This is a genomic window from Trichocoleus sp. FACHB-90 (assembly GCF_014695505.1).
In the GTDB taxonomy this organism is placed as follows: domain Bacteria; phylum Cyanobacteriota; class Cyanobacteriia; order Cyanobacteriales; family FACHB-T130; genus Funiculus; species Funiculus sociatus.
Genome location: NZ_JACJOK010000056.1, coordinates 57,672 through 99,817, shown reverse-complemented (window position 1 = coordinate 99,817; position 42,146 = coordinate 57,672). Strand labels below are relative to the sequence as shown.

Here is a 42,146-nt window from a genome sequence, read left to right as displayed (position 1 = left end):
TGCCGTTTTTGACGACGTGAGTTGACTGACAAACGGGGCAAGTTGGTTGGGAATCAGACATAGAGCTTCTGATGGAACTGTATTTCTCCTATCCTTACATCTTTAGGACTACCGATAATTGAAATACTTTTGCTGTCAATGCGCCTCGTGCTTCGGAAATAACCTGTTCAATATCAGCACCAGATACAACAGTCACCGCAACTGCGATCGCTTCCTCTACCAGAGGTGCTTCTCACAGTCTCACCTTATCCGGCTGTTATTGTGAGATAAATTCTAACGCCATTCCTGCACTCAGTACATCGCTACCTAAATCCATCAGCTTTACTAGCACTTGCACTCCAAGAGCCAGCTTTTGACTGTCAGATACGATGACAATTCCAACCATTATTTAAGTATTATCACTTATCTGTTGTCAGGTATTTTCCACTGACTATGAAGCGAGTATGAAGCTAGTGTTTATTTTATATAAAATTTTTATTCTTTTATAAGCAAAATTTTTCATCCCTCTTAAGATTGACATATTTATAAATATGTCACGGATGCAGAAAATCCAAGATATGCGATCGCGCTTTTGAGCCATCTTTGCTACAACCGCCAAAAACTTATCTTCCATCAGGGTTGGAGATTGACGAAAAAACCTAAAAGCTTGTCTAAGTAAGCTTTATTAGAAAAAAGTCAATTATAAACCTAAAAATGGTGATTTATAGAAATTTTTGGGAATTATGGAACTGAAACTGCCGAAATCGTCATTTAACTGACGTTTTTCACAAAATTCAAAATTTGTCAAGGATAAAAATTTGGGGATGCGATCGCGTTCCCGTTTCTCTGTCTAACCAGGTATATAGAAGGATTAATTATGCAATTCCAGAATAACTCAGCCGCAAATCAAGCACCAAGCAACTCTATTGAGACAGCAAACAAAGAGATAGTATTCATTGATACAACGGTTAAGGATTACCAGAGCCTTATAGCGGGTGTCAAAGCGGGTACTGAGGTAGTTATCCTCGACTCGGCACGGGATGGAGTAGCGCAAATCACACAAGTGCTGGCGGGACGCAGCAACATCGCCAGCATTCATATAGTCTCCCACGGTAGCGAAGGCAGCTTGCAACTGGGGTCAACCCAAATCAACTCAAACAACCTCGAAGCATACACCAACTCTTTGCAGCAATGGGCAAATGCTTTAACCCCTGACGCTGACATTCTCCTGTATGGTTGCAACGTTGCAGGTGGGGAAACAGGGGCGGCTTTCGTCCAACAACTTAGTCAGCTAACGGGTGCTGACGTTGCTGCTTCCAATGACGTGACGGGTAGCGCAGCTTTAGGCGGTGACTGGGATTTAGAAGTAGCTACAGGGAAGATTGAAGCACCTCTGGCATTTAAGTCTGAGGCGATGCAGACATATAAATCGATTTTGCCAACTCAAGAGATTATCATCAACGAATTTCGGCGGGGTGGGCAGTTTCAAGGTGATGAATATGTTGAACTTTTACTGACGCAAGACCTTACTGCGACTCAACTTCAAAGCTATTTTGTTGGCGATTCAAATAGTACAACGCAGTCAAAGCTATCAGCTTACCGTTTCACCAATATGGTGAATATTGCTCCTGTCTTCAAGGCAGGAACAATCATTGCGATGGGCGGTTCAACGGCAATTCCTACCCAAGATATTGCCTACAACCCTCTGCCGGGTGGAAGTGATGCTGATTGGAACATCCAATTGCAAATTACCTCAGGTTTTGGTGGTCAGTTTCTTTTTAATGACTTAGCGGCAGCTAATATGTTTGGAGGCGATTTTGCAGCCTCCGATGTAGCTTGGGTAGATACTAGCAGCAATGGGTTCACCTCAATTGACTCTATTGCATGGCCTACTTCTGCTTCGGGAACATTTGGAAATGCTGCTAAGGTAAAAATTTCTGCACCAAGTAATGGTAGCAATGTCGCGTTCACCAGCGATATAACAGGTGTTAATATCACTGGTAACTACGCCCTCAACAGTCTGGGTTCCCTTGGTTTACCCAACGGCGGCACCAATACTACTTATATCAACCAGCTGCGAAATCCAATCAATCTTAATCCTGTTATCACTCTGCCTGGTGCAACCGTCTTCTACACCGAGAACGCAGCCGCCACAGTAATTGACAGCACCGCCACTGTCACTGACACAGACTCTCTCAACTTTGACACCGGGAAGCTGACAGTAGATTTTACGCCGGGTGGTACGGCATCTGACCGTTTAGCGATTCGCAACCAAGGTAACGGTGCTGGTCAAATTGGGCTAGATGGCGCAATAGTCAAATACGGTGGAGTGCAAATCGGCACCTTCACAGGTGGGACTGGCACCACTCCCCTAATCGTCACCTTCAACGCCAACGCCACACTCGACGCTACTACTGCACTGCTGCGAAACATCACCTATCAGAACGCCTCAGATAACCCCAGTCCCACTCCTCGCACCGTCCGTTTTGTCGTTACCGATGGCGATGGTGGCACCAGCACCGCTGTTACTGAAACCATCAACGTTACAGCTGTCAACGATGCGCCGATTATTGGTGCTTCGGTAATTAAATACGATGGCTCATTGAATACCACGCCCAACGCTCAAGGATTTACATACATCCCCTTTGGTAGTGCAACGCAAAGTGCCTCCGGTGGCGCGACTACCCTGGATACCACTACCACTCCAAACACTTATGCTGGCTATTTCGCTAACAGCGTGCCTACCCTAAACCGCACTACTGGTTACACCGTCAACTTCACCGCCCAAGTTCTCTCAGAGAATCATACGACGAGCGGCACCGCTGATAAAAACGGCGATGGCATTGCTGATAGAGCTGGTTTCAGCATCATAGTTCTCAGCAGCGATAAGAAAGGCATCGAATTAGGATTTTGGGATAACGAAATCTGGGCGCAGGAAGATGGCACAACTCAGGCAAATCCAGGTACAAATCCTTCTGCAAGCAACAACCAACTTCTGTTCACCCATGCTGAAGGCGCTACCTTCAACACCACTACAGGTTTAATTCCCTACCAGCTAACAGTTCTGGGCGATACTTATACCCTCTCAACAGGCGGCACCACCATCCTCAGCGGCAAACTACGGGATTACACTGCCTTTACTGGAACTCCCAATCCCTACAACACTGGAAACTTGATTTTCTTGGGCGATGACACTACCTCTGCCAGCGCCAAAGTAAAGTTATCAAATGTGTCAGTTACGACTAATAGCAGCTTTGCGCCCCAAACAGTTGCTGAAGATACGAATTTATCCATCACAGGAGTTAGCGTGTTTGACGTGGATGCTGGCAACAGTCCCATCACCGTCACTCTAGAAGTCAACAACGGTGCTTTGACCGTCAACTCTTCTGGGTTAACAGTTAGCAACAACGGCACGGGAAGTGTCACCCTCACAGGCACCCAAAGCCAGATTAACGCTAACTTAGCCGCCACTAACGGACTGCTATACCAAAGCAAGCAAGACTTTAATGGTAGCGACACTCTCAAGATTACAGCTAACGATGGTGCGGCGACTAGCAATATCAAGACGATACCGATTACCGTCACCCCAGCCAATGATGCCCCGGTGTTAAATAATACTGGGAGTCCGGCACTAACAACAATTAACGAAGATGTTAGCGTTGCCAACAACAATGGGACTCTGGTTTCTAATATTATTGCCAGTGGTGCTGGCGGCAACCCCATCACCGATGCAGATGCAGGTGCAGTAGAAGGAATTGCTGTCATTGGGGTAGATAATACCAACGGCACTTGGCAGTATTCTACTGATGACGGAAGTAGCTGGAATAACTTTGTGGTGTCCGCTGCTGCTGCTACCGTACTAAAGGATACAACAAGCGATCGCATTCGTTTTGTCCCCAATGCCGACTTTAACGGCACTGTCACCCCAGGCATTACCTTCCGCGCTTGGGATGCTTCTGACGGACTCGCCAGTGGTACAACTAATGTAAATCCTGGGACTGGTGGCGGCGCGTCTTCCTTCAGTATCGCTACTGAAACAGCAAGTATTATTATTAACTCAGTTAATGATGCTCCCAGTTTCACCAGTGGGGGAAATCAAAATGCGATCGCAGGCTCTGGATTACAAACTGTAGCTGGATGGGCAAGCAATTTCAATCCTGGTGCAAGCGAATCAACTCAAAGTGTCGATAGTTACATAGTTAACGTCACCAGCAACCCTAGTATCTTTTCTACTCCGCCGACCATTGACCCGCTGACAGGCAATCTTACTTATACTCCTACTGCAACAATTGGTACAGCTACTACAGCAACAATTGAAGTCCAAGTCAAGGACAACGGCGGCACTGCTAACGGTGGTGTCGATACTTCAGTAGTGCAAACCTTTCAACTTACCGTCAACCCTGGAACGCCGACAGTTAGCATCCAAGCGATAGATGCTGATGCAGCAGAAGCGGGCGCAAATAGTGGAACTTACCAGATTACTCGGACTGGCAACACAACAGGCAGTTTAATTGTAAAATTTGCCGTCAGTAACAATAGTGCCAGTAGTGGTGACTACACCCTAACAGATAGTAACGGCAATGCGATCGCTATCTCAAATGGAATTGCCACCGTCACTCTATTAGATGGACAACCGTCTTTCAATATTACTCTTACCGCTGTTAACGACATCCAAGCTGAGGCAGCTGAAACACTAAAGTTAGATTTAGTAGCTGACGGGGCGTATGCGATCGCATCTTCCCAAAATACCGCAACCGTCACCATCGAGCAAAATGACACGGTAGTAATTAACACCAACGACAGTGGCGAAGGTTCGCTACGACAAGCAATTATCAACGCCAACGCCTTGAGTGGAACCGATACCATCGGGTTTCAAATTGGCAGCGGCTTACAAACAATTACACCCCTGTCAGCCTTACCTACCATCACCGACTCGGTAATTATTGACGGCACTACTCAGCCTGGATTCTCTGGTACTCCCATTATTCAATTAAGTGGAAGTGGGACGGGTACTGGACTGACAATCTCTGCGGGTAGCAGTACAGTGCGCGGCTTAATTTTTAATGGTTTTCAGGATGGGATTGAGTTAAGCGGTGGTGGCAATAATGTTATTGCAGGCAACTTTATTGGGACTAATGCGGCGGGTAATGCAGCCGCAGGTAACTCCCGGTGGGGCGTGTTTATCAACGGTTCCTCCAACAATATTATCGGGGGGACGACGGTAGCGACGGGCAACATTATTTCCGGTAATAGTTTCGGTGTCGTCGTCTTCGGTAGCGGGAATCAAATCCAAGGTAACTACATCGGTACTGATGTCACTGGCAATATTGACTTGGGTAATAGTGCTGACGGTATAAGCATCCAAGGAACCAACAATATCATTGGCGGGACGACAACAGGCGCACGGAACGTCATCTCTGGCAATAATCAGAATGGTGTCATCATTAGCCAAGTCGGTTCCACCGGAAACCAGGTATTAGGGAACTACATTGGCACTAATGCTGCTGGTACTGCCGACTTAGGCAACACTCAGAATGGTATAGAAATTCAATACGCACCGAATAACATTATCGGCGGGACAACGGCAGGTGCAGGTAATGTTATTTCTGGTAATAACAGTAACGGTATCTGGATTACAGGCAACACTGCTACGGGGAACCAAGTACAAGGCAACTACATTGGCACCAAAGCTGATGGTAGCAGCGCTTTAGGGAATACTATTCGGGGAGTGTGGCTTACCGATGGTAACAATAATACTATTGGCGGGACAGCAGCAGGAACTGGGAATGCGATCGCTTTTAATGGTCAAGGGGTGTTGGTTAGTTCCGGCACTGGCAATGCTATCCTGGGGAACTCCATCTTCTCCAACACTAGCTTAGGAATTGATCTTGGCACTACTGGCGTAACCCCTAACGATGTTGCAGATGGTGACGCGGGGGCAAACAATCTGCAAAATTTCCCGTTGCTTACTTCTGCGGTTTTAAATGGTGTCAACACAACAGTTACAGGAACGTTCAATAGCAACCCCAACACTACATTCAGGCTGGAATTTTTCTCTAACACAGCCTTAAATGCGTCTGGTAATGGTGAGGGTAAAACATTCCTTGGCTTTACCAATGTAACGACTGATGCCAGTGGAAATGGCAGCTTTACGGCTAATTTGGCGACGGTGGCATCGGGTAACTTTATTACCGCAACAGCAACCAATTCCAACAACACCTCCGAGTTTTCCACCGGAGTAGCCGTTACTACACTCGTCAGTATCAATGCTATAGATGCTACTGCTGCTGAATCAGGCACCAATACAGGCATTTACCAGATTACTCGTACTGGTACAACGGGCGATTTGACAGTAAATCTTGCTGTTGATGGTAGCAGCACTGCGATCGCAAGCGACTACAATCTCAGTAGCGGCGGTTTGTCTGTGGTGATTCCGGATGGGGAGAGTTCTGTCGATGTTACTCTTACTGCTGTTGATGATACTTTGCCAGAGTTAGCGGAAACGCTGCGGCTAAACTTGGCGACGGGTGCGGGTTACACCATTGATACTGATAATAATAATGCTACGGTAGCGATCGCATCCAACGATACTATTCAATACGCGATTACCACTGCTTCCCCAATCACTGAAGGTGACACTGGTAAGCAAACCGTTACCTTTACTGTCACACGCAGCGGCGGCATTGGCGTAGCGAGTACCGTTGATTATGCAATTGGCGGGACTGCTACTTCTGGCACGGACTATAACAATATTCTGGTTAGGGGTGGGGGAACTGCCCTTTCTGGCACTATTAATTTTGCTGCTGGTGAAACGACTAAGACGATTATGTTGGATGTCTTGGGTGACACGACATTTGAACTTAATGAAAATATTTCTGTCACTCTGAGTAACCCTAACCTGACGGCTGCCCCAGAAAGTTCTACGATTACTACAGCTATAGCACAGGTGACGGTTGTCAACGATGACAATCAACCTACTATCAGCATCAATAATGTCAGCGTAACTGAAGGAAATAACGGCACAACTAACGCTACCTTTACTATTAGCCTTTCTAATACAAGTAGCGAAACTGTCAAGGTAAATTACGCCACCTCTGACAGTACAGCTACCACAGTTGATGGCGACTATACCAGCGTTACATCAACACCCATCACCTTCAACCCTGGCGAAACAACCAAAACCATTACTGTTGCTGTCAATGGTGATAATAAATTTGAGACAAATGAAACCTTCAACGTCAATCTCACTGGTGCGACTAATGCCACCATTGTTGATAACACGGGAGTTGGTACGATTACTAATGATGACAATCAACCTACTATCAGCATCAACGATGTCAGCATAACTGAAGGCAACGACGGCACTGCTAATGCCATCTTCACCGTCAGCCTCTCCAACCCCAGCAGCTTACCCGTCAGCATTAACTACGCCACAGCAAATAATACCGCGATCGCTAATAGTGACTACACTACTACGAATGGCACTTTAACTTTCAACCCTGGAGTCATCACTCAAACCATTAGCGTTCCGGTTGTCGGCGAATTGGTTGGTGAAGCAAATGAAAGCTTTTTTGTCAACCTTTCCAACCCAATCAATGCCACAATTCCTGATAACCAGGGTATCGGCACCATCATCGACAACGACGCGGCTGGGTTCACCTTTTCCCCGATCAGTGGCAACACTACGGAAGCCGGAGGAAAAGCCACCTTCACCGTAAAATTGAATAGCGCCCCCACCGCTGATGTGACAATTGGTTTAACCAGTTCTGACACAACCGAAGGCAAAGTCTCGGCATCTAGCCTTACTTTCAGTGCCAATAATTGGAATATCGCCCAGACTGTAACCGTCACGGGTGTTGATGATGCGATCGCTGATGGCAATATTCCTTACAGGATTATCACTGCCCCAGTAGTCAGCACTGATAGTAAATACAACAACCTTAACCCTAACGATGTCGCTGTCACCAACATCGACAATGATACGGCTGGCTTTACCATCACCCCAGCGAGGCGACTACAAACCACCGAAGCAGGTGGAAAAGCCAGCTTCACCGTGAAACTCAATAGCCAACCGACAGCTAATGTCACTCTTGGTTTAGTCAGTTCTGATACCACCGAAGGCATTTCCACTTCTAGCCTCACCTTCACCTCCAACAACTGGAATGTTGCACAAACTGTTACTGTTACGGGTGTGGATGATGCAGATGTTGATGGTAACATCGCTTACAAGATAGTCACTAAACCAGCCGTCAGCGCTGATAGCAAATACAACGGACTTAACCCGGTTAATGTCGCTGTTAGAAACGCCGACAACGACACTGTAGAATTTAACGTGATTAACGGCACATCAGTTTCTGAAACATTGGTGGGAACCACTCAACGCGATCGCATCTATGGTTTCGGTGGACATGACACCATTTCCGCGGGACTAGGAAACGACCAAATTTACGGTGATGATGGCAACGACACCCTAATTGGCGATATCAGCAATAGCTTGGTTGCAGGTGGCGATGACTTTATTTATGGTGGTACAGGAAGCGATCGCATCTATGGCAACGATGGCAATGATTTCCTCTACGGCGAGTCAGGAAACGATCTAATTTTCGGCGATTCTGGCAATGACCTTATCAGAGGCGGCTTAGGCAATGATATTGTTACGGGTGGTGCTGGACGCGATACTTTTGTCCTTGCCAGAGGCGAAGGCACTGACATCATCCAAGACTTTCAAATTGGTAGTGACTTCATTGGTTTAGCTGGCGGTTTGACTTTAGGTCAGGTGTCAATTACGCAAAGAAGCAGTCAAACTGTGATTACTAATAACTCGAATGGTGAGGTTTTAGCAGCTTTGAATAATGTTAATGCTGCTACTTTCCAAAGCTACGCTGCCAGCACTTTCGTGACTATCTAAGTGTAGGAAAACAGGATTCCTAGAAGGTAAAGTCGCTGCACCTATGTCAATGGGTGCAGCGAACTGATACCATCAAGTCGGCGATATCATACGCCACAATCCAAGGACGCGGAAACCCCGCCTCTACAAAGTGGAGCTTCACTCCCCCAATCCCTGTGTACAAGGGTAAGGGTGCAGCCAGCAGCTACCATTAATGCAATATTATTTAGTTGAAAACACCATATCCTTTAGGTCGGAGAAAAAAAATGCTTCCGAAAAAATCAACTTCATACTTGTGCGCCACTTTATTAGTTTCCGGGTTAGTTTCGGGAATACTCGCCACCACCGCCACTGCACAAACCATAGAATCTTTATCTGAATTAGAAGTAAAAGTAGACACCACCACTGTAGAAAATGATTTACCTGTAACTGAGGCATCTGAGGAAACCCAAAAACTCGAAGTCGAAACTAATACTACAACTTTTGAAGTAAAAAATACTTTACCCCCAATTACAAATCCGAAAAAATTGGCAGATGTAGAGTTGCCGCCTCGCACCTTAAACGAGTTTGGTAAAATCTCGCCGGAAGTTAACGCCGAACCCGCACAAAATCCTCCAATAAGTAGCCAGGAAACCGCACAAACAATCGCAACACCAACCGAATCAACTGTAAAAATTCTTCCGCGTGTGGGGGTAAACTTTACTAGCGGCCCAGGTGTTGGCTACTCTAGTTCGTTTACTAGCTTAGAAGGTTTTCTACCTCTATCTTCAGGTAAAACTAATAACCTGCCATTTCTAGATGGACGAGTCCTATTATCAACAGAAAATGCTCTCATCAGCAGTAATTTGGTTTTAGGTTATCGCACTTACAATCCTAAAGATAACCGCGTCTATGGCGGTTATGTCGCCTACAACACCCGCGACACAGGAAATAGCAACTTCAACCAATTAGGTGTAGGAGTTGAAAGCTTAGGTGATTGGGATGTTCGCGCTAATGCTTATATACCAGTTGGCGACACCCGCCAAAAGACACAAGAAACCATTTCTAATAATAATTTGTCTTTATCAGAACCTGCATTCCAGGGAAATTTTTTAGCGCAGACTCGAACTCAGCAAGGACAAATTAACCGCCGTTTTGAAGCAGCGATGGCAGGATTTGATGTTGAGGCTGGTACAAAAATTGCTCAGATAGGTAAGACGGGCGATCTGCGGGGTTATGCTGGATTATATTATTATGATGCTCCAGGTAGTGCCGATATTTTGGGGTTTAGCACTCGTTTAGAAGCCCGTCCTACTGATAATTTGCGACTAGGAGTTTCGCTTTCAAATGATGCTACTTTTGGGACTAATTTGGTGCTGAGTGTGGGGGCGAATTTCCCTGGCACTCGTCCGAGAAATATAGGTAAAGAAAATACGGTGTTGGCGCGTTTGGGAGAATCTGTCGCCCGAAATGTAAATATTGTAGTGGATGAGCAACAGGAAGTTGAATCATTTACACGACAAGAAACTATTTTTGTTACTAACCCGAATACTGGTCAACCTTGGAGATTTCAACACGTTAATTTGGGGATAGGAACGGGTAACGGCACATTTGAAAGTCCGACTGGAGATGTTGCTTCAGCTTTGGCTGTGGCGCAGCCGGAGGATATTGTTTATGTGCAACCAGGGACAAATCCAAGTATTCCCGCCTTCCAAATTCCTGATAGGGTGCAGGTGCTTTCTACTGGCCCCGTACAGCTGATAAATACAGTAGAAGGTAATTTACAATTGCCGTCCTCTGGTGCTGGTGTGCGTCCACAGGTGACAGGAACGGTAACGATAGGTAATAGAACTACGCTTTCTGGGTTTGAAATTGCTACTACTACTGGTGCTGGTATTGCTGGGACAAATATCAGCGATGTGACAATTCGAGAGAATGCGATCGCATCTTCTGTAAGCGAGGGTATCTTACTTCAGAATGTGACTGGACAGGTAGCGATCGCTAACAACACAATCAACAATTCTGGTTTGGAAGGCTTCTCTTTGCGTAATAATCAAGGGCAAGTCACTCTGTCGCTTACAGAGAACAGTATTGCCAATAATGGTGCTGCTGCTGACGATGGGGACGGAGTTAATGTCGAACTTAGCAATAGCGCCACAGGGACGTTCACCATAGAAAAGAACGCGATCGCTAACAATAGCAGTAATAGTGGCATCGCAGATGGAATCGAAATCAGAATTATAGATAATGCTTCTGGAACGTTTAATGTTTCTAATAATCAGATAAGCAGAAATCAGTTTAAGGGCATTAATATTCAATTTGACTCTACATCCTCTGGGACATTCAATATTACCAACAACAGTATTCAAGAAAATCTTGACGACGGGATTACTCTGCAACTGAACGATAAAGCAGCTGGAACTTTCAATATTTCTAACAACCCTGAGATTTCTCGAAACGGCTTGTTCGGTATTGCCATCTTACTGTCCAACAACACTTCGGGAACGTTTAACATTACTAGCAATACAATTCGAGAAAATCAAAATAATGGGGTGAATATTCAATTAAACGATACAGCAGCGGGAATCATTAATGTTTCCAATAATCAGCAAATTGCTAGAAATGGATTGACCGGGGTTTTTACAACGACAAGTGAAACATCTCAACTCCGGCTAACAATTGACTCGAATCAAATTTCCGAAAATTCTTTTACGTCGCTTTCTATTAACAGTTTTGGTTCTAGTAATACTTTTGCTACTGTCGCTTTAAACACTTTAACTGGCGGCTCATTGGGCGATTTAGAAGTGATAACGAGTGGGGTTAATGATATTGTTTGCTTGCGATCGCGTCAAAATACAATTGGCAATCTTTTGTTAGATGATAGTCTTGGGGGGACGATACAGGCAGAGGATGGAATATCCACTAATAATATTGGCACAAGTAATGTGACTAATTGGTCGGAAACGAATGTAGCGGCTGGAAGTTGTGGTTTCCCGTAAAAGGTAAAGTTAAATCAATTCTACCAAATATAGCAATCCTCGGAATTGTGATCCAGCCCTTCAGATACCCGACTTCTTAAAGAAGTCGGGTATCTTGCTTTGACCAATCATTTAGGAATGCTATAGGTTGTAAACCGTATACACACGAAAAATTTTGTCTGTCTGTTTTTACCAGGGTATCGTCACAAGACGCAAGAAAATGTCAAACTAAATAAATGTGTTTTTTTAACTTTCGCAAACAGTTAAATTTAAGTTTATGGCAAGTCAGCGCGTTCTCTCTGGAGTTCAACCAACCGGAAATCTGCATTTAGGTAACTACCTGGGAGCAATTCGCAACTGGGTAGAAGGTCAAAGCCAGTATGAAAACTTCCTCTTCATAGCAGACTTGCACGCAATCACAGCACCACACGATCCAGCATCGCTGACAGCTAATACTTACAACCTCGCTGCTGTGTATCTGGCGTGTGGTCTCGATTTAAACCACTCCACTATCTTTGTGCAATCCCACGTCTCGGCGCACAGTGAACTGATGTGGTTGCTAAATTGCGTTACGCCGCTTAACTGGCTGCAAGATATGATCCAGTTCAAGGAAAAGGCGGTAAAGCAGGGGGAAAATGTCAATACTGGTTTGCTGGATTATCCGGTGTTGATGGCGGCGGATATTTTACTATATCAGGCGGATAAGGTGCCTGTGGGTGAAGACCAGAAGCAGCATTTGGAATTGACGCGGGATATTGCTAATCGGTTTAATTATCTGTTTTGTCGGGAAAATCCGGTGCTGAAGTTGCCAAATCCGTTAATTCGCGCTGAGGGTGCAAGGGTGATGAGTTTGACTGATGGAACGCGCAAGATGTCTAAGTCTGACCCTTCGGATATGAGTCGGATTAATTTGCTCGATACTCCAGAACAAATTCAAAATAAGATTAAGCGTTGTAAGACTGACTCGGTACGCGGTTTGACGTTTGACGATTCCCAACGGCCGGAAGCACGAAATCTGTTGACTCTCTACACTATACTTTCTGGAAAAACTAAGGAAGAAGTGGCGGCGGAATGTCAGGATATGGGTTGGGGAAAGTTTAAGCCGTTGCTGACAGAAACGACGATTAACGCCTTGAAACCAATTCAGGAAAAGTATCACGCGGTGATGGATGACAAGGGTTATCTGGAATCGGTGTTGCGGGATGGAAGAGAAAAAGCCGAAGCGATCGCATCCTCTACCCTCTCCCAAGTAAAATCCGCTATGGGTTATTCCGTACCATTGTGAGGATAGCAGTTAAAGCCCTGAACTAAAGTTCGGGCTAATAGCTAAAGTCAGTTAAAACTGACTGAAATACAGAACAGGTAAAGGTTTTAACCCGTTTTAACGGGTTTCAGCTTTCAGCCTGAAATTTATTTCAAGGCTAAAGTTCAGGCTAATAGCTAAAGTCAGTTAAAACTGACTGAAATACAGAATAGGTAAAGGTTTTAACCCGTTAAAACGGGTTTAAGCTTTCAGCCTGAAATTTATTTCAAGGCTTGTGGCTTCCCATCAGTAGTAGAGAAAATGAATTATGGAAGGAAAAGCAGGTAAAACTAAACCATCTCAATGGGATGACATTGATGCTGAGTGAGTCATCCTCAGTTGAAGTTAAGTTTACTGATGAATCTGGGCGCAGACGATATTCAGTCTGCGATCGCGCAGTTTCAAGAAGGTAATGGTAATCAGTAGAAGAATCCAGGCGATGGGATTGAAGGATGAAGGACAGCTGAAATTTTACAATTCTTACAGCACAATTCACACTCTCTTTATCCTTCATAATCCATACTTAACAAAAAAACCAAATGCCTACCATCCAAAACTCAATGCTGTTTAAATCTTTCCGTAGCGCCGCCGAAGCTGGTGAATTTCTGATTACCGCAGAGGTAGCACCCCCCAAAGGCGGGAATCCAGTCCACATGGTGGAAATGGCGCAAACCCTCAAAGGTAGGGTTCATGCAGTTAATATTACTGATGGTAGTCGGGCGGTGTTGCGGATGTGTCCGTTGGCGGCTAGTGTAATTTTATTGCAACACGGAATCGAGCCGATTTGTCAGATGGCTTGTCGCGATCGCAACCGCATCGGACTGCAAAGCGATCTCATGGGCGCTCATGCTCTCGGCATCCGCAATATTTTAGCGCTCACAGGCGATCCGGTGAAAGCAGGCGATCATACTGATGCCAAAAGCGTATTTGATCTGGAATCTGTGCGATTGCTGGGTTTAATTAAAAAAATGAATCTCGGTTTCGACTGGAACGACAAACCCCTCACAGATGGTGCTACAGATTTATTCGCTGGTGCTGCTGTTGACCCCCAGCTGGCAAGTTGGTCAGGGTTGCAAAGCCGATTTGAACGTAAACTAGAAGCTGGAGCGCAATATTTCCAAAGCCAGCTGATTTGCGATTTTGACCGTTTGGAAAAATTTATGGACAAAATTGCTGCTGGCTGTGGTAAGCCAATTATGGCGGGAATTTTTCTGCTAAAGTCTGCCAAAAATGCCCAATTTATTAATCGCTGCGTACCTGGTGTAAATATTCCCCAAGACATCATCGACCGTTTAGCAGCAGCAGACGATCCATTGCAAGAAGGGATGGCGATCGCAGCTGAACAAGTCAAATTGGCTAGTCAACTCTGCCAAGGTGTTCATATGATGGCTGTAAAGCGGGAAGATTTGATTCCCGAAATTCTGGATATGGCTGGAATTGCACCGCTAAACCAGTTAGTGTCAGCAGGAACAGAAGATGAACGCACAAACAATAAAGCAACTGCCAATTCCGTCGCACTTTGATGCTAAAAAGGTGGGAGAAGTTTGGCGAGTGCCATATCAGCAACGGGCAGAAGACGCGAGGAATTGGGCAAAAAAGCACGATATTCCTCCATCTAGCGAGGATAAAACTCGCATTTGCCTGTTGTTGATTGATGTGCAGAATACCTTTTGCATCCCCGACTTTGAATTATTTGTCAGGGGTGCGGTAGATGATAATGTGCGGTTGTGCGAATTTATCTATCGGAATTTGGGGAAGATTAGCGCGATCGCACCCACAATGGATACTCACACCGCTATCCAAATCTTCCACCCCATCTTCTGGATTAACGACGCTGGAGAACATCCCACCCCCGCCGCCACGATGATTACACCGGAAGATATCCAGCAAGGTATCTGGAAGGTAAACCCAGCAGTTGCTGGAATTGTCGGTGCAGATTACTCTAATCTTGTTTCACATACTTTGCATTATGTCAAGCATTTGAGTGAAAAAGGCAAATATCCGCTAACCGTATGGCCTTATCATTCCATGTTGGGCGGTATTGGTCACGCCTTGGTTTCTGCGGTGGAAGAGGCGTTGTTTGTTCACTGCATTGCTAGGAATAGCCAAACGCGGTTTGAGGTAAAGGGAGACAATCCTTTAACAGAAAACTATTCTGTGTTGCGTGCGGAAGTATTAGAAGGAGTGAATGGAAACCCTATTGCCCAGAAGAATACAAAATTTATCGAGTATCTGCTAGAATTTGATGCTGTAATAATTGCTGGTCAAGCAAAAAGTCATTGCGTTGCCTGGACAATTGATGATTTTTTGACAGAAATTAAAGCCAAAGATGCCAGTCTTGCTAAAAAAGTTTATCTATTGGAAGATTGCACATCGCCCGTTGTAGTGCCGGGAATAGTGGATTATACAGAACAAGCTGATGAGGCTTTTGCCAGATTTTCGGCGGCGGGAATGCACCTAATTAAGTCAACTGAACCTCTCGAAATTGGTAATCTATAGTGTCAAATAATATTATGAGGCTCTGCCGCATTATAAACATTCCCAGTCGGAGACGGGGAAGGAGTATAAGGAATAAAAACGAATGAGTAGCAGTAATGATGCGATCGCGTCCCTCCGAGAGGCTTTAAAATTTTCTCCCGATAACGTACCTTTACGGCAACATTTGGCAGAAACTCTGCTAAGTTTGGGACAGCCAGAGGAAGCCGAACAAGAGTATCGCCAAGCCTTAGTTTTGTCGCCTGAAAATCAGCAGCTAAAATTAGGTTTAGCTCGTGCTTTCTACCAACAGGGAAAGTATACCCAAGCGTTGGTAATTGTAGAAGATCAAATTAAGCGCTTGGATTGTCCGGCAGGTGCTTTTTTACTTCATGCGCGTCTTCTCTTGAACGCGGGTGCGGTGGAACAAGCTGTCCGTCAGTACCACCGAGCCGTTGACACCGATCCTGCTGTCAAAGATGCTGATTTTGCCGAAAGGTTGGGAATTGGGGCAGAGGAGGACGTGCAAGAGGTCGTAGACGGCAAAATTCGGGCAGGGTTGGGAGACTTTCCGACTTTAGAGGATACCCAAGTCGAAAAACCTGCGATCGCATTCCCAGATGTTGGCGGTATGGAAGCGGTCAAAGACGAAATTCGCCTGAAAATTATTTATCCCCTCAAACAGCCGGAACTGTACAAAGCTTACGGCAAGGCAATTGGGGGCGGAATTTTGATGTACGGCCCTCCGGGTTGCGGTAAAACTTACCTTGCTCGTGCCACAGCTGGGGAAATTAACTCTGGTTTCCTTTCTGTAGGCATCAACGATGTATTGGATATGTGGTTGGGCAACAGCGAACGCAATTTGCACGACCTTTTTGAGCAAGCCAGACGCAACCAACCTTGTGTATTATTTTTTGATGAAGTTGATGCTTTAGCTGCCAGTCGTGCGGACTTGCGACAAAATTCTAGCCGCATGGTAATCAACCAATTCCTGTCAGAATTAGACGGCGTGAGAAGTTCTAATGAAGGGGTATTAATTTTAGCGGCAACTAATGCACCTTGGCACTTAGATTCAGCCTTTCGCCGTCCGGGACGCTTTGACCGCATATTATTTGTACCGCCGCCTGATGCTGAAGCAAGGGCGGCAATTTTGCGCTTGTTGTGTCGAGGTAAGCCAGTGGAAGATATTGACTACGACCATTTAGCCAAGAAAACTGAGAATTTTTCCGGCGCAGACTTAATGGCAGTTGTCGATGTGGCAATAGAAAAGAAGTTAGCTGAAGCGATGAAAGTAGGTATCCCAAAGCCACTAACTACCAAAGATTTAGCATCGGCGGCGGGAGGAGTGAAACCTTCGACAAAAGAATGGTTTTCGACTGCTCGGAACTATGCCTTGTATGCTAATGAGGGCGGATTGTACGACGACATCCTCAAATATATGAAATTCTGATGGGCGTACACTTAGAACGGGCGCAATTGCTAATTGGGCAATCCCGGTACGAAATGGCAGAGAAGGAACTGCGACAGGAGTTAACCCAGTCGCCGGATAGCGCGATCGCGCACGCTCTTTTAGGCTTGTGCTTAAGTTACCGCCAGAAGCACCAGGAAGCAACACAAGAAGCTCAGATAGCAATTGGGCTGGCTCCTGATTGGGCGTATGCTCATTACATCTTGGCGTACATTTTATGCGATCGCGAGCATCTCAGAGATGCTGAAATATCGCTAAGTGAGGCAATCCGAATTGACCCGGCAAACTCAGGTTACTTCGCCTTGCGATCGCGCATTCGATACAACCAAAGACTTTGGCAGGAAGCCTTAAATGCGGCGCAGCAAGGCTTAGCTATTGACCCGGAAGACGTGGAATGCTTAAATTACCACGCCCTCGCCTTGTCGCAGCTAGGACGCGCACAGGAAGCTAAGACAGCCATTGAGGATGCGATCGCTAAAGACCCAGAAAACGCCTCCAGCTATGCTAGTTTAGGCTGGATACTCCTGACGCAGGGAAAAAACCCTAACAAAGCTTCCGAAAGTTTCCGCGAAGCACTGCGACTCAATCCTACATTTGAATGGGCTAGACAGGGAATTGTCGAGGCGATGAAAGCCAAAAATCCCATTTATAGGGTAATGTTGCGATACTTTCTCTTTTGCTCTCGATTAGATAATCGTCCTAGATTGCTCTTCAGTATTGGCTTATATTTTGTCTTCCGCTTATTAGCCGGTGGACTCGCTGTTGCCAACTTAAACCCTTTACTATGGTTAATAGTTATTGCCTACATTTCATTTGTAGTTCTTACCTGGATTGCTGACCCTCTCTTCACCCTATTACTAAGATTTGATAAATTCGGAAGATTAATTCTTTCCGAAGAAGAGATTAACAAATCAAACTTATTTGGCGGATTGTCGCTTTGCATCATAATTGCTGTTGCTGCTTGGTTTACTACAAAAAACCCCAACGTTTTAGCAGCAGCAATCTCTTTAATATGGTTCTTGCTACCAGTCTCGGCGACCTTACAATGTCCGGCGGGAAGCGCGAGAAAGTTTATGACAATTTACACAATTATTTTAGCGATCGCGTGGCTAATGATCTTAGTTTTACAGCTTTTAGAATACCCTAGCATATTAACAACAATTTTCTTTAGCGTTTTCTTCCTGGGAGGGCTGCTTTCCACCTGGGTTGCGAATGCACTAATGGGAGTTAAACAAAACAAATAATTGATTATGACCAAACTTCCGTCAAATCTAAGACAAACCCTGGTAAAACATCTTCCCCGGATAAAGTAGTAGGATTATCCAACACTTCCACATCCTGACCTTGCCTATATATTTCGACCTTCTTATTCTTTCGGTCAATCAACCAACCTAAACGAGCCTGATTTTCCATATATTCCCTCATTTTGGGTCGTAGCGGTTCCATATTGTCATTTTTAGAACGTAGTTCCACAACGAAGTCAGGACACAGAGGGGCGAAGCCTTCTTGTTGCTCTATTGTAAGTGCGTCCCATCTATCTTGACGCACCCAAGCAGCATCAGGAGAACGATCCGCACCGTTAGGAAGGTGAAACCCAGTAGAAGAATTGAACGTCTTACCCAGCTTAGTTTGACGGTTCCACAACCAGAGTTGTCCTTCGATGTCTGAGTTTCTATTTCCTGTGATGCTTCCAGTTGGAAGCATAATAATTAATTCTCCTGTAGCTGAGCGTTCTAGTTGTAAATCTTCGTTAACAACACACAACTCAACGAACTGATCGTGAGTAACCGTGAGTGTTAGTGTTGGCGGGATATTGATTGGAATGGGATGCGCGAGACGAACTTGTGTCATTGTGGTGTCCAAAATATGAAATTTTTAGGTATTGATTTGGGATGGCGATCGCAACCCAGCGGGTTATGCTGCTTAAATTGGGGACTAAAACGTAACTTAGTATTAGGTCGCATAACAGGATATATTGTCATCCCCAACCGATGTTAGATTTTGCGGAAGCCCAGACTACTCCTTTGCCCCCGCAAAATCCAAAATTGTTACGCCCAGCGAATCAATCCCAACTCATAAGGAGTTGACAAATTTTCATGTTTCGGCAGAACGCGCAGAGACAGACCTTGTAAACCACTGGAAGAGAAGAGAATATCAGCAGTGTAAATGCAACAATTCTGTTGATCCTGACCTTGGTGTTCCATCACCACAGGTACACCGTTGACAATTTCCCCATCAGCATCGACAGCACCCTGATAGAGTTGCACCTCGACATCATCTGGAGTTAGAGCGTCCAGATTAATTCGAGCTTTGACACCAACAGTTTGATTAACCAAAACCCCAGCAGGTTCAGAGACATCAACCTCTTCAATTTTGATGTCATACCAATGCTCAAACATCCGCTGCTTCCAAGAAGCTATTTCCTTAGCTGGAGCGTAGTTGTTTGAGGTCATAATCGAGTAGCGATCGCTTGCCGGGAAATATCCCCGTACAGCATAATCGCGCACCATCCGCGAAGTATTGAAAAACGGTAAATTCAAGCGAATCGCATCCTTCATTTTCGCAACCCATTGGCGGGGAATTCCATAACCATCCCGTTCATAGAACAGCGGTACGACTTCCTGTTCCAGCAACTCGTACAGGGCATTTGCCTCCACGTTGTCTTGATAATTCAAGTCGTCGTAGTCTTCCCCGTGACCAATAGGCCAGCCAGTGCGGACATAATCAGCCTCATCCCACCAGCCATCTAATATGCTGAGGTTCGGCGAACCATTCATTGATGCCTTCATCCCACTCGTACCAGAAGCTTCGCGGGGACGGCGGGGCGTATTCAGCCAAACATCACAACCAGCCACCATCAACCGAGCTACATAGATATCGTAATTTGGGATAAACACGACACTGATATTCATCCCTTCCTCCCGGGAGAAATGGATGATATCGCGGATCAGTTCTTTCCCCGGTATATCCTTGGGATGAGCCTTACCAGCAACTACAAACTGCACCCGGCGATTTTTGTTACCCTGCAAAATCTTCTTGATTCGCTCTTTGTCACGGAGAAATAGGCTAGCCCGCTTATAAGTAGCAAACCGTCGCGCAAACCCAATCGTTAACACCGTTGGGTCTAGCACTTCCTGTGCCTGGGCAATTTCGCCGGGAGTTGCACCGCGATCGCGCAACTGTTTCACTAGACGCTCCCGGACAAACACCACCAATTCCGACCGTTGACGCTCGTGATTGCGCCACAACTCTTCATCCGGAATCGACAGCACCCGCTCCCACAAACTATCATCCGCAGGCGCATCAGACCACTGAGGGCCAAGGTAGCGGTCATATAGCTCCTGAGTAGACCTTGCCACACAACTACGGGCGTGTACCCCATTGGTAATCGCGGTAATTGGCACCTCCTCCAGGGGCAAGTCCTTCCAAAGATCCTTAAACATCATCCGCGATACCAACCCGTGCAGCTGGGCGACACCATTAACAAAACTTGATGTCTTCATCGCCAGTGCTGCCATGCTAAAAGGCGACGCCAAATCCCCAGTATTTTCCCGTCCTAAAGCGAGAAATTCTTCTGGCGAAAGCCCGTAACTATGGGCATAGTGTCCCACGTAATACAGAGCCTTGTCTGGGGGGAACAAGTCGAATCCAGCAGAAACTGGTGTATGAGTAGTGAAAACCTGACTAGCTTGCGCTACTTGTTTAGCTTCGGCAAAAGTCAAACCTTCGTCCTGCATCAACATTCGGATGCGTTCCAGAATCAGAAACGCTGAGTGACCTTCATTCAGGTGATAGACGGTGGGTTTATATCCCAAAGCCTTCAGCATCCGGAAACCCCCGATGCCCAGCATCATCTCCTGGTGAATCCGCATATCCAAGTCACCACCATACAACTCGTCGGTGATGTCGTGGTCGTAGGAATTATTTGGCTCAATGTTAGTATCTAGCAGATACAGAGGTACGGTTCCCACTTGTACCCGCCAAACACGAGCATAAACGGTGCGCCCTGGATACTCTACCTCGATCCGCAATTCCGAACCGTCAGGATTGCGCTCCGGGTGCAGGGGCATATTGTAGAAGTCGTTGATCGGGTAGCGTTCCTGCTGCCAGCCATCGGCGTTGAGGTACTGGGCAAAATACCCTTCTTGGTAAAGTAAGCCTACAGCAACCAGCGGCAAGCCTAAGTCACTAGCTGATTTCAGGTGGTCTCCCGCCAGAACGCCTAAGCCTCCGGAGTAGATAGGCAGGCAATCGGTAAGACCAAATTCCGCACAAAAGTAGGCGTAGCACTCTTTCTGGTCAGTTGCGCGATCGCTCCCACTTGACAAGTTTCGGTTTTTGCGATACCAATTTCGCTCTTGCAGGTAGTCGTCTAGCTGCATTGAAGCCCTTTCCATTTGGGCAACAAAGCCTTCATCTTCAGCAACTTCCTTTAATCGGGCTTGGCTGATGGTTCCCAGCATCAGAACTGGGTTGTGACGGCTTGATTCCCACAAGTCCCGGTCTAAGCGCCGAAATAACTCTTTGGTTTCGACGTTCCAATCCCAGTGCAGGTTATAAGCCAGCTTGCGTAGGGGTTCTAGTCTCGGCGGCAGAGAAGGAGAAACATTAAATGTCCGAATCGGCTGCATCGACAAAGCCTCTATAAGTCTGAATAAAGTTATTGTGTACTCAGATCGGCCGAAAGTACGATGTTTTTTATACTCTTTTCGAGGACTGATGATGCTTACAACTTAGAACAAATATTTTTATACCTCTGTTTAGCAACAAGCAGCCGCTTTTAATACAAAATGATGGGATTTCAAGATATCCGAAATTAAATCTTCCATTTCCGTCGGATAGTTAAACCGCGCAAACTCATACTCAATGACTGCACCAAGGCTGTTTAATTCTTCTAAATTTTGGCAGCTTTGGATTGCGGCGATGAGGAGTCGCTGCCAACTTGGAAAAATTCTGTAGCTAAAAAAGCTGCTGCACGTCTTCCCTTTTTCGTTTTCCCAGACTATGCACAACTGATGCGCCATGTGCTTTATCCACTTCACCTGGTTTGCCGGAACCCCCAAAACTTGCCCTGCTTCTGCCTTGGTTATATGCAAGCTGGCACGCTTAAACCATCGGGTTTTAATAAAGCTGTTCCGAGTTGCTTGCTTTGAGCGAGTTCTGCGAGTTCTGCGTGCCATGATGCGTTCCTTAGTTGTGAGTAAATTCTCTATAAATTCTGTCGCCCGAACCTGCCCTATACATATGCCGATAATTCTATTATCTTATCCGCAATTGCGGATAAAGTCCATATTCTCAGCAGCATACAATTGATAAATAAGTGAGGTGACGCTAATTGATTAAGTCTGATACTGGAAGCAAAGGTCGAGTGCAGGAGGACGGTACAGGTCGGTATCGATTCGACCGAATGGGCATCATGCGTGTTGGAGAGATTCTTCGCAAAGCCAGAGAAACAAAAGGCTGGAGTCTCCAAGAGTTGCACAATTACTGCGGTCTACCAGCCAGCTCAGTTAGTGACATTGAGAATGCTTGTGTCACCAAAGTTCAGGCTGATGCCTTGGAAACTTTGCGCGTAGCCCTAGAACCACAAAATCCCGATACAGGTATGACTTATACCCTCGGTGACTTATATGAAATGATGCTGGTTAGGGAAGGAGAAACTAACGGTGCAAAAGGGAAAAGCTAGAGCGATCGCATTTTTTCCCCAGGAAGCGATCGCGTAACTCTGTAAAAAAATCTACTTAACTGGAACCACCAGCATAGTGATATCCTGTCTGCCAACAACCATCACAGGCTCATCAGCTTCAACAGTGGCTTGGCAATCAGGCTCTATAAATCGTGCAGGCCAGAAAGTACCAAGACACTTGACTCGTCCAGGCTGATTAGGAGCGATTGTTTTCTCCACTGTACCCGCGATAGGTTCAGCGAACATCTCAAAATTTTCGGGAGCTAATGAACTGTTCACGATTACCTCCATCTGATTGAGCGACCTGAGCCTTGGAAAACTGAGTGAGAAAGATTTGAGCCAGAGCCGATCGGGTTTTTTCGGAAAAACTTAAGTGTTTAGCTTATCGTTCTCCCACCAGCATCCGATTAGTTTTCAGCCACGAAAAATCTAGACCTGTAGAAACCTAACATCAGCTTAAGTTCCTTAAATTCCGGATAAAGCCCCAAGATTCCCGGATCAGTTGGACGGGAGGAGTCGCCAACAAGGGCGATCGCTTTCTTCAACAAAAGCGACGCCTGGTGAAACTTAATGCACTCCAGAATCGTCAAGAAATTTGAGCAGCCTTGCAGGGCGCTCGACTAAGCACTTGAGGTCTTTGTCAAAAATGAAGCAATATTTCGGTATTATGAGAAAGTTGTCATGCCTTTAAGGTAACAACATTCAGCCTTTCCCGTCTGGAGTAGATATCGGTATGCTGACCCTCAAAATAGTTGTTTATATAGTCGTTGCCTTCTTCGTCCTGCTCTTTATGTTTGGATTTTTGTCCAACGATCCGGCTCGTAACCCGAAACGTCGGGATTTAGAATAAACAGCGATCGCTTAATGCCTCAGGCCAATGTCGGGACAGCAGCCCAATGTGAGGCACGCTGCTCAGAATGCAGTTGAGAATAGGCATTTGTGCTGTCCGCTCGACTCCTGTTGCTAGAAAATGCCCCAACCAGTCCCGCCGCCTGAACCACCTTCAATTGTCAGTACCTCACAGCCAGGGGAATTCGCTCCTCTGGCTGCTTCAACTCCAACTCTTTTCTCGGTTTCCACCAGAACCATGCAAACCGGGGCGGTTGCTGCTCCGACTCCGCCGGAAACTCTACCGCCAGAGTCTTCCTCATCTATATCTATCCCTAAAAGAAGTGCCGTCCTGCTTGGTTCTCCGATTTCAGTGGGCCATTCTGTCGTAGGAGCAAAGCAGCCGCTTGCGAAAAATCCAAATTATGAAAATAAGACACAACCAGTAAAAGAACAGGCAGCGGCTCCTGTTTTGCAAAAGTCCCTGTCCGTATCCCAGCTACCAAGTGTAGAGCAACAGCCAAAAGAGCCGCCGCCAGAGCCAAATCCGGCCCAATCCGAAGATGACAGGCTATCCCCACTCCCACCATCAGAGGGAACTGGGAGAGAATCTGAAGATAGGCTACCCCTAGAATTACCGCCAGAAACTCCGAGAGAATCCGATACACCAGTTTCCCCTTCCCCCTTGGAGGGCGAACCCTGGAGTGAGGAGGAATTGGTACCTGTCTCACCACCACGTAAGACCCAGACACAGCAACCTTCCCCTGTAACTCCTACTACCGGGAGTAATGGTAGTGTCGTGGAATTAACTTCAGACCGTCAGGAGTACGAGGTAGATCGGCAAGTCGTGACCGCAGAAGGCGATGTTTTACTGCGATACCAGGGATCGGTAGTGGATGCCGACCGGGTGCAGCTGAACTTGCCAAATCGGATTGTGGTAGGGGAGGGGAATATAGCCTTGAAGCGGGGCGCTCAAACAATCAGAGGCGATCGCTTAGAATACTTCTTTGCCCAAGATAGCGGTTTTGTCTTAAATGCCAGTGGGGAAATTTATCAGCCCACAGCTGGGACGGATTTTTCTGGGCCATTACCAAATGATACCCGTGCCTTTGCCCGACCGTTAAGCGATCGCATCCTCGCCAACCAACCGTTATCGAATATCAGCAGTCCCGGTGGCTTTGGCGCTGTATTTGGTGCTGGCAGAACTATTCAAAACCAGTCTGCCTTTCAACAGGGAGGCACCCTGAATCGGCTGCGCTTTCAAGCGGATCGAATTGATTTCGACTCCGAAGGCGCGATCGCTAGAAACGTTCGCTTTACCAACGACCCCTTCTCACCGCCAGAGTTAGAGGTACGGGCAGACACAGCTAGATTCAGAAGAATTTCCCCGCTTGTAGATGAAATTACCAGCACTAACTCCCGCCTAGTTTTCGACCAGGGGTTCTCCATTCCCATATTTCAAGATCGTAGATTGATTGACCGAAGGGAGCGCGAACCTGGTATCGTCACCTTCGGGTATGATGATGGCGATCGCGGTGGTGTGTTTGCCGAGCGCACCTTTCAACTTATTTCCACTGACAAGATTTTATTTCGCGTCACACCGCAGTATTTTATCCAGAAAGCAATTACTGAGGGCGACTACATCGATCCATCGGTGTTTGGTGTCCGGTCTAGGCTGGATGCCACCCTGAGTCCCACTACCACTTTGAGGGGGACGGCAGTTTTCACCAGTCTAGATCCCGAAGAGATAGCAGAAGACGAGTTGCGGGCGAGTCTGCGCTTGCGCCAGACCATTGGCACCCGGTACCCCCACACCCTGAACTTAGAATATAGCTATCGCGATCGCCTCTTCAACGGCTCCCTTGGCTTTCAAACCGTCCAGAGTAGTATCGGCGCAGTCCTAACTTCCCCTGTAATTCCTCTAGGAAACACAGGCATCAACCTCAACTATCAAGCAGGCGCTCAGATTATTAACGCCGACACCGACCGCATAGACTTGCTTGACCCGGTGCGGACAAATAACCGCGTCACTCTCAACCGCTACCAAGGTAGTGCGACCCTTAGCCGTGCCTTTACACTGTGGCGGGGTGAAGCCTTACCCGCCACCCCTACCGAAGGATTGCGATATACACCAGTACCAATTGTTCCCTACCTGCAACTGACTACCAGCGCTACTGGCGTATACAGTGGTTACAGCAGTAGCGATACCCAGGCATCCTTGAGTGCGGACATCGGACTACAAGGGCAAATTGGCCATTTTTCTAAGCCTTTCTTAGATTACACCGGGTTTAATATCAGCTTGTCTCAGGTTGCCCGTAATGGCACATCGCCTTTCTTGTTCGACCGTTTAGTTGATACTAAAGTCCTTTACGCTGGCATCACCCAGCAAATTTATGGCCCATTTCGCGCTGGTTTTCAAACAGCCATCAGTTTAGATACTGGTGATAGTATCAGTACCGACTATTTTCTGGAATACAGCCGCCGCACCTACAACGTCATCTTGCGTTATAACCCAGTCCTAGAGTTGGGTTCCATCAGCTTGCGGATTAATGACTTCAACTGGTTAGGTAATCCAGATCCATTCCCTGGTTCTGGTGTCCGTCCAGTTATCCAAGGTGTTCCCGCTACAGACTGAGTGGAATTGCGATCGCAAACTCTGCCCCTTCCCCAATTGATGAAAAACACTGCAACGTCCCGCCATGCTTTTCTGTAACAATTTGGTGGCTAATCGAAAGCCCTAGTCCAGTTCCTTTACCTTGCGGCTTAGTGGTGAAAAATGGGTCAAATAGCCGTTGGCGTACTGACTCAGACATCCCCAATCCATTGTCTTTTATCCGAATCTCCACCTGATGGTTATTGGTTACGAGTGTGCGAATTGTAATCAGATTCGGATGCTGCTCAATTTCAGCATAAGTTTTAAGGGCGTTAGACTCCTCTAGCGCCTCAATCGCATTTGAGAGCAAATTCATAAATACCTGATTGAGTTGTCCGGCGTAGCACTCAACCAAAGGCAAATCTCCATACTCTTTAAGCACCTGAATCGCTGGACGGTCTGATTTAGCTTTCAGGCGGTGCTGCAAAATCATCAGCGTACTTTCTAAACCTTCATGAATATTAACAGCCTTTTTCCCAGCATCATCTGCCCGCGAAAAGTTGCGTAAAGACTGCATAATATCCCGAATGCGGTCAGTACCTAGTTTCATTGAGGAAATCATTTTGGGTAAATCTTCCAGCAAATATTCTAGGTCAATTGCCTCGATTTCTTCGGCAATTTCTGCTGGCGGATTCGGCATATGCTTTTGATATAAATTTACTAAATTCCCCAAGTCTTGAACATACTCTTTAGCATGGTGCAAATTGCCCGCAATGAAACTGACAGGATTGTTGACTTCATGGGCAACACCAGCGACAAATTGGCCCAGAGAGGATATTTTTTCAGTCTGAATTAGTTGAGCTTGCGTTTGCTGAAGTTTTTCTAAAAATTGTTGCAACTGCTGGGACTTCTCTTTTTCCCGCGCATATAGACGGGCATTTTCTAAAGCTATAGCAACTTGCGAAACTAAGACTTTTAAGACTTCTATGCGCTCTTGCGTAAAAGCTCCTACTGCCAAGTTATTTTCCAGGTAAAGAATCCCTTGCACCTGAGATTGATAAATAATTGGTAAACAGAGGATTGATTTTGGTTGATTTTTCTGAATGTAGGGATCTGTGTTGAAAGGCTCTGCTTGAGTCACGTCATTAAAGACGAGATGCTTTTGACTTCTGAAGACGTAGTTTATAATGCAAAGGGGTAAATCCTCACTGGTTTCAAGAGAAATCGATTTTAAAACTGTTACTTCATTGTTTGTAGCAGTTCCAGCAGCTTCGATGAACAGTTGATTATCTTTAACTAGCAGCAGCACTCCTTTTTGAGCAGCAGCATTTTCCAGTAGAATTTTGATTAACTTGCTCTGCAATTTTTCTAAGACAATTTCACTAGCGATCGCTTGCGAAGATTTGATAAAAGTAGCTAAGTCTAAAAAGTTGGTCAAATTGCTACCAGTAGTGGTAGTCGTAGTGATCGTGACATCCAGATCCGGGTTTTCTACAGTACGACTTTGTGCTACAAGAATTGGATGTTTTGATTCTAAGTCTTTGACTTTGGCTATAGCTCCCCAACGGATATAGGCATAGTATGCTTTCGTTATGTATGCCTGATAAATTATTTCTTTCCCTAGAGACTTATACAATTTCCCAGCTAATTCATAAGCCAGTGCTTCTTCTTGAATATAACCATTTTCGGCGGCTCCTTTGATGGCGCGATCGTAGTAATCCATCGCCTGATAATTCTCGCCAATAACCCGGTATTGTTCTGCTTCGACCAGATATAATTTATGTAAAAAATTCATGGGGGCATGATTTGCCCAGTGCTGCATTTTCTCCTGGTTGGCTTCCACTTTGCCCAGTACGCAGTCTTGTTCGGGTTTTGACAGGGAGGCATACATCGCCAACCGGACTAGAGAATCGTAGAAATAGAGGAGAGGAATAACTGGCTGTGCTGTTACACCGCCTAAATAGTTTATTGCTAAAGTTGCATTTTCCAGCGCTAGGGGATATTGCTCAAACAGATAGTGAAGGAGCAGTTTGTGAAAGTGCAGATTGTAAAGCGCCATTACATCGTTTGCTTCTTGATGTTGCGGTAGCGATCGCTCCTCGTCGTAAGCTTCACCGATTAAACGGCACGGATCGACAGAACGCCCCATCAAATTTAGAACTGCCTGCCGTAGCATCTCGCTGTAGTTTAACTGAAGTTCCTGCTTGATTCGGCGGATGGCATTACTATAGGTTGCTAGCTTGGGTTCCAAAGCAGCTAGTTCCTGACCCATCAAGTATAAAGACTGACATTCAAAAAAGTAATTCCAAGCAGTAGATTCTAAATTTCCAGTTTCTAGTCCGCGTTGATGCCCTAGCTGAAAAAGTGATAAAGTTTCCCTTAGATGAAACTTCCAGTGATTTACGAAGAGTGCAACGGAACAAAATACTTTGGTATCGATTGCTTTATCACTAAAGTGTGACAACAAAATTAACGCCAATTTGCCAAATTGGTAGCCAGATTCAATGTCATTGACTATACCGCAAAGGAGAACACCATAAGTAGCATAAGCAACGGCAGACACGGGCGCATTACCGTGAGTGATAGACAAATTAACCTGTGATAATGTGATCAGCGGATACAGCCTAGGAGCGGCTACGTAAGTAGCCGCAGCTATTGTATACAAAATCCGCATAGCTGCTAGCGCGTAAACATCAGTCATTTTGGGCAGATTCATTAAGTCTTCAATGCCCTTTTCTGGGAGTAGGGCAGCCGTTTTGGAGAGTGCCTGACCGATGTCTGCATCTGTAGGTTCTTCGGGAAAGTTCACCCCCAGCAAATTCAGCGCTTGTAGCCCGATTTTAATAGCTTCCAGCAGTTTATTCTGGGCTACATAGGTGAGAATTGTGACTTCATAAACCTTGACTTTATCGAGCTGTTTTTTTGCTTGTTGCAGCACAATCTCAGCGTGTTTTTGCATCTGTTCAAACTCACCGCTGAGGTAAGCTGCTTCTGCTGCTTGCTCATATAATACCAAGGTCAAATCATAAGCATTTTCCCAGCTATCAGCACTTAAAAGTTTTACTCCTGTGTTCAAATACTTGAAAGCAGGTTCATAAGCAGTAGCAGCTTTTGCCTTACGTCCTGCCATTAAATTTAATCGAGCCAATTCATGTTTTTCAGGCTCTTCGGTGAGGGTGTCAATTCCCACATTCAACTGATTAACAATATCAAAAATGTTAGATTCTATTTCTTCAATTGGCGTATTTTGCAAGAGCAATTGACCAATTTTTAGATGGACAGCTTTCTTTTGAGTATTAGGAATCAGGGAATATGCTGCTTGCTGGACGCGGTCGTGCAAGAATTTATAACCAATCCGCGAAGTATCAAAAGTCAAATCAACCGCTTCTAACTGGTTAAAGACTAAGGGAACGCGGTACGCTTCACTCAAAGGAAGTATTAACGCCGCTTGTAAAGCTGGATACAGTTCGCTGGCAGTGACGGACGGTGACTGTTGATTGACAATTGAAAGAACATCCAGGGTAAATCTGTCCCCGACACAAGCGGCTAATTTCAATACTTCTTGTGTTGATTTCGGCAGCTTTTCAATACGACAAGCAATCAGTTCCACTACACTTTTATCGGTGATGCCAATCGCCTGTATCTTTTCAATACTCCACTGCCATTTTCCCGGTGTCACTCCTTTGAAATCAAATTTCAAAAGCTTTTCTTGATATATCGCCTGGAGTAATTGCGTTATAAAAAATGGGTTTCCGGAAGTTTTATTACAAATTAACTCCGCTAGGGGTTTAACTCGTTCCCTATCATTTAAGGTGTCAGCAATTAGCTGAATTACATGAAATAAATCTAACGGCTGCAAAACAATATTATTAACAACTGCGCCTGACTTACGAATTTCTTCTACTGTTTGAATTAAAGAATGAGTGGGGCTAACTTCATTATCCCGATACGCGCCGATGAATAGCAGATATTTGCTATCTGGGTCAGCAATCAGCACTTGCATTAACTTCAATGTGGCTGAATCTGCCCATTGCAAATCATCTAAAAATATCACTAAAGGATGCTCTTTTTGAGCGAAGACGTGAATAAATTCTTTAAAAACTCGATTAAATCTGTTTTGCGATTCGGTTGCCCCAAGTTGTGGCACTTCTGGCTGTTTGCCGATGATTAGTTCTACTTCGGGAATCAAGTCAATAATTACTTGCCCATTTGACTCGACAGCGGTTATAATTTTGCTTTTCCATTTTGACAGTTGGGCAGCACTTTCAGTTAGTAATTGGCGCATCAATGAGCCGAAGGCTTGAATCAATGATGCATAAGGAATATTCCGCTTTAATTGGTCAAATTTACCGGATATAAAATAACCACGTTGTCGGGTGATAGGCTTATTAACTTCATTGACTACGGCAGATTTACCGATGCCAGAGTAACCAGAAACTAGCATCAATTCACTGGTTCCTTCGCTGATGCGATCGCAAGCGGCTAGAAGTAATTTTACCTGAGTTTCTCTGCCGTACAATTTTTGTGGGATGAGCAACTGATTCAAGACATCTCGCCGTCCTGGTATGAAATCAGTAATCTCACCCTTTGTTTTTAACTGGTGAAAACAAATTTCTAAATCTGCTAATAGTCCTGCTGCACTTTGATATCTATCTTCGGCATTTTTTTCCATCAACTTCATCACAATTTCTGAGATGGCCGGGGAAATTTCAGAATTTAATTTGTGGGGAGATTTTGGTTCAGCGGCAATATGGCTGTAAACTATCTCCAATGGGTCGTCACTCAGAAATGGCAATCTCCCGGTGGTCATTTCATACAAGGTGACACCGAGAGAATAAAAGTCTGTGCGATAGTCGAGAGTGCGATTCATTCTCCCAGTTTGTTCGGGAGACATATAAGCAAGGGTGCCTTCGACTGAATTAGGATTATTAATTAGTTGGCTTTCTTTAGTTAGGCGTGAAGCGATGCCGAAGTCGGTAAGTTTAACAATTCCGGTTTGGGAATTAATGATGATGTTACTGGGTTTAATATCTTTATGAATAATCTGATTTTTATGCAGATAGTCTAAGGCTTTAGCGAGTTGGATGCTAATGCTTAAACAGGTACTGAGGTTGAGTCTCTCTATTCGCAGCAGTTGTGCCAGGGAGTTACCACCAAAGTCTTCTAGAAGTAATGCCTGACGATTGTTGAAGGTTTCGAGGCTAAGGACTTTGACGATGCCTGGATGGTCTAAGCTTTGCCGGATTTGATATTCGTGTTTGAGGCGAGTGATGGCTTCGAGGGTGGGATATTCCGCTTTGAGGAGTTTGAGGATCGTTGGCTGTTGGTGAGTTGGTGTCTGCCCGCGATAGATAATCGTTTGGATACCTTCGTGCAGAGTCGATTGGATTTCATATTCGGAGATTGTCTGCATAAAGCCCTAAAAGTTACCTAAGTTATTAATATGCTGGCATCTAGCACTATGCTCAACAATGGGGAAAATACGCGATCGCACGCGCTAACAGTAACCAATTTAAGCAATTTTCGCGGTGATCGCTGCAAGTAATAGGTAGCTAATATCACTTTTTTGGCTGCCCAGTTAAAGAAAACTGGCACAGCGATCGCATCTTTAAATCGCCTGAAACCAATGGTTTGAGGTTTTGGGAAAGAGAATTTTCTGCCTACAGTTAAAAAAACTGTCACGGCGATCGCATTTTTCTATAAACTTTAATTAATAATTATCGCTTATCAAAAATTTTATCTAATCATAGATTAATTTAAAATATTAGTTCAGTTGGAGGCTATAGCAGCTATCCAACCACTTGCCCCACAAAAAGACGCTACAGCTTATGAAGCTAAAAACCCTCAACAGCCGAATGCGGTTGAGGGTTTTTTAGGAAGACAGCCATGTGCGCGAGCTTTGCTAATTACCTGGCTTTCGCTTTTTCTTGAGCTTTTGCTGCCGCTTTTTGGTAGCAGTAACAGCATGGTCAATCGGAAATCCAGCGATGGGTATGACTTGATACTGCCGCTCTTCTTCGAGCTTTTTCAGCTCCGTGTAATCGACCCAATGGATGCAATCAACAGGACAGGTATCAATGGCTTCTTGAACTACCTCTTCTGAATCTCCATCCTGGCGAACTACACGCGATCGCCCATATTCTGGCTCAATATAAAATGTATTCCGGGCAACATGGGCGCAGTGCTTACAACCAATACAAACTATTTCGTCAACATAGACTCCCTTTTGTCGCAGGCTGCCACCCAACTCCGGCTCCAAACCAGAACGTTCCGGTGCATCCCGCCAAATACCACCTAACTCTGGCTCTAGACCAGAACGCTCAGGAGTCTGCTCTATCACAGAGGGTGCTTCCTCAGACATTAGGCACTCCAGCGCTGCACGACTAGGCGGATAGAACCATCTTCATTTTGTTTTTGCTCAGCAACTTGAAAGCCCTGGTTAGCAGATTCTTTGATAACCGTATGGTAAGCGTAACGCTGAGTTATTTTATTAAGAAAACGATCCACAGACCCGACTTGCTGCCAATACTGTAGGTCAGCGACCAGTTCGTATTCTTGACCATTCCAGCTAAAGCCGAGGTCAGAACCATTGTCCTGCTCAATGACAACTTCGGCAGTACGGGTCTGACCGCGATAGCCTCGTACTGTGCTAGGGCCAGATTTCCAGTCAATTCCCAAGTCTGTCAAAGCAGCTTCTAAGGAGGAAAGGTTACGGATTTGAGTTTTGATGTTGCTAAAGTGTGACATGGTGGTTTTTTCAAATGAATAAAGATGGATTAAACAAAAAAATTACCATTCGCTATAGGTGGCTTGGGTTGTCGCCACCGCATTTTGCTCAACAGCTAAGGCAAAAAATTCCGAAGTTGGCTCATTAGTGAGTACCACACCAAGCTGCGCTTCAATAGCGGCAGTCACTTCAGAGCAGGAGGCCCCGATGATTCCCGTGACTTTTTCCTGCACCCGGCCATCCGGATAAATGACAAACTCTAATGATTCCATGCTCATTGCTTTAGAAATCCAAGAAGTTAGGCGGCGGCAATAACCATAATGCTGATGTTGCCGTATAAGACATCTTTCTAGGGACTGACTCAGGGGCATCTCACTAAATTAATGTTGTTCGATTGAATCAAAGCGACGCAAAACGTAACATAACTTAATGATTTGAGTGAATCGTACTTTTATTATTTGTCAGTGTCGCTTAACTTTACATCTCCGTCAAGATAGAGAATTATTTCAAAATCTGGTAAAAAAGCTAACAAGCATCTTGATCCCAGAGCTTGCCAGAGGAATAGCAATAATACTTAGTCAGTGAGACGGGGAATTTAGGAGTTGGTAAGAATAAATCCTCATGGTTGAAATAGGGAAAAAATTTGTTTGTTCTTTATGAACAAATTTCAGGGCTTGTATTGATTTTGGGATTGGGTCAATCAGCCTGGATAATTAAAGTTTGTTCAGTTTCGGTAAGACGCTATGAGTGTTTCCATCAATCCAACTACCTTGCACCCTCACCCCCAGCCCCTCTCTGATCAAGGGAGAGGGGAGGAAAACCCTAACCCTATTCGAGTGGGCGTTCTGGGCTTCGGGGGACTGGGGCAGGCTGCTGCCAGAGTTCTTGCACCAAAACGCGAGATGATTTTGGTGGCGGCTGCTGACCAGAAAGGCTATGCCTACGCTGCCGCTGGGTTAGATCCAGATGCCAGCATTGCGACTTATCAAGCTCAAGGTTCGCTTGGTTATTTAGAGTCAGCAGGCACCCTCAGCAGCCAGAGCATTCAAGATTTAATCGAACAAGTAAACTCCGTGGATGGCTATTTTCTGGCGCTGCCAAATTTACCCAACACCTTTATGGCATCTGTGGCGCAGCAATTTATCCAATCAGGTTGGCGGGGTGTTCTGGTAGATGCTATGAAGCGCACGAGTGCCGTGCAACAGATGTTGGCGCTTTCTGAGGAACTGCAAGCAGCTGGTATTACTTATATGACTGGCTGCGGTGCGACACCGGGCTTGTTGACGGCGGCAGCTGCCTTAGCCGCGCAGAGTTATTCAGAAATCCACAGTGTCAAAATTACGTTTGGGGTAGGAATTGCCAATTGGGAAGCTTACCGGGCGACTATCCGCGAGGATATTGCCCATTTACCAGGTTACGATGTGGAACGCGCCAGAGGGATGAGCGATCGCGAGGTGGAAGCGTTGCTGGATGAAACCAATGGCATCCTGACTCTGGAGAATATGGAACACGCTGATGATGTGATGCTGGAACTGGCGGGAATTGTTGAACGCGATCGCGTCACGGTGGGTGGCGTTGTTGATACCCGCAATCCCAAAAAGCCACTCAGCACCAATGTCCAAGTAACGGGGCGCACCTTTGAGGGCAAAATTTCCACCCATACCTTCACCCTTGGTGATGAAACCAGTATGGCAGCAAATGTTTGCGGCCCTGCCTTCGGTTATCTCAAAGCTGGCGTAGCGTTGCATCGGCGAGGCATCTACGGTTTGTTTACCGCTGCCGAAGTCATGCCGCAATTTGTAAAATAAAAAAGCAAAAAACTAATTGCTAATTGTTTTTTATTACCATTAGCAATTAGCTTTTGTTACTTTTTGCCTTTATGAAGCTGGTGGACTTTTCGGCAAAAAGGTTTCCGATGCCTCCTCTTCAATATCCAACGTTGGTGTCTGGATGACAAAGGGGAGGCTTGCCCCCATTAAGCCCCGCTTAATCCTTTCTGGAGTTTCTTCAAAGACTACGAATAGGGGATAAATCTTTTGCGCCCCCTCGCTGAATATGTGCTTATAGCGGTGAGGCATCACCCACTCATAATCTTTATCTAGCCACACTTGAGTTTGCCGCCAGCGACTCAGCAAGTCGGAAAAGTCTTCTTGGGGACGGTGGATAAAGACAAATATTTCCACCCCCATTTTGATTTTCCACTCTGGATCGCACATCAAAATGGCGACATCAGAGGGTAGGCGAATTGCTTCATCTGTGTGCCTGACAACGCCGATATCTCCCTTTGGTACGCTGTGGCGAATACGTACTATTGGCAGAGGTATAGCGATCGCGCTTTCGTCGGCTCGCCGCATACTAGGAATCATCTCTAGATATGGGCGGTACTGCTTGAGCAATGCGATCGCGCCTGAGTGGTTACTGTACTCCGCCAAACTAGCTTCGTAATGGGATTGTTTAACAGACATATTTTTATTTTCAATTTTATCTCGGAACATTTTTGATTATGTCCCTCAAAAAGCATAAGACAAAAGACACAAAAAATCAGAAATATTGGATTTCAAATAAATATCAAAATCTATTTTACCCTTCATTCTTTCTTTTGCCTTTTGCCTTTTGCCTTTTTATTTAGCCTAGTTTGTCAAACACTGCAAACATCGGCAGATACATGGAAAGCAAAATCACCGCTACCATCCCAGCTAACACCACCATCATAATTGGTTCGAGAATGCTGGTGAGTGCTTTCACAGCTTGCTCTACCTCATCTTCATAGAAGTCTGCCACTTTCATCATCATGGCATCTAACTGACCAGTTTCTTCCCCAATACTAATCATTTGAATTGCTAGAACTGGGAAAACCTGCTCTTTTTGCAAAGCTAAGCTCATCATGCCACCCTGTTGAATTTCCAGCTTAGCTGAATCCACCGCATTCGCAATCACCTGGTTTCCGGCCGTATCTCTAACAATGTCCATACAAGTTAGAATTGGCACCCCAGAACGAGTCAAGGTGCCAAAAATGCGGCAAAAACGAGCGACGCATGATTTTTCATTCAAGTCACCCAACAGCGGCATTTTCAAGAAAAAGCGATCCATAGTCAGACGACCAACGGGTGTCTTGTAGTACCATCTGTAGACTATGGAGAGAATTATCACAGCAGCTATGGGGATGATAATCCTCCAACTTCTAAGAATTCCGCTGATCCACAGCATGAACAAAGTTAGAGCGGGTAATTCGGTTCCCAAATCTTTGAAAATGCCTGCAAAAATAGGGATCAAAAACACCGTCATACAGATAAATACAACAACTGCCAAAAATCCCACCGCCATTGGGTAAGCCATAGCCCCTTTGATTTGGTTTTGCAGTCGCGCCATATCCTCTAGTACCTTGGCTAAGCGGTTGAGTACCTCATCAAGGACACCTCCGACCTCACCAGCTTGTACCATACTGACGTAGAGATTATCGAAGCACTCCGGATGTTTACGCATAGCATCAGAGAGATTGACACCCTGCTGCACCTCAGAGCTAATTTCCACAAGAGCTTTTTTCAGCTTAGGATTGCTGCATTGCTCAGATAAAACGCCCAGACATCTCACAATAGCCACACCCGCATTGACCATAGCGGCAAATTGACGGGAAAAGACGGCTTTGTCCTTGACTGTAACTGAGGCTAAGGAAGTTTTGATGTCTTCCAGGCTTATTTTGCTGATGTCAAAGCTTTTACTTTCTCTAATATTTCCAACAGAAACCCACTTTTCGCGAAAGGCATCACGCGCATTAGCAACGGAGTCGGCAACAATTTTGTCTTTTTTAGCGGCTCCTGTAGAGTCACGCACATCAGCAATGTAGGTAGGCATAGCTCACCTCTGGATGAGAGAAGAAAGGTTAATGAAAGAATGAAAGGCGATCGCATATCGCCTGTTACGGTAGGATGAAGGTCAGAATTGGGAAACATAAAGCTATATGGAAGAATCTGATTAAGAGTTGATTCTTTTTTGTTCTTCCGTTCTTTTTTTAGCCTTCATTCCTCAGCCTTCATCCTTTAATTATCGAGCGCCTGCTTTGGCTCCGGCTGGAGCTGCACCGATGATCCGCTGTAGTTCGTCAGGTTTAGACGATTTGCCCATCGCCGCTTCAAAGGAGATGGAACCGGCTTTAACGTAGTTAGCTAGAGCCTGTTCCATCGTCTGCATCCCCAATTTTGCTCCGGTCTGGATCGCTGAGTAAATTTGAGCGGTTTTGCCTTCTCGAATCAAGTTAGCGATCGCAGGTGTCACAAGCATGATTTCCTGAGCCATCACCCGACCATATTCACCGGCTTTCGGGTTATGTTTAGGCACCAAACATTGGCTGAAGACTGCCAACAATGAACCAGACAACTGAGCGCGGATTTGCGGCTGTTGCTCTGGAGGGAACACGTCCAGTATCCGGTCGATGGTTCCAGCTGCTGAGCTGGTGTGCAACGTACCGAATACCAAGTGACCAGTTTCAGCCGCTGAAACCGCTAGAGCAATCGTCTCCAAGTCCCGCATTTCCCCCACCAGAATAATATCTGGGTCTTCCCGGAGCGCCGCTTTCAAGGCATTAGCAAAGCTCTTGGTATCTTCGCCTTTTTGACGCTGGTGAAACAAGCTCTTGATGTTCGGGAAAACATATTCAATCGGGTCTTCCACTGTTAAGATGTGTTCCGCCCGCGTCCGGTTGATCAAGTCGATCATCGCAGCGAGAGTGGTGGTTTTCCCAGAACCCGTCTGTCCTGTCACCAATACCAATCCCCTCGGTCTGTGAGTCAATTCCCGTACAACATCTGGCAAACCCAGTTGATCAAAGTTAGGAATTTTAGAAGACAAAGCTCTCAGACACGCTGCATAGTAACCTCGTTCTTTGTAAACATTGACTCGGAAGCGAGCTAAACCTTTTACCCCATAGGAGCAATCCAGTTCCCAGTTTTGTTCCAAATCTTTACGCTGCGTGTTGTTCAGCATACTAAAAATCAGTTTCTGGCACTCTTGGGGGGGAAGCGGCTCGGTACCGATAGGGGTCAATTTCCCACTGATGCGGAAGTATACTGGCGCTCCTGCTTGGAGGTGCATATCTGAGCCACCCATTTCGATGAGTTGCTCCATCAAGTCTTCAATCATTAATTCCATTAGGCTGTCTCCTTTGTTTGTTCGTTGCTAATTGCTAATTGCTAGTTTGTTTAGTGCGTTTAGTCTGCAAAGCGAGGTGTCATACAGTAAGGACAATCTAACCACTCTGGTTTTAACTCAGCAGTGCAAGTTTTACACTCAAGACCGCTCTTGCGCTTGGCTTTAAGTTCTGCCTCCAGACCGGCATCAGTAAACGTTACCCGTTCTACTTCTTCGAGAGTGGTATGGCCTTCGCGTACCAGCTGTAAGCTGTATGCCAACAAGGTCTTCATTCCCTGTTCCACAGCCAGTTCTTTGATGCGCTCTGTGGGCGCACCTTGGCTGATTAAGGTTTGCAGCTCCTCGGTCACGCGCATGACTTCATAGACACCTACGCGACCTTTGTAGCCGATACCATTACATTTTTGGCACAAGTTACCTTGGGCTTTGGCTTCCTTAGCTTCATCGGGTGCTAAGGTGTTGGCTTTGTAGAAGGTAATATCTTCAAGGTTAGAAGCCGATAGACCAAATCGCTCCAGTTCAGCTTTGCTTGGGGTATAGGAATCGCGACAATCGCTACAAACGCGCCTCATCAGACGTTGTGCTAAGACTCCAATCAAGGAACCGGATACCATGAATGGCTCGATGCCCATTTCGTCTAAGCGAGCGATCGCACCTGCTGCATCATTGGTGTGTAGCGTTGTCAGTACCAAGTGTCCGGTGAGTGCTGCTTCAATTGCCGTTTTTGCCGTTTCTTTGTCCCGCGTCTCGCCCACCAGAATCACATCCGGGTCTTGTCGCATGAACGCCCGCAAAATCGAAGAAAAGTCCATTCCCTTTTCTCGAATCACCTGCACCTGGGTAATCCCCGGCAAGGCATACTCAATCGGGTCTTCTGCCGTACTGATATTAATTCCCGGATCGTTCCGTTCTGCCAAAACTGAGTACAAGGTGGTAGACTTACCAGACCCAGTTGGCCCTGTCACCAAAATTAAGCCAAAGGGACGGCTTGCCATCTCTCTGACAATATCTAGGGATTCTTGATCGGAAATTAATTTATCCAAACCCAACTGAGTAGCAGAGTTATCCAAAATCCGCAATACTACCTTTTCGCCGTAGCGACTAGGTAAAGTATTCACCCGAAAGTCAACTTTGCGTCCCTCAAACACTCGCCGGATACGACCATCTTGGGGCATCCGGCGCTCGGCAATGTCTAGCTCAGCAATAATTTTGAAGCGGGCAGTGACAGCTGGGATGATTTGTTTGGGCAAGTGATCGAAGGCTTGCTGCAACACCCCATCTTTACGAAAGCGAATGCGTAAGTATTCTTCTTGGGGTTCAACGTGAATGTCTGAAACCTTTTCTTGCAGAGCCTTGAGGAGGATTTTATTGACCAAGTTAATGATCGGTTTATCTTCTGCCTGCTCCTTACTGATGTCACCGTCATCTTCATCAGGTGCATCTTCTAAAACGCCAAAACTCTCAATAACGTCTGAGACATCAGTCTGCTTTTGAAGTCGAGCTGCTTCCTCGTTTTTTACTTTTTCATCTCGATATTGGTTAATCAGATGCAAATAGTCTTCCCGCGTAATCACCATTCGCTGCAACCCAATTCCTTGAGGTCGCAAGATGCGGTTAAGGTCGTCTTGAGCGGCTAGATTATCGGGATCGACCATTGCCACTAGCACAGAGGGCGGCTCGGAGTCGTTTTTAGATAACGGCACCAGTTGATAGCGGCTACAAATATCAATTGGAATCAGGGTTTCAATCAAAGCGCGCAGCTGCCCAGTCGGAATCTGGCTGATTTCCGGATCTAGCGATTCCACACCGTAAAGTATTTTTAGCTCAAACAGCTGTTGTTTCTTGTATTGGCGCAGTAAATCTGGGGGCAAAGCCCGCCCTGTAAGCGATTCTAGGACTTCTGTTAGGGGTCTACCAGACTTCCGGCTTTCGACCATAGCCTGTCGCATCTGGTCGGCATCAACTAAGCCCTGCTGAATCACCTTCATGCCGAAGGGCGAAAATTCGTTGCGGACAGCAAGGGCGCGATTTCGTGGTGAAGATTGAGTCATAGAGGCGCGATCATACCTTATATTACAGATTGTTCCCAAAACGATCAGCAAAATTGCAATTTTTCAGTTAAAACTACTTTGTTGTTGGGCAACCAAGTTGGGGTTGTTCCAGGCAGCAGTATTAAAGACCATACCTTCATCCATTTTGAGCGGTTACGGTGCTTTTATGGGAAAAGTACCGCTTTCAAAGCAGATGGTGCTTTTTAGAGCAGTAAGCGTAATACCTGTAGAAGGGCGCTGTACGTTTAAGATGTAGGACAAGCCGGACGATTTTGATTCCGGGATGGCTTAAATATTGGTGTCAGCACAAACGCTTTTATTTGTCTAGGGATGCAACATTCTCGATGATAGCCAAAAGCCCAGTATTACGAGCAAGATTGTTTTAATATATTATTTTGCAATAAAACCATAGTGGAATGTCTAGATTCTCGTATCTAGTAGCCGCGCTTAGTTAATGGGCATAAGCGGATTCGTTACACTAATGTTACACAAGTCCAGTTTATACTAGCGTATTACGCCCAAATGCCAGCGGAGGGAGTAGGTTGGCTCAATGCCAATAAAAGCGCCCTGATATCGGTTGTATAACTTGTTAGTTTTAGACAAGTAAAGCGATCGCAGTGTCCAAAAGTGTTGGGATGATGCCCTGGAACACTATTCTAGAAAAAGGAGGTTCCTGTCGCACCCCTTTACCAACTATTCCGATCTACTCCGGCTGCTGGCCACTGACCCAGATTCCTTATCATAAGATGGTACGGGCGATAGTCAAGACAGGACTAACAAACAAGCAAGTGTGAGCAGTCTCAAAACTTGGGATGAGAGCCGAATGAACGAGGAAGAAAATCAGCAAGATAACACTTCACTTCGGGTTGATGACCCAATGGTGGTAGAGGGAATGGGGAATGAACCATTATCTGAAACAGGAAACATGAGTGGAGAACTGGATTTAGACGTGCAAGTAGAAGGCGACCAAGTATCTGATGCAGTACCAGAAGCCTCTGCAACATCAAGGGAAGCGGAAGCCGATCAAAACGCACAAGAAGGCGATTCATCTGCTAGTGAGGCATTGAAGCGGCAACTAGAGGCAACCAGAGCGCAACTGGAAGAGCGCACCCAGCAGTGCGAGTCTTTCAAAACGCAGTATATGAGGATTGCGGCAGATTTTGAAAATTTCCGCAAGCGGAACCTCAAAGAAAAAGAAGACTCGGAGGTGCAAGTAAAACGCGCCATGATAACAGAATTACTGCCAGTGGTGGATAATTTTGAAAGGGCGCGATCGCAAATCAAACCCCAAACAGACGGAGAATGGAGCATTCACAAAAGCTACCAAGGGGTATACAAACAGCTGGCAGACGGACTCAAGCGGATTGGAGTATCTCCAATGCGTCCGGAAGGACAAGAGTTTGATCCGAATCTCCACGAAGCGGTGATGCGCGAACCAACTGATGAATATCCAGAAGGAGCCGTGATCGAACAGCTGGTTCGGGGATATTTTATAGGCGATCGCGTCTTGCGCCACGCCCTAGTTAAAGTTGCTGCGGCTCGTGACCCCGTGGTACCCTCAGAGGAAGGCAATCGGTCAGAGCAGGAAAGTTAATGGACTTTGACGCACTGGATCGACGCTTATTGGCATTAGTAATTACAATCAAGTTGATGGAAATCTTGGGCGAAGTCAGAATCGTCCAAGGTAAACAATTTAACGGTTACTCAACAAATCTTCTTGCACACCTTCACTACAGCTAGCTATGGGAAAAGTCATTGGCATCGACCTCGGCACGACCAATAGTTGCGTGGCTGTTTTAGAGGGGGGTCAACCGATCGTCATCTCTAACACAGAAGGTGGAAGAACGACCCCTAGTATGGTGGGATTTGGGAAAGGGGGCGATCGCTTAGTAGGACAACTGGCAAAGCGGCAAGCTGTAACCAATGCGGAAAACACAGTTTACAGCATCAAACGCTTTATCGGTCGCCGCTGGGATGACACCGAAATAGAGCGATCGCGCGTACCCTACACCTGCATTAAAGGTCGGGACGATACCGTTGATGTTCA

Annotated in this window: 28 protein-coding genes (1 of these 28 only partly in view); 14 read left to right on the top strand and 14 right to left on the bottom strand. The window is 45.8% G+C overall.

Annotated features, from left to right (window positions below; all coding sequences use genetic code 11):
* Positions 1-256: 256 nt before the first annotated feature.
* Positions 257-385, bottom strand: coding sequence for a hypothetical protein (locus tag H6F74_RS30590; protein ID WP_277875808.1), 129 nt, complete (start codon positions 383-385; stop codon positions 257-259).
* Positions 386-856: 471 nt separating this feature from the next.
* Between H6F74_RS30590 and H6F74_RS16445 the strand changes: the two genes are divergently transcribed.
* The 7 genes from H6F74_RS16445 to H6F74_RS16415 all read left to right on the top strand — a co-directional run bounded on the left by H6F74_RS16445 (position 857) and on the right by H6F74_RS16415 (position 18,313).
* Positions 857-8,887 carry a DUF4347 domain-containing protein gene (locus tag H6F74_RS16445; RefSeq protein WP_190442961.1) on the top strand — a complete coding sequence of 2,677 codons (8,031 nt, stop codon included), beginning with the start codon at positions 857-859 and terminating at the stop codon, positions 8,885-8,887.
* Between the two features lie 245 nt (positions 8,888-9,132).
* Positions 9,133-11,844, top strand: a complete 2,712-nt coding sequence (locus H6F74_RS16440) for a right-handed parallel beta-helix repeat-containing protein (RefSeq protein WP_190442959.1) — start codon at positions 9,133-9,135, stop codon at positions 11,842-11,844.
* 256 nt (positions 11,845-12,100) lie between these two features.
* Positions 12,101-13,108 (top strand): tryptophan--tRNA ligase, encoded by a 1,008-nt coding sequence (gene trpS / locus H6F74_RS16435; protein ID WP_190442957.1) that lies wholly within the window; start codon positions 12,101-12,103, stop codon positions 13,106-13,108.
* A 557-nt stretch (positions 13,109-13,665) separates the two neighbouring features.
* On the top strand, positions 13,666-14,649 hold the full coding sequence (locus tag H6F74_RS16430) for a methylenetetrahydrofolate reductase (protein ID WP_190442956.1): 984 nt from the start codon (positions 13,666-13,668) through the stop codon (positions 14,647-14,649).
* Positions 14,603-15,625: an isochorismatase gene (locus tag H6F74_RS16425; RefSeq protein WP_190442954.1), complete on the top strand. Its 1,023-nt coding sequence runs from the start codon at positions 14,603-14,605 to the stop codon at positions 15,623-15,625. Before H6F74_RS16430 ends, H6F74_RS16425 begins: the two co-directional genes overlap by 47 nt.
* Before the next feature lie 82 nt (positions 15,626-15,707).
* Complete coding sequence (locus H6F74_RS16420; protein WP_190442952.1) at positions 15,708-17,051, top strand: ATP-binding protein; 1,344 nt, start codon at positions 15,708-15,710, stop codon at positions 17,049-17,051.
* Positions 17,051-18,313, top strand: a complete 1,263-nt coding sequence (locus H6F74_RS16415; protein ID WP_190442950.1) for a tetratricopeptide repeat protein — start codon at positions 17,051-17,053, stop codon at positions 18,311-18,313. Before H6F74_RS16420 ends, H6F74_RS16415 begins: the two co-directional genes overlap by 1 nt.
* A gap of 4 nt (positions 18,314-18,317) precedes the next feature.
* Here H6F74_RS16415 and H6F74_RS16410 read toward each other — a convergent pair whose 3' ends face one another.
* The 3 genes from H6F74_RS16410 to H6F74_RS16400 form a co-directional block, all read right to left on the bottom strand.
* Positions 18,318-18,920, bottom strand: a complete 603-nt coding sequence (locus H6F74_RS16410) for a Uma2 family endonuclease (protein WP_190442949.1) — start codon at positions 18,918-18,920, stop codon at positions 18,318-18,320.
* Between the two features lie 197 nt (positions 18,921-19,117).
* Positions 19,118-21,700, bottom strand: a complete 2,583-nt coding sequence (gene glgP / locus H6F74_RS16405) for an alpha-glucan family phosphorylase (RefSeq protein WP_190442947.1) — start codon at positions 21,698-21,700, stop codon at positions 19,118-19,120.
* A gap of 129 nt (positions 21,701-21,829) precedes the next feature.
* A complete protein-coding gene (locus H6F74_RS16400) occupies positions 21,830-22,249 on the bottom strand; it encodes a hypothetical protein (RefSeq protein ID WP_190442945.1) in 420 nt (139 codons plus the stop codon).
* Between the two features lie 155 nt (positions 22,250-22,404).
* Here H6F74_RS16400 and H6F74_RS16395 point away from each other — a divergent pair, with 155 nt between their 5' ends.
* Complete coding sequence (locus tag H6F74_RS16395; protein ID WP_190442944.1) at positions 22,405-22,755, top strand: helix-turn-helix domain-containing protein; 351 nt, start codon at positions 22,405-22,407, stop codon at positions 22,753-22,755.
* 51 nt (positions 22,756-22,806) lie between these two features.
* On the opposite strand, the gene H6F74_RS16390 is transcribed toward H6F74_RS16395, so the two are convergent.
* A complete protein-coding gene (locus H6F74_RS16390) occupies positions 22,807-23,034 on the bottom strand; it encodes an NfeD family protein (protein WP_190442942.1) in 228 nt (75 codons plus the stop codon).
* Positions 23,035-23,488: 454 nt separating this feature from the next.
* On the opposite strand from H6F74_RS16390, the gene H6F74_RS16385 reads away from it, so the two are divergent.
* Together H6F74_RS16385 and H6F74_RS16380 are read left to right on the top strand one after the other, a co-directional pair.
* Positions 23,489-23,605: a photosystem II reaction center protein I gene (locus H6F74_RS16385; RefSeq protein ID WP_190421628.1), complete on the top strand. Its 117-nt coding sequence runs from the start codon at positions 23,489-23,491 to the stop codon at positions 23,603-23,605.
* A 120-nt stretch (positions 23,606-23,725) separates the two neighbouring features.
* Positions 23,726-26,218 carry a DUF3769 domain-containing protein gene (locus H6F74_RS16380; protein WP_190442940.1) on the top strand — a complete coding sequence of 831 codons (2,493 nt, stop codon included), beginning with the start codon at positions 23,726-23,728 and terminating at the stop codon, positions 26,216-26,218.
* Here the strand turns inward: H6F74_RS16380 and H6F74_RS16375 are convergent.
* From H6F74_RS16375 to H6F74_RS16355, 5 genes are all read right to left on the bottom strand, one after another.
* On the bottom strand, positions 26,208-31,589 hold the full coding sequence (locus H6F74_RS16375; RefSeq protein ID WP_190442938.1) for an ATP-binding sensor histidine kinase: 5,382 nt from the start codon (positions 31,587-31,589) through the stop codon (positions 26,208-26,210). The genes H6F74_RS16380 and H6F74_RS16375 overlap by 11 nt on opposite strands.
* Positions 31,590-31,606: 17 nt before the next feature.
* Entirely contained in the window at positions 31,607-31,858 is a 252-nt protein-coding gene (locus tag H6F74_RS16370; RefSeq protein WP_190442936.1) for a hypothetical protein, read from the bottom strand.
* Positions 31,859-32,078: 220 nt separating this feature from the next.
* Complete coding sequence (locus H6F74_RS16365; protein WP_190442934.1) at positions 32,079-32,537, bottom strand: ferredoxin; 459 nt, start codon at positions 32,535-32,537, stop codon at positions 32,079-32,081.
* Positions 32,537-32,923 carry a DUF1257 domain-containing protein gene (locus tag H6F74_RS16360; RefSeq protein ID WP_190421620.1) on the bottom strand — a complete coding sequence of 129 codons (387 nt, stop codon included), beginning with the start codon at positions 32,921-32,923 and terminating at the stop codon, positions 32,537-32,539. The genes H6F74_RS16365 and H6F74_RS16360 overlap by 1 nt, the downstream gene beginning before the upstream one ends.
* Before the next feature lie 42 nt (positions 32,924-32,965).
* Complete coding sequence (locus H6F74_RS16355) at positions 32,966-33,175, bottom strand: DUF2997 domain-containing protein (protein ID WP_190421675.1); 210 nt, start codon at positions 33,173-33,175, stop codon at positions 32,966-32,968.
* Between the two features lie 471 nt (positions 33,176-33,646).
* On the opposite strand from H6F74_RS16355, the gene H6F74_RS16350 reads away from it, so the two are divergent.
* Positions 33,647-34,711 carry a saccharopine dehydrogenase-like oxidoreductase gene (locus H6F74_RS16350; protein WP_242022139.1) on the top strand — a complete coding sequence of 355 codons (1,065 nt, stop codon included), beginning with the start codon at positions 33,647-33,649 and terminating at the stop codon, positions 34,709-34,711.
* Between the two features lie 69 nt (positions 34,712-34,780).
* Here the strand turns inward: H6F74_RS16350 and H6F74_RS16345 are convergent, their stop codons facing one another.
* The 4 genes from H6F74_RS16345 to H6F74_RS16330 form a co-directional block, all read right to left on the bottom strand.
* Positions 34,781-35,368, bottom strand: coding sequence for a hypothetical protein (locus H6F74_RS16345; RefSeq protein ID WP_190442932.1), 588 nt, complete (start codon positions 35,366-35,368; stop codon positions 34,781-34,783).
* Between the two features lie 160 nt (positions 35,369-35,528).
* Complete coding sequence (locus H6F74_RS16340; RefSeq protein ID WP_190442930.1) at positions 35,529-36,755, bottom strand: type II secretion system F family protein; 1,227 nt, start codon at positions 36,753-36,755, stop codon at positions 35,529-35,531.
* A gap of 189 nt (positions 36,756-36,944) precedes the next feature.
* Positions 36,945-38,048 carry a type IV pilus twitching motility protein PilT gene (locus H6F74_RS16335; protein ID WP_190442929.1) on the bottom strand — a complete coding sequence of 368 codons (1,104 nt, stop codon included), beginning with the start codon at positions 38,046-38,048 and terminating at the stop codon, positions 36,945-36,947.
* Positions 38,049-38,107: 59 nt separating this feature from the next.
* Positions 38,108-40,099, bottom strand: a complete 1,992-nt coding sequence (locus tag H6F74_RS16330) for a GspE/PulE family protein (RefSeq protein WP_190442926.1) — start codon at positions 40,097-40,099, stop codon at positions 38,108-38,110.
* Positions 40,100-40,922: 823 nt separating this feature from the next.
* Here H6F74_RS16330 and grpE point away from each other — a divergent pair.
* The 3 genes in view from grpE to dnaK are tightly spaced (at most 2 nt apart) and all read left to right on the top strand, a layout consistent with a single transcriptional unit that may run on beyond the window.
* Positions 40,923-41,693, top strand: coding sequence for a nucleotide exchange factor GrpE (gene grpE / locus H6F74_RS16325; protein WP_190442968.1), 771 nt, complete (start codon positions 40,923-40,925; stop codon positions 41,691-41,693).
* Positions 41,693-41,839, top strand: a complete 147-nt coding sequence (locus H6F74_RS16320) for a hypothetical protein (protein WP_190421610.1) — start codon at positions 41,693-41,695, stop codon at positions 41,837-41,839. Before grpE ends, H6F74_RS16320 begins: the two co-directional genes overlap by 1 nt.
* Positions 41,840-41,841: 2 nt before the next feature.
* Positions 41,842-42,146, top strand: partial view of a molecular chaperone DnaK gene (dnaK, locus tag H6F74_RS16315; protein WP_190442923.1) — the 5' portion only. 1,660 nt of this gene lie beyond the right edge of the window; the window shows 305 of its 1,965 coding nt (coding positions 1-305); its start codon is at positions 41,842-41,844; its stop codon lies beyond the right edge, outside the window.

Coding starts and splice junctions, on each gene's coding strand:
- H6F74_RS16350 (WP_242022139.1), top strand. CDS start 33,647: ATGAGTGTTTCCATCAATCCAACTACCTTGCACCCTCACCCCCAGCCC.
- H6F74_RS16320 (WP_190421610.1), top strand. CDS start 41,693: ATGGACTTTGACGCACTGGATCGACGCTTATTGGCATTAGTAATTACA.
- H6F74_RS16345 (WP_190442932.1), bottom strand. CDS start 35,368: ATGTCTGTTAAACAATCCCATTACGAAGCTAGTTTGGCGGAGTACAGT.
- H6F74_RS16400 (WP_190442945.1), bottom strand. CDS start 22,249: ATGGCACGCAGAACTCGCAGAACTCGCTCAAAGCAAGCAACTCGGAAC.
- H6F74_RS30590 (WP_277875808.1), bottom strand. CDS start 385: ATGGTTGGAATTGTCATCGTATCTGACAGTCAAAAGCTGGCTCTTGGA.
- grpE (WP_190442968.1), top strand. CDS start 40,923: ATGAACGAGGAAGAAAATCAGCAAGATAACACTTCACTTCGGGTTGAT.
- H6F74_RS16360 (WP_190421620.1), bottom strand. CDS start 32,923: ATGTCACACTTTAGCAACATCAAAACTCAAATCCGTAACCTTTCCTCC.
- H6F74_RS16445 (WP_190442961.1), top strand. CDS start 857: ATGCAATTCCAGAATAACTCAGCCGCAAATCAAGCACCAAGCAACTCT.
- H6F74_RS16340 (WP_190442930.1), bottom strand. CDS start 36,755: ATGCCTACCTACATTGCTGATGTGCGTGACTCTACAGGAGCCGCTAAA.
- H6F74_RS16410 (WP_190442949.1), bottom strand. CDS start 18,920: ATGACACAAGTTCGTCTCGCGCATCCCATTCCAATCAATATCCCGCCA.
- H6F74_RS16365 (WP_190442934.1), bottom strand. CDS start 32,537: ATGTCTGAGGAAGCACCCTCTGTGATAGAGCAGACTCCTGAGCGTTCT.
- H6F74_RS16335 (WP_190442929.1), bottom strand. CDS start 38,048: ATGGAATTAATGATTGAAGACTTGATGGAGCAACTCATCGAAATGGGT.
- glgP (WP_190442947.1), bottom strand. CDS start 21,700: ATGCAGCCGATTCGGACATTTAATGTTTCTCCTTCTCTGCCGCCGAGA.
- H6F74_RS16330 (WP_190442926.1), bottom strand. CDS start 40,099: ATGACTCAATCTTCACCACGAAATCGCGCCCTTGCTGTCCGCAACGAA.
- H6F74_RS16425 (WP_190442954.1), top strand. CDS start 14,603: ATGAACGCACAAACAATAAAGCAACTGCCAATTCCGTCGCACTTTGAT.
- H6F74_RS16375 (WP_190442938.1), bottom strand. CDS start 31,589: ATGCAGACAATCTCCGAATATGAAATCCAATCGACTCTGCACGAAGGT.
- H6F74_RS16420 (WP_190442952.1), top strand. CDS start 15,708: ATGAGTAGCAGTAATGATGCGATCGCGTCCCTCCGAGAGGCTTTAAAA.
- H6F74_RS16440 (WP_190442959.1), top strand. CDS start 9,133: ATGCTTCCGAAAAAATCAACTTCATACTTGTGCGCCACTTTATTAGTT.
- trpS (WP_190442957.1), top strand. CDS start 12,101: ATGGCAAGTCAGCGCGTTCTCTCTGGAGTTCAACCAACCGGAAATCTG.
- H6F74_RS16385 (WP_190421628.1), top strand. CDS start 23,489: ATGCTGACCCTCAAAATAGTTGTTTATATAGTCGTTGCCTTCTTCGTC.
- H6F74_RS16380 (WP_190442940.1), top strand. CDS start 23,726: ATGCCCCAACCAGTCCCGCCGCCTGAACCACCTTCAATTGTCAGTACC.
- H6F74_RS16355 (WP_190421675.1), bottom strand. CDS start 33,175: ATGGAATCATTAGAGTTTGTCATTTATCCGGATGGCCGGGTGCAGGAA.
- H6F74_RS16430 (WP_190442956.1), top strand. CDS start 13,666: ATGCCTACCATCCAAAACTCAATGCTGTTTAAATCTTTCCGTAGCGCC.
- H6F74_RS16415 (WP_190442950.1), top strand. CDS start 17,051: ATGGGCGTACACTTAGAACGGGCGCAATTGCTAATTGGGCAATCCCGG.